Below are 55,493 nucleotides of genomic sequence, written 5' to 3' on the forward strand. Positions count from 1 at the left end.
GGGTGAAATCGCGCTAGGCGAGATCGACGCCGACGAGCGCCTCGTCCTGCGCGACCTCCCCGGCGGCCGCAAGACCCTCGAGAAGGTGTCGCGGGTCAGCGCCTGACCGGCCGTCAGTCCTCGTCGGCCGCCCGTGCCAGATCGCGCCAGGCCAGCACCAGCCGGTCGAGCTCGGCCAGGTCCCGCTCCGGCAGCTTGCCCAGCGTCTGCGCCACGAAATCACGCTGCGCCTTGATGCCGGCCTCGGCCAGCCTTCGCCCCTCCGGCGTCAGATGCATGGCATAGGAGCGCCGGTCCCCGGCGATGGCGCGACGCTCGACCAGCCCCGCCTGCACCAGCCGGTCGACCAGCCCCGAGACATTGCCCTTGGTGACGTAGAGCCGCTCCGCCAGCTCGTTCTGGCTGATGCCCTCGCGTTCCGTCAGCGTCGAGAGCAGGTCGTATTGCGGGATCGACAGGCCGAGCGCCCTGATCCGGCCCGTCATCTGGCCGAGCATGCGCTGGTGCAACCGCATGAACCGGAACCAGACCCGGTCTGGTTCGGCGGACAAGGCGTCGACAGCGGCGTCTCTTGCAGGCAAGCGGCAATCCCCCTCGGTTCGACAGATCACCGCTAAACCATCTCGACGGCACAGGCGAGCCCGCTTGTTCCGCGCGAAACAGGCCCCCGTCCTTCGTCATGCCAGGATCGTCCCCATCGCTTCACGGACCACGAGGCACGCCGATGTATGTCGCAGCGGAACTGGCTGAATTCTACCGCAAGAATTTCAGCGAACCGAACCGGCATGTCCACGCCAAGGCCTGGATCGAGGCCAATCCCGACAATTTCGCCGTCGTGCTGATGGCGACGATGAACGCCACCCTCGAGGATATTTCGATGGCGCCGCTGCGCGTCCCCGAGATGCTCGCGCTGGACATGATGCAACTGGGAACCGGTGCGGGCGAAGGCAGCAAGCTCGGCATCGCCGAGGACGTCCTGCGTCTTCTCAGCGTCACCCCCGTCGGCCGGGTGGTTCGGGGAACCGGCAACCTGATGATTCCCTTCGTCGGCGGCGTCGCCCAGCGACTGTCGAACATCGCGATCTGGCGGCGGATCCGGGGCGGCGTCTGTGGCCTGATCGCGGCAGCACAAGCCATGCAGCGGACGGGAAGCTCCATCGTCGTTCCACTTTCGGAAATCGCCAAAAAGGCGGGCCGCCCGCTCGACGCCATCTCGCGCAAGGGCATGACCATCATCGAGATCGGCAAGGCTCTCCGGAGCCTGGGCGCTCATGTCAGCGAGACGTCGGGTCGCCACATCCGGACATGGCACGACTTGGCGACTCATGCGCGAGGCGTCGATGGCGTCACGATCGCTTTCCTCGACGGCACCACCCGTCTGGGCGAGCGAGTCGGCCACTTCATTGTCGTCGGGCGAAGCGGTGGCGGCAGCGTCCGGATCTTCGATCGTGCCGGCGTCTTTTCGAGTCTCGATGACCTCGCCCGGCGCTATGGCGTGAATTTCCGCCTCACGAACGAGCCGATCCTGGACATCGGCAACTGGGCGCTCGATCCTGCACTGGCGAACCAGTTGGACCGGCTCGGCCCGCTCGGCGCCGTGGTCGTCCGCGCGGCCGCCATGATAACGCTGAACCCGTCCGTTTCCGTCGCCAGGCTGCAGGCCGATTTCGACGCCTTCCTCGCAGATCGCAATGCCGGCCCGCTGCCGCCCAATCCCTCGCCGGGGCCTCCGCCGCCCTCCGACATGCTGGCGATGCACTATGTCCCGGCGCAGGGGGCGATGCTCTCGAAGGTCTCGATGAGCTACTACGGCACCCATCACATGTGGCCGCTGATCTGGGACGCCAACCGCGATCTGATCGGCCCCAATCCCAACCGCGTGCCGAAGGACATCTATCTCCGGATCCTGAAGCCGCATGTCTACGGCGCCACGCAGCTCGCCGAGGCGAAGCGCCGCTCCCTGAACTGGAAATCCTACAACTGAGCCCGCCGCTCCGCGCCTCGAGCCGAATCGAGGGCGGGCGGGCCAAAGCGGCTTGCCTTCCCGAGCCGGCGGTAGCACCACTGGCCCATGCATCGCCGTCTCGTCTTCGAGGAACCTGTCTCGCGTGCCGCGCTCTGGAGCCGGCGCCTGGCCTGGTTTGCGCTGGCAGTGCTGGTGCTCGCGCTCCTCGTCTTCCGCAGCGGCGAGCCGACGTTGGAAGGCCTCGCGCCCGTCGCCGCCGCCTATGGTGTCGCGCTGCTGGCGCTCCTGCTGTCGCTCATGGCCTTCGCCCGCATCTGGCAGTCCGGCCATCGCGGCGTCGGCATGGCGGCCGGCGCCTTCCTGATGGGCGTGCTGATGCTGGTGCCGGCCGCCTATGTCGTCTTCAGGCTCGTCACCCTACCGGCCCTGGCCGACATCTCGACCGACATCGACGACCCGCCGGCCTTCAGCCGCTCGCGCGTGGCGCTCGATGCCCGTGCCGGGCGGGTGCCGCCGGACGTGCCCGCCGAGCGCCGGCGCCTGCAGCGCCGGGCCTATCCCAAGACGGTGCCGATCGTGCTCGAGGTCCCGGCCGAAATCGCTTTCGACATCGCCCGCCGCGCCGCGCTCGCCCGCGGCTGGCAGGTGCTGGAAGCCACGCGCCCCGGCGGGCGCAGCGGCGCCGGGCGCATCGAGGCGGTCGCCCGCGCACGCTTGCTGCGCACCGCCGAGGATATCACCATCCGCATCCGCCCGCGCGCCGACGGCAGCCGCATCGACATCCGCTCGGCCTCCCGCATCGGCCCCCATGATCTCGGCGTCAACGCAGCCCGGATCGCAGCCTTCGCCGAGGAGGTCGAACTGCTGGTCGAGGCGCGCTGAGGCTCAGGCGGGGCGATAGCGGCTGGACAGCCCGGGCACCGCCTCGTCGCAGGTGACGATCCCGCGCGCCACGAGATCCTCGAGCTGCGCCAGCACGGAGAGGGCCGCCGCCCTGTGCAGCGCCGGCGGCAGCCCCTGATAGATCGGCGGCACCATCTCGGCGATCCGCTCGTCGCCGGCCCGCAAACGGCCGAGGATCGCCGCCTCGCGCTGCCGCCGGTGCTGCACCAGCCCGCGCAGAAAGCGCTGCGGCTCGGTCACCGGCCCGCCATGGCCCGGCCGGTAGAGCGCATGCTCCATCCCGCGCAGCGTCTCGACAGAAGCCATGTAGGCCGCCATCGATCCGTCCGGCGGGGCGACGATGGTGGTCGACCACGCCATGACATGGTCGCCGGAGAACAGCGTCTCCTCCTCGGGCAGCGCGAAGGCGAGATGATTGGCGGTGTGGCCGGGCGTCTCGATCGCGACGAGGCTCCAGCCCGGCCCCGTCACCGCATCGCTCCCGGCCATGACCTGGTCCGGCGCATGCTCGGCATCGGCGGCGGCGTCGAGGCGGGTCGCCTCGCCTGCCGCGAGCTCGCGGAAAGGCCGGTGCGGCCCGCAGCCGACGATCGGAGCGCCCGTCGCCGCCTTCAGCGCCCGCGCGCCGGGCGAATGGTCGCGATGGGTGTGCGTGACGACGATATGGCTGACCGTCTCGCCGGACACCGCCGCCAGCAGCCCCGCCAGATGCGCCTTGTCCTCGGGCCCCGGATCGATGATCGCGACTTTGCCTCGCCCGACGATGTAGCTGCAGGTGCCGGTGAAGGTCATCGGCCCGCCATTTCCGGCGATCAGCCGCCGCACCAGCGGCGACAGTTGCACCACCTCGCCGGGAGGAGCCGTCGCGCTGCGGTCGAATTCGATCTCGTCGCTCATGCCTGTTTCCGCAGGGCCGCCGGGCAAGCCTGCGCGGGCCGCGCGGCTTGTGGGGCTTTGTCGCATTTTCTATAGACGGAAAAGCCGGCCGCGCAGCGCGGCCTTCGCAGACAGGACGACACGCCCATGGCGCAGATGCTTCCCCTCCAGGCTCCGACGCTGGCCCATGCGGCCCTTCCCGCCGTCTCCGGCCCGCGCGCCGCGCTCCTGCGCAACATCGCGCTCGCCGTCGCCGGCAGCCTGCTCCTCGTGCTGGCCGCCAAGATCAAGGTGCCGTTCTGGCCGGTGCCGATGACGCTGCAGACGCTCGTCGTCTTCGGGCTCGGCGCGGCCTATGGCTCGCGGCTCGGCGCCGCCACCGTCGCGCTCTACATCGCCTATGGCCTCGCCGGCCTGCCGGTCTTCACCAACACCCCGCCGGTCGCCGCCGGCCCGCTCTACCTCGTCGGCCCGACGGGCGGCTTCCTGGTCGGCTTCGTCGCCGCTGCCGCCATCGCCGGCTGGGCGGCCGTTCGCGGCGCCTCGCTGCCGCGCCTCATCGGCGGGCTCGTCGTCGCCGAAATGGTGATGATGGCGCTGGGCTTCGGCTGGCTGGCGCTGGGCGCGCAGATGGCCGCCGGCACCACCGGCATCGGCTTCGCCAAGGCCTTCGCCTACGGCGTGCAGCCCTTCATCCTCGGCGATCTGCTCAAGCTCGCGCTGGTCGCCTGCCTTGCCCGCGCCGGCTGGTCGGTCCTGCAGCGCCGCGGCTGAGCGCTCCGCAGCGACAAACGATCGAGGCCGGGCTCGCGCCCGGCCTTTTTCATGCCCGCTTGATTCGGGCGGCGGAGATCAACCCTGCGGCGTCGAACTCGTGCAGGTCTTCTGCTCCGGCCCCGTGAAGAACGGGCCGAGATTGCCGCATTTGTCGCAACCCGCGAGCAGGGTCGCGAGGCCGAGAATGCCGAGGAACTGGAAAGCGCGCTTCATGATCGATTCCGCTTGTCGTGGCCGACGATCCTAGAGCCATCGAACCCGCAAGACCACAACCCCGTCCGGCGAACGCGGCCGCCGTCAGGAGCCAGCGGGAACGGGCGGGAAACATCGCTGGCGAACCTTGGCGCCAAGCTGCTGAAAAGCCTGACTCTTGGCAGTCCCTTCCGGGAAAGCCTCGGTTTCGAGTGCGAGCGGCGGTAGCGGATAGAAAACTAGCTCGGTGAGTTTTGAATGATGATTTGCAATGGAACGATTTTTTAAGAATGACGTTCCAAATTGCGTCCACTCATGAACGTGCCTCTTGACGAGCGCTTGTTATTGGGCACATAAGCGATCATGAAAAAGGGGGCCGAAGCCCCCTTAGTCGTTGCTTTGAGGCTGGCACCTCTCAGCGGATGAAGAACCAAATCATAATCTGGCGACCGGTGCGCAGCAGCCCCGGAATGCAAGCGAAGAGGGTCTCTTTGTAGATCCTCCGCTTGGCCTCTGCTCGCCCTTTCGAGGCGAGTGTCGCGTTGTAATTGCGCAGCAAGCATTCTTCGAAGCCTGCTGCCTCGGATGGCCTGGGATAGGCCACCCGAGTAGCGACCCGCAGGAGGAGCGGCAAACTTGCCGGATCCTCCATAGGGGGACCATGATCGCTCATGGTATTCTCCTAGCGCCGTATCTTCATGAGCGAGTCCATACGCCGCGCGTCACGCATGGGCTGCTTCCAATTGGGAGTTGGCGATCTCTTCACCAAGTGTGAGGGCCAGGTTCCCAGTTGATGTGATCGAAAAGAGACGACGGGGCCTCCCTCCATTGTCAGCTGAAGAAGAACCGCTTGTTTTGATCAGCCCCTTCTTCTCCAAATCAAGAACCGTATTGTAAACAGTTGCTAGCCTGATCTCCTTTCCAGTCTCTTTTTCGATCATCGCTAGGATGTCGGCAGTGCAAATGCCCGACCGACCCCTCTTGACAGCCTCAAGGATTGCGATGTCCCGCCCATCAAGCGAGATTTTTGACGCCTTGTCGCTGCCGAACAGCTTCATAAGGCTCACGGTATACCTCTTACGTTACATTTCCTTTCGGGTTGCGTCGCATTGGTCCCTAGTGCGACGGAGGGTCCAATTCTAAGTCACTTCGGACCTCAGGCGGGGCTTCATCATGGTGACTCTCCTCTGGCAGGCTTTTCGTTTGCATAGGCCCGCGTTTAGAGTGGCCTGCCGTACGCCACACCAATTCACGGGCAAGCGTTATTTACACTAATCCGACAAAAACAGCAAGGGAGCCCGTTTGACGCATCGGCGCAGTCAGCTCGACGTAGGACTGAAACGAGTTCGGCCGCTCCCAGTTGATCGGGAATGCGCCGTCCCGCCGCCAGCGGGCATCCGGGTGCATGGCTGCAAACTGTCGGTATTTCTGTCGGTCAAAGAAAAAGGCCCCGAAGGGCCTGATCCGTAACATCTTCAAATATCACGGGAAATTTTGGTCGGAGTGGCAGGATTTGAACCTGCGACCCCCTCGTCCCGAACGAGGTGCTCTACCAGGCTGAGCCACACTCCGATCAACTGGTGGCGGGCTTATAGCCAGCGTCGCGGCGCGGCGCAACAGGCGCGGCGGCCTTGCGTGACGAATTATCCGCACGCCCTCTCCCAGCGGCCACCCGCGCGGGCATCGAGCTCCCGCCCAGCCCGGCACAGGAGGCGTCTCGCGACGATCTGGCCGGTTGCACGCGCCCCCGCCGCGTTCTAGAAGGCGCGGCACGTTGGGGCGTCGCCAAGCGGTAAGGCAGCGGTTTTTGGTACCGCCATGCGGAGGTTCGAATCCTCCCGCCCCAGCCAGCCTCCCGGTTGCTGACATGAGAGCTGATCGGATCGCCCGATCGACAGCTCATCGGTTGGGCCGCGGGCCGCTCCGGCACCGGTCGGCAGAAGATGGCGACGGCGCGGCCGAACATGAGTGTCGCTGCCTTTGATGGCTCAGTCCGGCGATCAGTGACCGGCCGTCACGCCCCTCTCCTCGCAGGTCGCTTCCGCCCCCCCTTCCGGGTCATGGCGGATCGCACCTGCGCCGACGGCGCTGAGTGGTCAATGTATCCAAAAACAGGCCAATATCCCCCGCGCGCCATCTCAGGCATGTGGTTTGCATACAATTCTCGTCATCCCTGTCGGGATTCGGAGAGGAGAGAGCTATGCAGACCCCCTTGCGGGATATCGTCGCCGTCCAGGCGCGGACATGGTCGGGCATCGAGCAGCCCAATGAGGCGGCCGGCATCATGGCCGATGCGCTGGCCGCGACCATCGCCGGATTCGAGGCCCTGCGCGGGCAGCTCGCCTTCGAGGACGAGCCCTCCAGTTTCGAGGCCGCGCTCCAGGCGACGAAGGAGCCGCAGCCATGAACGCCGCCGCGAAAAGCTCGCTCCTGCATCTCTCGCTGACCGACGCCGCCGATGCGCTGAAGGACGGCTCCGTCACGGCCCTGGAGCTCACCACCGTCGCGCTCGAGGCCTTCACCCGCGTCGACAAGGCGATCAATTCGGCGATCTGGCTGGAGGGCGCGGCCGCGCTCGAAGCCGCCGAGGCGCTCGACAAGAAGCGCAAATCCGGCGCGGCGCTCGGCCCGCTCCACGGGCTGCCGCTGGCCCATAAGGACATGTACTACAAGGCCGGCAAGCTCTCGACCTGCGGCTCGGCCATTCGCAAGGATTTCCGCCCGACCTACACCGCCACCGTCATGGAGCGGCTGGAGGAGGCCGGCTCGGTGACGCTCGGCGGCCTGAACATGGCCGAGTTCGCGCAGAACCCGACGGGCCACAACCAGCATTACGGCCATTGCCGCAATCCCTGGCACACCGACTACTGCACCGGCGGCTCCTCCTCCGGCTCGGGCGCGGCGGTGGCGGCGCGGCTGGTCTATGGCGCGCTCGGCTCCGACACCGGCGGCTCGATCCGGCTTCCGGCCGCGATCTGCGGCGTCACCGGCATCAAGGCGACGCAGACCCGCGTCTCGCGCCACGGCGTCATGCCACTCTCCTTCTCGGCCGACAATGTCGGTCCGCTGACGCAGACCGCCCGCGATGCGGCCCGCTTCCTCGGCGTGATCGCAGGCCATGATCCCAAGGACCCGACCTCGTCCGCCGAGCCGGTGCCGGACTACGAGGCGGCGCTGACCGGCGACATCCGCGGCATGCGTATCGGCGTCCCCACCAACTACTTCTTCGACGGCATCGACCCCGAGGTCCAGGCCGCCTTCGACGCCGTGGTCGCCGTGCTGCAGGCCCGCGGCGCCGTCATCGTCCCGGTGACGATCCCGCATATGGACGCGGTGGCGACCTATGGCGGCATCGTCTCGCGCGTCGAGGGCGGCACGATCCATGCCCAGTGGATGCGCGAGCGCCCGCAGGACTATGCCGTGCATCTGAGCGGCCGGCTCTATCCGTCGCAGGGCATTCCCGGCACCTATTATCTCGAGGCGCTGGCCCGGCGCGGGGCGATCCTGAAGGCGGTGGCAGCGGCGGTGTTCGGCGTCTGCGACGCCTTCATCACGCCGACGCTGCGCATGAAGGTGCCGACGCTGCTGGCGACCGACATCGATGCCGGCACGCCGGGCGCGATCGAGACCTTCCAGGACGTTTCGATCAACACGCGGCCGATCAACTATCTCGGCCTGCCCTCGGTCAGCGTGCCCTGCGGACTGGATTCCAACGGCCTGCCGATCGGCTTCCAGATCCAGGGCCGCCCCTTCGCCGAGGCGCGTGTGCTCAACATCGCCGACGCCTATCAGCGCGACACGGACTGGCACCGCCGCCTGCCGCCCAACGTCTCCTGAGATGGCGCAAGGATCTGTCGCCGACCCGGCGGCGGCAGATCACTCTCAGCGGATCGAGGGCCGCCGCTGTCCACCATCGACATGGATGTCGGCGGCATTGATCCCCGCTGCGCGCGGCGAGACCACGAAGGCGATCGCGTCGGCGATCTCCTGGACGGTGCTCAGCCGCTGCGCGGGAAAATCCTCCGCCTCGAACTTGGCGAAATCCTCCGGGCGCTCCGCCCGGATCCGCTCCCAGCCGCCGCCGGGGAAGAGCGTCGAGCCCGGCGACACCGCGTTGACGCGGATGCCGTGGGGCCCTAGCTCCCAGGCGAGCGAGCGCGCGGCATGGATCAGCCCGGCCTTGGCCGCGGCATATTGCGCGCCGCGCGCGGCCGGAGCGCGCCCCGAGATCGAGGCGACGAAGACGGCGTTGCCGATCTCGCTGCGGGCGAGCGCCGGCGTCGCCTCGCGCAGTGCCGCGATCGCATGGCCGACATTGAAGCGGAAGGTCTCCTCCCAGTCGGCGTCGCTGGCGCTGACCAGCTCGCGCTCGCCGAAGCTGCCGCCGGCATTGGCGATCAGGATGTCGAGACCGCCATAGGTCGCCACGGTCTCCGCCACCGCCCGCGCCGATTCGGCGGGGCTGCGGAAATCCGCCTGGATGGTCCGCACCTCGCCGCCGACCGCCCTGATCTCGGCTGCGGTTGCGGCGAGCGTGTCCGCCCCGCGCGCGGCGATGGCGAGGCGGGCGCCCTCGCCGGCGAGCAGCAATGCGGTGGCCTTGCCGATGCCGCGGCTGCCGCCGGTGATCAGCGCGATCCGTCCCTTCAGACCCAGATCCATCTCAGGCTGCCTTCGGCGAGAGAAGCTTTTTGGCGAGCATGCAGTGGATGCCCTTGGAGCCGTTCACCGTCTGCGTCACTCGCAGATCGGCGGCGATCGAGCACAGCGTATAGGCATCCTCGCGCGACAGCCCCGCCACCTCGCCGATCAGCACGATCATGTCGCGCAGCGCCATCTCGGCGCAGCGGTCGAGATCGGGGTCCATGCCCATGGTCAGGTAATGCGTCGGCGTCTCCGCCCGCGGATAGGCGAAGGTGAGGTCCTCGCGCAGGATGAAGGTGAAACGGCCCTGCAGCGCGGTCTCGATCGCGGTCACGCAGACTTCGCCGTCGCCCTGCGCGGCGTGGCCGTCGCCGCAAGAGAACAGCCCGCCGTCGACGAAGACCGGCAGGAAGATCGTCGCGCCCGCCACCATCTCCTTGTTGTCGAGATTGCCGCCGAAAGCGCGCGGCACGATCGAGGTCACGCGGCCCCAGGCCGGCGGCGGCGCCGTGCCCATCACCCCGAAGAAGGGCGCGAGCTCGAGCTCCAGCCCCCAGGGCAGCTTGGCGACCTTGGCGTTGAGGTCGAGCGGGATGTGCAGCAGCCGCGTCGCGTGGAAATCGCTCTGCAGCGTGCCGGCGAGCGGACGGATGACATTGTAGCCCCAGTCCTGCCGGAGCTGGATGTCCTCGATCCGCACCTCCAGCACATGGCCGGGCTTAGCACCCTCGACGGCGATCGGCCCGGTCAGGATATGGCCCGGCAGGGTCTTCTCGGCATGGGCATGGACATCGGCGATCTCGGGCGGGGTGGAAAAGCCGCTGCCCGGCTTGGGATGGACTTCCGGAGCACCGGTCACCGTATCGACCGTGACCGTGTCGCCGCTAGCGATCACCAGCTTCGGCTTCAGCGCCGCGTCGAAGAAGCCCCAATGGCAGGTCGCGCCGCTGGCTTTCAGGTGGTGATGGGTCATGGCAGGCGTCCGGTTCGAGGGTGGAGATCGTCAGGGAGGCGGATTGTCGGGCAGCGGCGCGGCGGCGAGGCGCCGCGCGCCGGCATTGTGGCGCATCGTGTAGATCGTGCCGCCGGCGACCAGCGCAGCGCCGACGATGGTGACGAGGTTGGGCAATTCGGCGAAGACGAGATAGCCGCTCAGGGTCGCCAGCAGCAGGCGGACGAAGTCGAGCGGCGCCAGCGCCGAGGCCTCGCCCATCTGGTAGGCGCGGGTGACGAGCCATTGCCCGGCCGTGCCGACCACGCCGATGCCGATCATCAGCGCCCATTCGGTCGGCGTCGGCGGCGTCCACAGGAAGACGGCTGGTGCACCGAGTGCGATCAGCACCACCGCGCCCTGCCAGAACAGGATCGTCTCCGTCCGCTCGGACTGGCCGAGTACGCGCACCGAAATGGTGATGCCGGCCCCGAACAGCGCGCCGAGGATGGCGAGCAGCGCATAGCCGTTCATCGCCTCGCCGCCTGGCCGCAGCATGACGAAGACCCCGGCGAAGCCGATCGCCAGCGCAATCCAGCGCCGCCGATCGACCACCTCGCGCAGGATCAGGATGGCGAGCAGCGTCACGAACAGCACCTGCGCGAAGCCCAGCGCCGTCGCCTCCGCCATCGGCAGATGGATCAGCGCCGTGAAGCCGCAGAGCATGGCCCCGAGCGAGAACATCCCCCGCAGGAGCTGCAGCCCGGGCCGGCTGGTCTGCATGATCCGCGGCAAAGCGCGCCCGACCACGAACGCTAGAATAAGCGTCATCACCAATTGCCGGACGATCAGGATCTGCGGCAGCGGGATGCGCCCGCCGGCCAGCTTGATCAGCGTCATCATCACCGCAAAGGCGGTGAAGGCGGCGATCATCAAGAGCGAGCCGCGCAGATTGGGCGTCGCCGCCCGCCACCAGCCCCGCGCCCGCACCAAGGGCGTTGGCCGCGCCGCGGGCAGGGCGTTGGCGGCCGCCGGGAGGGCGGTCGCAGCAAGGATCGAGGCGGCTGCCGCGAGGTTGTCCGCCGAGACCTCGACAGCAAACGGCACCGCGACGGGCTCCCGTGGCACCTCGTCGGGCATTAGGACGATGGCGCGCGCCCCGGCATCATCCTCGCTCATGGGTCACCGGGCGCGGCCCTCGGCGCACCGGCGCCTCATGCCGCCTGCCTGAGCGCGGCTGTCGCCGGCCGCAGCCCCGTCAGGGCCAGCGCCGTCTCGATCTGCGCCCCGATGCGCAGAACCGTAGGCTCGTCGAAGGGCCGCCCGACGATCTGTACCGACAGCGGCAGGCCAGACGCGGAGAACCCGGCCGGCATCGACATCGCCGGGTTGCCGGTGACGTTGAACGGCATGGTCTGGATCGGCCAGTTCGGCGGGAGGGCGTCGGACATGCTGTCGAAGCGCGCCGCCGGCGCCAGCGCCGAGGCGCAGAGGATCGCGTCATACCGCTTGAGCAGCTGGTGGTTGACCGCGACCGCCAGTTCCCGGCGCAGGCGATAGGCTTGGGTCAGGTCGGCGGCACTGAGCGTCGCCCCCAGGATCATCCGGGTGAAGGTCAGACGGCCGAAATCGAGCGGCCGCTCGCGGTAATCCTTCTCATGGATGGCGAAAGCCTCCGAGAACATGATCACCCGCCCGACCGCGTTGAACAGCTCGTAATCGGGGATCGTCACCTCCTCGACGATCGCGCCGGCCTTGGCCAGCAGGGCGGCGGCGTTGTCGATCGCCGCGACGACCTCGGGCGAGACGCCTTCGGCCTGTGCGAAGAAGTGGCGCGGCAGTGCGATCTTCAGCCCGCTCACATCGCCGCCCAGCCCGCTGCGGAAGTCGGGGGCGGGCACGTCGGCGCTGGCGGGATCGAGCGGATCGTGGCCCGAAATGACCTCCATGGTGATCGCGGCGTCCTCGACCGTCCAGCTCAGCGGGCCGCAATGGTCGAGCGTGTAGGAGAGCGGAAAGACGCCGCGCCGCGACACCAGCCCATAGGTGGGTTTGAGCCCGACCGTACCGCAATAGGCGGCCGGCCCGCGAATCGAGCCGCCGGTGTCGGACCCCATCGCCATGCGGCAAAAGCCCGCCGCAACCGCGGCGCCCGATCCGGAGGACGAGCCGCCGGGAATGTGCTCGGGGTTCCAGGGGTTGCGGGCCGGGGGAAACGGCAGGTCGAAGCTCGGGCCGCCCAGCGCGAATTCATGCGTCGAGAGCTTGCCGAGCAGAACCCCTCCCCCCGCCTTGAGCTTAGCCGCCACGACGGAGTCGGCGGCGGGCACATTGTCGACCAGCAGCTTGGAGTGGCAGGTCGTGCGAATGCCGGCCGTGTCGTAGATGTCCTTCAGCGCATAAGGCACGCCCTGCATGGGGCCGGCATCCGTGCCCGCCTTGAAGGCGGCGTCGGCCGCTGCGGCATCGGCAAGGGCGCGTTCGGCGGTCACAGTGATGAAGCTGTTGAGCGCGCCATCCAGCGCAGCGATCCGAGCCAGCGCGTCCTGGGCGAGTGCGGTCGCGGTCACCTGGCCCGTACGCAGGGCGGCGCCGGCCTCGGCGATGGAGAGCTCGTGCAGAGGCTTCGTCATGGCTGCGGACATGTCAGACCCCCTTCATCAGGGTGACGAGGGAGAAAATGTTTGAGGGCTCGGCGGCGGCCGTGCGCGGCTGGCGCAGTAGCGCGCACATGCGCTTGAGATCGCCATAGCCAGCCAGGACGGCGTCCATCCGGTCCGCCGGAACCGTTACCTCGGCGCGCCGCAGCAGCACCTCCAGTTCGAGCTTCAGATCGACCATGCTCGTTTCGCTCATCGCCCTGTCCCCTGGTCCGCTTTTGCCGGCCCCGCCGATGCAACCGCCATGCCATGCCCGCTTCATTGTATCCAATAACGCTTGGCGTTTAGCGTGCGGGTCAAGACAAATCCCCGGCCGGCCTGCAGGCTTCAATCGACCGAGGCATGCACGGGCGCAATAAAGCAGCAGAACTGTCTTGCTTGACGAGCGCGAAAGCCGCTCATCTGACGCTGAGGCTCACGCCAGCGCGAAGCGTCCATTTTAGCGGCAGCGCTGCATTGAATACAATCAGCCCGTTTTGGCACAGGGCTTGCTGCGGCGGCGGGGCTATCGTCGGCGCGGTCCGAAGCGGGGCCGCGCCGTCGCGACCCGCATCCCGTCGATCAGGAGCATCCCATGCACACCATCGCGATCCCGGATTACGTTCTCCAGCGCGTCGTCGAGCGGCGCGGCAAGGTCCGTCTGTTCAAGACGCTCGATCCGGCGCGCACGGCGCTGATCGTGGTCGATCTCCAGAACGGCTTCATGGCGCCGGGCCAGCCGGCCGAGATTCCCTATGCGCGCGAGATCGTGCCCAACGTCAACCGGATCGGGCAGGCGCTGAGGGCCGCCGGCGGCCTCGTCGTCTACATCCAGAACACGATCACCGAAGAAACGCAGGCGCAGTGGTGCGTCTGGTTCGACAACTTCACCAAGGGCGAGTTCAAGCAGCGCATGGTCGCCGCCTTCGCGCGCGGTAGCTTCGGCCATGCGATCTATCCGGAGCTGGAAATCCTCCCAGGCGACTGGACGGTCGAGAAGCAGCGCTTCGGTGCCTTCGTCGAGGGCTCGTCGACGCTCCATGCGCAATTGCAGGAGCAGGGCATCGACACGCTCATCATCGTCGGCACCGCCACGAATGTCTGCTGCGAGTCGACCGCGCGCGACGCGATGATGATGAACTACAAGGTCGTCTTCGTCTCCGACGCCAATGCCTGCCGCACGGACGAGGAGCACAACGCGACGCTCGGCAACATCCTGGCACTCTTCGGCGACGTCCAGTCGACCGACGAGGTTATCGCCGCGATCGGCGCCGGCGCAGCCGTCCTGCAGGCCGCGGAATAGGCGGCGCCGCCGGCCGTGGCGCGGTACGAGGGGCACAATATTGTGCAGCGCAGCAGATCGGGGCCTGCGCAATCACCATATCGCCGCCTCGGCCGGCGAGCGTGGCATAATTGTGTGCAATACGCAGCGGGCACCACGCTGATGCTCCACCGCCGGCATGCGGCCATTGCCCCTCTTTCATCCAAAAACACTGTCGCCATGGCGCAATCTGGACCGACGGGATCGACCGTCATCATTTCCGCTGCCGGGCACCCAGCAAGACCCGATCAGGATTGGACACAATCGAGCCGGCTTGGCACGGCCTTTGCAAAAATCCCGGACGCCGCCGCACACGACCTCACTTGCATCCCGGAGGGAGCCCGCATGCCTCACCAATGTCAGATGTTTCGGAAAAGCGCCGCGCGCCTCGCGGCCGGTTTGTCGTTTGCGATCGTAGCGGCCTTCACGGCTGCCGCGCCGGCCCAGGCCCAGACGACGCTGCGCGTCGCGATGACCGCCGGCGATATTCCGGATGTGACGGGGCAGCCTGATCAGGGCTTCGAGGGCTACCGCTTCGTCGGCTACACCCTCTATGACTCCCTCATTCTCTGGGATCTCTCCCGCTCCGACGTCGAGGCCTCGCTGACGCCGGGCCTCGCCACGAAATGGGAGATCGATCCGAAGGACAGCAAGCGCTGGATCTTCACCCTGCGCAAGGATGTGAAGTTCCATGACGGGTCGGACTTCAACGCCGACGTCGTGCTCTGGAACATCGCGCGCCTGACCGACGAGAAGGTCCCGCATTTCAACGCCAAGCAGTTCGCGGCGATGCGCACCCGCACCGTCAACATCGACCGCGCCGAGAAGATCGACGACCACAGCGTCGCGATCATCACCAAGGAGCCGGATTCGCTGTTCTACATCCAGATGAGCTTCTGGATGATGATCTCGAAGGCCCAATTCGAGAAGGCGGGCTCCTACGAGAAATACGCCCAGATGCCCTCGGGCACCGGGCCCTACCGTTTCGCCGGGATCGTTCCGCGCGAGCGCCTGGAACTGACCCGCAACGAGACCTATTGGAACCCCAAGCGCATTCCCAAGCATGACCGGCTGGTGCTGCAGCCGATGCCGGAGGCGACGACGCGCGCCGCCGCGCTCCTCTCCGGCCAGGTCGACTTCATCGAGGCGCCCTCTCCGGACACGATCGCGAGGCTGAAATCCTCGGGGATGCAGGTCATCACCCTGCCTTACCCCCATAACTGGCACTACCAGTTCAACTTCGTCGACGGCCCCTTCAAGGACAAGCGCGTGCGCCAGGCGGCGAACTACGCGATGAACCGCGGCGAAATGGTCGAGATGCTCAACGGCCTCGCCCAGGAAGGCTATGGCACCGTGCCGCCGAGCTCGCCCTATTTCGGCAAGCCGGTCCTCTACAAGCTCGACCAGAAGAAGGCGACCGCGCTGCTCAAGGAGGCCAAGTGCTTCCCCTGCGAGGTCACGCTCGCGATCTCGACCTCCGGCTCGGGCCAGATGCAGCCGCTGCCGATGAACGAGCTGGTCAAGTCGCAGCTCGAGGCGGTGGGCTTCAAGGTCAAGCTCGAGGTGATGGACTGGAACGCGCTGCTCGACGTCACCTTCAAGGGCCGCGAAAAGTTCCCCGCCTATCACGCCGTCAATGTCAGCCGCGCCACGCAGGATCCCTTCTCCGGCATCTTCCGCTTCGCCATGCGCAAGCAGTGGGCGCCGGCCGGCGGCAACTGGGGCCATTACGAGAACCCCGAGATCGAGAAGCTGATCACGGAGATCTACAACACCTTCGAGCAGACGAAGCGCGACGCGATGATCACCCGGGTCCACGAGATCATGAACGAGGACGCCGCCATGCTCTTCGTCACCCATGACCTGAATCCGCGGGCGCTCTCGCCCAAGGTGAAGGGCTTCGTCCAGGCCCAGAGCTGGTTCCAGGACCTGACGCCGATCACCGTCGGCACCACGAACTGACGCGGCCCCGCCTTCGGGATGCCGCCCGTCGCGGCCGCATCCCCCTCAAAGCCCAAAGCGATCCAGGACCCGAGCCGACCGAAGGAGACCTCCATGTGGCACTATATCGCCCGTCGCATCGTCTACGCGATCCCGATCGCCATCGGCGTTACGGTCTTCTGCTTCGCGCTGGTCTTCCTGGCGCCGGGCAACCCCGTCCAGATGCTGCTCCCGGCCGATGCGAGCCAGGAGGTCGTCGATCTCATCATGAAGACCTACGGCTTCGACCGGCCACTGCCCGTCCAGTACTGGACCTGGCTGACACGGGCCGTCGTCGGCGATCTCGGGGTCTCGATCCAGTCCAACCGGCCGGTGATCGACGAGGTATTGCGGGCGCTGGGCAACACCGTCTTCCTGTCGCTCGGCGCGGTGGCGCTCGCGTTCACCATCGCCTTCGTACTGGGCACGTTGGCGGCCTATTACCGGGGCAGTGCGACCGACCGCAGCGTCACCGCCCTGTCGATCGTCGGCGTCTCGATCCCGAACTACTGGCTCGGCATCGTGCTGGTCATCATCTTCGCTGTCGAGCTGAACTGGCTGCCGGCGACCGGCATGGGCCCGCGCGGCTCGGAGACGTTCAACCTCTTCGAATGGTCCCATTTCAAGCATGTGATCCTGCCGATCGTCACGCTCTGCATGGTGCCGGTCGGGATGATCACCCGCACCACGCGCTCGGCCGTGTCCGAGGTGCTGGGCAACGACTTCGTCAACACGCTGCGCGCCAAGGGCCTCGGCGAACTCGCAGTGATCCGGCACGCGCTCAAGAACGCCATGCCCCAGATCCTGGCCGTGATGGGGCTGCAGTTCGGCTACCTGATGGGCGGCTCGATCCTGGTCGAGACGATCTTCAACTGGCCGGGCACGGGCTTCCTGCTGAACAAGGCGATCCTGACGCGCGACATCCCGGTCCTGCAGGGCACGATCCTGGTCCTCGCCCTCGTCTTCGTCTTCACCAACCTCGTCGTCGACCTGTTCCAGACCGCGGTCGACCCGCGCATCAAGCGTTCCTGAGGAGTCGGCCATGACCGATTTCACCACGGCGACACGCCTCCTCGCGGCGGAAGAAGAGGCCCCGGCCACCAAGGTCCGCGGCTACTGGCAGAATGTCGGTTACCGCCTGCGCTACGACTACGTCACGCTCGCCTTCGCGCTGGTCATCGTCCTGATCGTCGCGATGGCGGTGTTCGCGCCCTGGATCGCCCCGAAAGATCCCTACAAGACCTCGATGGCGTTCCGGCTGCGCCCGGTCGGCTTCCGCGACTTCCATCTCGGCACCGACGAACTCGGCCGCGACATCCTCTCCCGCCTGATCCATGGCGGGCGCATGTCGCTGCTGATGGGCGTGGTGCCGGTGGTGTTCGCGACGCTGATCGGCGGCTTCCTCGGCGTGCTCGCCGGCTTCATCGGCGGCAAGCTGAACATGGCGATCATGAGGACCATGGACGTCTTCTACGCCTTCCCCTCGATCCTGCTGGCGGTCGCGATTTCCGGCGCCATGGGCGGCGGCATGGCCAATGGCATGGTCGCCCTGACGCTGGTCTTCATCCCGCCGCTCTGCCGCATCGCCGAGACGGCGACCACCCAGGTCCGCGGGCTCGATTTCGTCGAGGCGGCGCGGGCCTCCGGCGGCTCGACCGGCTCGATCATCGCCACGCATATCCTCGGCAACGTGCTCGGGCCGATCTTCATCTACGCCTCGGGCCTGGTCTCGGTCTCGATCCTGATCGCTTCCGGCCTCTCCTTCCTCGGCCTCGGCGTCGAGCCGCCGCATCCCGACTGGGGCCTGATGCTCTCAACCCTGCGCCAGTCGATCTACGTCAACCCGATCGTCTGCGCGCTGCCGGGTGTGATGATCTTCGTCACCTCACTCGCCTTCAACATGGTCAGCGACGGGCTGCGCCAGGCGATGGACGTCAGACTGTGAAAGGGCCCGCCATGTCCATGACACCCACGTCCATGACACCCACCTCGATGACACCCGCGTCCACGACACCCGCGCCGACCACCCGTACGCCGCAGCTCTCTTCGGTCCCGGAGGGGGACATCCGCGACCGTGGCGGCCCCTCTCAGCCGATGCTGATCGTCTCCGACCTGAAGAAGCATTTCGCGATCAAGGGCGGGATGCTGAACCGCACCCAGGGGCATGTCCGGGCCGTCGACGGCGTCTCCTTCAGCGTGCTCAAGGGCGAGACGCTCGGCGTCGTCGGCGAGTCCGGCTGCGGCAAGTCCACTTTGGCGCGGCTCTTGATGCACCTCATTCCCTATGACGCGGGTGAGGTGCTGTTCGACGGCGAGTCGATCGGCGGCGTGCGCGGCCTCACCATGAAGGAGTTCCGGCGCGCCATGCAGATGGTGTTCCAGGACAGCTACTCCTCGCTCAACCCGCGCCTGCCGGTCGAGGAATCGATCGCCTATGGCCCGCGGGTCCATGGCATGCCGGCCGCCAGGGCCAAGGAGATCGCCCGCGAACTCCTCGCCAAGGTCGGCCTGAAGCCTGATCTCTTCGCCCAGCGCTATCCGCACGAACTCTCCGGCGGCCAGAAGCAGCGCGTCAACATCGCTCGGGCACTGGCGCTGGAGCCGCGGCTCCTGATCCTGGACGAGGCAGTCTCGGCGCTCGACAAATCGGTCGAGGCCCAGGTCCTGAACCTGCTGCGCCAGCTCAAGCGCCACTTCAACCTCACCTATGTCTTCATCAGTCACGATCTCGACGTGGTGCAGTACATTTCCGATCGCGTGCTGGTGATGTATCTCGGCGAGATCGTCGAGATCGGCCCGGTGGATGCGATCTACGAGCATCCCAAGCACCCCTACACCCGCGCGCTGCTGGCATCGCGGCTGTCCTTCGATCCCGCCGAGCGCGTCCACGAGGCGCCGCTGACCGGCGATCCGCCCAACCCGATCAACCCGCCCTCCGGCTGCCGCTTTCGAACCCGTTGCCCGATGGCGGAAGGCGTCTGCGCGGAAACCTCGCCCCGGCTCGAAGGCGCCGTTGCGGCCGACATCCATGTCGCCGCCTGCCACGTCCAGAACCCGGGCTCCGGCCACAGCCTCGCCGGCAAGGCGCCTGTGCTGGTCGCCAGGCCGAAAGCCGGCGCCGCACCGCTCGCCGCCACTGCGTGAGGATGATCCGATGACGACAGCCACCGCACCATCCACGGTTCCCGGCCCCGTCGCTCTCGCCGCGGTAAGGCCGCTGGTCGAGGTCGAGGATCTCTCGGTCAAATTCGTCAGCCGGGAAGCGACCGTCGCCGCCGTGAACGGCGTCTCCTTCTCGATCCAGCCGGGCGAGGTGCTCTGCATCATCGGTGAGTCCGGCTCCGGCAAATCCGTGACGATGCGCGCTCTGATGCGGCTCCTGCCCAAGGGCCGGGCCAGGATCGGCGGCAAGATGCGCGTCGGCGAGCACGACATCATGGCGCTCAGCGACAAGGAGCTTACGCAGATCCGCGGCTCGACCATCTCGATGATCTTCCAAGAGCCGATGACGGCGCTCGACCCCGTCTACACGATCGGCCACCAGATCGCCGAGACGGTGGTCAAGCACGAGGGCTGCTCCTACGCCGACGGGCTGAAGCGCGGGCTGGAGCTGCTCGAATTCGTCAAGGTGCCTTCGCCGGAGCGGCGCCTGAAGGCCTATCCGCACGAGCTCTCCGGCGGCCTGCGCCAGCGCGCCATGATCGCCATGGCGCTGTCCTGCCGGCCGCAGCTCCTTCTGGCCGACGAGCCGACGACCGCGCTCGACGCCACCGTGCAGATCCAGGTGCTGGTGCTGCTGCGCAAGCTCCAGCGCGACATGGGCATGAGCGTGATCTTCGTCACCCATGATCTCGGCGTCGCCGCCCAGATCGCCGACCGGGTCGCGGTGATGTATGCCGGCCGCGTCGTCGAATCCGGCCCGGTGCGCGACGTGCTGATGAACCCGCAGCACCCCTATACCCGCGGCATGCTCGCCTCCTCCGTCCATGGCAGCGCGCGCGGCGTCGACATCGAGGCGATCCCCGGCTCGCCGCCCGACATGCGCCGCCTGCCGCCGGGCTGCGCCTTCGCGCCGCGCTGCAAATTCGCCGACGAGGGCTGCCGTGCGGCGAGCCCGCCGGAAACCGTGCCCGCGCCCGACCGCACCGTCTGCTGCTTCAAGGTCGGCTCGCCCGCCTTGTCCTCCTGAAACCCAGCACGAAAGAGCCCGCCATGCACAAGGTCGAGATTCCCGCCTATGTCACCGAGCATGTCGTCGCCCGTCGCGGCGTCGAGCATGTCTATGCCGATCTCGATCCCGCCCGCACGGCGCTGATCGTCGTTGATCTCCAGAACGGCTTCATGATGCCGGGCGTCGCCCATGCCCTCTGCGACACCGCCCGCGAGATCGTCCCCAACGTCAACCTGATCGCCGACGCCGTGCGCCGCACCGGCGGCAAGGTGTTCTGGATCAAGAACACCCATGACGAGGGCTGCCTGACCTCCTGGTCGCATTTCCATCAGGATCTGACGCGGCCGGAGCGGCGCGCCGCGCGGGTCGAATCCATGTCGGAAGGCAAGCTCGGCCACGAACTCTGGGCCGATCTCGAGGTCGCTCCGGAGGACGAAATCGTCCAGAAGACGCGCTTCAGCGCCTTCATCCAGGGCTCGTCGGATCTTGAGGCGAGGCTGCGCGCGCAGGGCTACGATACCCTGATTATCACCGGCACCGTCACCAATGTCTGCTGCGAATCGACCGCCCGCGACGCCATGATGCTGAACTTCAGGACGATCATGGTGACCGACGGCAATGCCGCCAATTCCGATGCCGAGCACAACGCCTCGCTGATCGCCTTCTACCTCACCTTCGGCGACATCATGGACACGCAGATGCTGATCGGCTGTCTGGAAAAGAACGCCCGCTTCCGCGAGGCGGCCGAATAACCCGGCGCGCGCGCCCGACACACTGAGAGAGACATGCCTGTTCTGCCCAAGGTCGCGGTCATTGGGACCGGCGGCACGATCTGTTCCATCGGCACCGGCCCCTTCGACATCCTCGACTATGGCGCCAATGAAACGATGCTCCATGCCGACGCGTTGGTGGCGATGTTTCCCGACGTCGCCCAGCTCGCCGAGATCATCCCCGTTCCATTCAAGGCAGTGCCGAGCCCCAACATCTTCTTCGAGGACTGGAAGGCGATCGTCCTGACCTGCGACCGGCTGGTCGCGGAGCATCCCGACCTCGCCGGCATCGTCATCCTGCACGGAACAGCCTCGCTGGAGGAGACGGCCTATTTCCTCAGCCTGACGGTGAAGGTGTCAGTGCCGGTCGTGGTCGTCGGCTCGCAGCGCCCGGCCAGCGCGCTCTCGACCGATGCGGGGATGAACCTCGCCAATGCGCTCCGCACCGCGGCCTGCCCGCAGGCGCGCGGTCTCGGCGTTCTTGTCCTGCTGAACGACGAGATCCACGCCGCCCGCGACGTGACCAAGACCTCGACCTTCAGGCTGCAGACCTTCCGCTCGCCCGATTTCGGCGTGCTCGGTCATGCCGATGGCGATGCCGTGGTGTTCTACCGGAAGCCGCTCCGGAAGGCGGGGCCCGACACGGAGTTCGACATCCGCAGCCTCGACGCCCTGCCGCGCGTCGACATCGTGCTGGCCTATACCGGCTCGGACGGCACGGCGGCGCGCGCCTTCGTTGCGGCCGGCGCCAAGGGCATCATCTCCGCCGGTTTCGCACCGGGCTTCGCCGGCCCTGCCGATTTCGAGGTGCTAAAGGAGGCCGTGGCAGCTGGCATCGTGGTGATGCAGTCGACCCGCGCCGGCTCGGGTCGCACTTTCAAGGGCAAGCGCCTGCGGGATGCCGGCTTCCTGATCACCGACAATCTCACGCCGCAGAAAGCGCGGCTGCTGCTCGCGCTGGCGCTGACGGTCAGCGCCGATCCGTCCGAGATCGAACGCATCTTCCTGACCTATTGACGATGACCGTGATCCTGAACGCGCCGGCCGGGGAGGAGCGCGACGCGCGACGCGGCGTCGTGATGATGCTGATCGGGCTGGCGCTGTTCTCGATCCTGAACGGCGTCGTCAAGGCGCTGGCGGAGAGTTTCGCGGTCAACCAGATCGTCTTCTTCCGCAACGGCTTCGCGCTCGTCACCCTGTTGCTGATGGCCCGCGGGCTCGGAGGCCTCGCCGCTCTGAAGGTCCATAACCGCTCCGGCATGGCGCTACAGGCGGTGCAGTTCACGGCCGTGCTGCTCTTCATCTTCGTGGCCTATCGCCACATGCCGCTCGCCGACGCGACCGCGATCTCCTTCCTGCAGCCGGTCCTGGTGCTGCTGCTCTCGGCACCGCTGCTGGGCGAGAAGGTGACGCGGCTGGGCTGGCTCGCCCTGCTGCTCGGGCTCGGCGGCGTGCTGCTGATGGTCAAGCCGAGCGGCGGCGGCAGCCTGTTCGGGCTGACCATGTCGGTCATCGGCACGGTCTTCAGCGCGCTCTCGCTGATCCAGCAGCGCAGCCTCTCGCGCAACGAGACCTCGCTGTCGATCGCCTTCTGGACGCTGGCCGGCTCGGCGCTGCTCGTCCTGCCGAGCCTGCCCTTCAATTGGGTCCAGCCGACACCCGCGCAATGGGCTCTGCTGATCGGCAACGGCCTGGCCTCGGGCGCCTGCCAGTACCTTACCACGCGGGCGCTCTTTCATGCGCCCGTGGCGACGATCGCGCCCCTCTCCTACACCAAGATGCTCTGGGCCCTGATCGTCGGCTTCGTCTGGTTCGGCGACGTGCCGACCCTGCTCGTTCTCGCCGGCTCGGCGATCGTCATTGCCGCGAGCGCGCTGGTCTATCTGGCACCCAAGCCGGTGCCCGCCCCGGTTCGGCTCGAAGAAGCGCCATGACCCGTCTGACATCACCCGTCGCGGCCTGGATCCTCGATGTCCGGGCCGGCTTGGCCGCCATGCAGCCGGCCCGCTTCCCCTACCCCCGCTTCGCCCTGGCCCTCGCGCTTGGCGTCGCAGGCGGCCTGCTGTTCCAACGCCTGTCGCTGCCGCTGCCCTGGATGATGGGCCCGATGGTATTCTGCACGCTGGCGGCGTCGCTGCGTGCACCGGTCGCCGCGCCGCCGGTCATCCGCCCGCCCATGACCATGGTGATCGGCGTCATGCTCGGCGCGGCCTTCAGCCCCGATCTCGTCGCCCGCATTCCGCAATGGTGGCCGGCGACGCTCGGGCTCGTCGCCTTCATCGCGCTCTGCGGCGGCTCGGTGGTCTGGTATTTCCGTACAGTGGGGGGCTATGACCGCGCCACCGCCTATTTCGCCGGCATGCCGGGCGGCCTGGTCGAGATGATCAGCATTGGCGAGGAGCGCGGCGGCGACGGCCAGGTCATTGCACTGGTCCATTCGGTCCGCATCCTGCTCATCGTCATGACGCTGCCCTTCGCCATCCAGTGGCTCGAGGGCGTTTCGCTGAACCGCATCGCGGGCGCCGTCTCCGTCTTCTCCACGCCGGCGACGGCGCAGCTCTGGCTGCTCGGCTGCGGGATGGCCGGCTGCCTCCTCGGCCATTGGCTGAACCTGCCCGCCAAATACCTGCTCGGGCCGATGCTGTTCAGCGCCGCCATCCATCTTGCGGGCTGGAGCGACTTCAAGCCGCCCTTCGAGATCGTCAACGCCGCCCAGTTGATCCTCGGCGTCGTGATCGGCTGCCGCTTCGCCGGCACGGCGCCGCGCATCGTCGGGCGCATCATCCTGCTCTCGGTGGGGTCGACCGCGATCCTGCTGTTCTGGACCGGCGCCTGTGCCGCCCTCGTCTCCTGGCTCACCGGCTTCCGCGCGATCACGCTGATCCTGGCCTACTCCCCGGGCGGGCTCGCCGAGATGAGCCTGATCGCGCTCGCCGTCCATGCGGAGGTCGCCTTCGTCGCCGCGCACCACATCATTCGCATCTTCGTCGTGATGGTGGCCGCCGCGCCCGTCTATGCGGTGATCGCCCGCCTGGAGCGTATCCGACCCGGAACGGGCGCCGCGCGCGGGATGCCGGCCGAGTGACGCTCGATTGGTTGCATACAATCGAGCTCAGCAGCGCTCATCATGCACACTTTCTCGTCAACAGAGCCACATTAGCGTTGACGCAGCGACATTCAGCTCCTAACTGCCTGCCGACTGTACACGATCGAGACGATTCTGCCGCACGCATGATCATCCTCGATGCGCGCGCAGAGCTGCCTTGACATCCGCCTTACCGACAGGACGACACATCATGGCGACACGCGGCCTCTCGGTCACCAACAAGCTCAGGGAAGCCGTGCTCGGCGGCGACTATGCCGGCGGCACGCGCCTCAACGAGGTCGATCTCGCCGACGCGCTCGCTGTGTCGCGCACGCCGATCCGGGCCGCGCTGTCGACCCTCGCAGCCGAGGGCCTGCTCGAATACCGCCCCAACAGCGGCTACGCGGTGAAGAGTTTCGCCGCCAAGGACATCGAGGGCATCTATGTCGTGCGGGCCAATCTCGAGGGTCTCTGCGCGCGGCTGGTGGCGCAGCAGGGCCTGTCGGACGTTCACCGCGGCCTCCTGCACAAGGTGCTGGCGGAGAGCGAAGAGCTGCAGAATGTTGAGAGCTGGACCGACGAGGTTTCAGATCTCTGGCGCGATCTCAACGACCGCTTCCACAACACGTTGATCGAGGCCTCCGGCAACTCGCATCTTGCGATGATGCTGCGCAAATCCCGCGCCATTCCGCTGCTCAACCAGCTCAAGTTCCGCTGGTTCGACATGGGCACTTTGGCCCGTGCCCATGATGACCACAGCCAGATCTTCGCCGCCATCACGGGTGGGCAGGTCGTGCGGGCCGAGAGCCTCGCCGAAGAGCATGTCTATCGCTCCGGCCAGCGCATCATCGAGCATTGGCGCAAGATGGATACGCGCAAGCCGGCCGTCGCCACCAAGGCCCGCGCCGCCTGATCTGCGAGCCCGCTGCCGCGGCACGGCCCGAAGGCCGCGCCGCGCCGGGGCCGCCTCAGGCGGCTTTTGCCAGGCCGAGCATGGCCGGGCGCCTGTGCCGCCAGGGCGTGGCCTGTTCGAAGGCATGCGCCGCCTGCAGCAGCACCGCCTCGCCGAAGGGCCGGGCCGCGAGCTGGATCGCGACCGGCAGGCCATTCGGGCCGAAGCCCGAGGGCACGCAGATCGCCGGCATCCCGGTCAGGTTGAAGGCCATGGTGAAGTTCGGCTTGTCGAGATTGTCCCAGCGCGGCACCTGGTCGATCGGCGGCGCCTCGTCGGGATTGCCGGCCGTCAGCACCACATCGACGCCGGCCATCGCCGCCGCCATTTCCGTGATCAGCTCGCGCCGGCGCCGCAGCGCCTGAACATAGTCCATGCCGGTGCAGAGCGCGGCGAAGACCAGGCGGTCGCGATAGCGCTGCCCGAACTTCTCGGGATTCTTCAGCATCATCCGCTCATAGGCGGCCCCGCGCTCGATGGTCGAGATGAAGAAGCCGGCGGCCGTGTATTCCTGCATGGCCGAGAGCTTGATCTCGACGATCTCCGCGCCGAGGCTCTCATAGGTCGAAAGCGCCGCGTCGATGCCGGCCTTGACCGCAGGCGCCACCGGCCTGTCGGTCTCGTGCCAGCGGCTGAGCACACCGACTTTCAGCCCCTTCGCCCCCTTGCCGAGCCCGGCGGTGTAGTCGGGCACCGGCCTGTTCGCGCTGGCGGGGTCGGCGGGGTCATGGCCCGCGAGTGCCTGCAGCATCAGCGCGCAATCCTCCGTCGTCCAGGCCATCGGGCCGATATGGTCGAGCGAATAGGCCGCTGGCGCGACGCCGGCGCGGCTGACAAGCCCATAGGTCGGCTTCAGGCCGACGATGCCGCAGAGCGCCGCAGGGCCGCGGATCGAGCCGCCGGTGTCGGTGCCGAGCCCGCCGAGCACGAGCCCGGCCGCAACCGCTGCCCCCGTGCCGCTCGAGGAGCCCGCGGTGAAGCGCTGCGTGTTCCAGGGATTGCGCGAGGGCGGCCAGGGAAGGTCGAAGGAGGGGCCGCCATCGGCGAATTCATGCGTGGTCAGCTTGCCCATCAGCACGGTGCCGGCGGCATCGAGCGCCGCGGCGCAGGTCGCGTCGGTGTCGGGGACATTGCCGATGTTGTGGGCGGACTGGCAGGTGGTCAGGATGCCCTTGGTGTCGATGATGTCCTTGAGACCGATCGGGATGCCGTGCAGCGGCGATGTCGGACCCGAGGCCTTGATCTCGGCTTCCGCTTTCTTCGCGTCGGCCCGGGCGCGGTCCTCGGTCAGGGTGACGAAGGCGTGAAGCTCCGGCTCGAAGGCCTTGGCGCGGGAAAGGCACATCTCGGTCAGCTCGACCGGGGAGAGCTGGCCGGCCTTGATCAGGGCCGCGGCCTCGCTGATGGTCAGGATGTCCGTGCTCATCGGGCGCTCTCCTCGCTCGGGAAGCTGAAGACATGGGCCGGTTCGGCCATGTAGCTGCGCTCGCCGCGGATCCGGGCGGACATTTCGACGATGTAGCCATAGGCCTCGGCATATTCGGCGACCTGCTCCGGCGTCAGGCTGAAGCCGGCGCGCGCCAGGAAGGCGCCCATCTCGGCTTCGGATGCAATCGGTGTCGGCATGGCTCAGATCTCCTTCGAGGGGCGGATGCCCGCAGCTCGCGGGCGGCGGAATGCCGACACCGGCTAAGCCGGCAGCCGGCGCTGCTTGCGATGCTCGTCCTGGAAGATGAAAAGGGTGGCGCTCATCACGATCGCGGCGCCAAACAACGCCCAGCGATCGGGAATCTCCTGGTAGGCGAGCCAGGCGAACAGCGCGATGAAGGGCAGGCGGGCGAAGTCGAACGGCATGACCGTCGAGGCCGGCGCGTTGCGCAGCGCCAGGAACAGCGTCAGCCGGCCGACGAACATCGCCACCGCCATCACCACCAGAAACAGCATCATGTCGAAGGACGGCGTCCGCCAGTAGAGCACGGCGGGGATCAGGCCGGTGACCACCGGGATCAGGGTGGTCACGGCGACGATGCGGCTGGTGCTCTCGATCTGCGTGAGACGCTTCGAGATCAGGTACATCGAGGCCATCGACAGGGTCGAGATCATCAGCGCGATCGTGCCGGCGTCGAGTGCGACGAAGCCCGGCCGCGAGATCACCATCACGCCGACGAAGCCGACCATCACCGCGACCCAGCGGCTGCGCGAGACGCTCTCGCCGAGCAGGACGCCGGCCAGCGCCGTCACGATGATCGGTGCCGCGAAGGTCATCGCGGTGGCCTTGGCCAGCGGCACATGGGCGAGCGCATAGAACCAGGTCAGGTTCGAGACGCAGCCGACCGCAGTCATGATGCCGTAGAGCCTTCGCTTCTCGCGCCGGTCCGGCATTCCCGCCCCGCCCCGCAACTGCGGCCAGACGAAGACGAGCATGATCAGGTTGGTCAGGAAGCTGATCTGGAACGGGTGCAGTTCGGTCGCGATCTGCCGGACCAGCGAATTGCCACCCGCCAGGAAGGCCGTGCTCAGAATCATCCAGAGAATGCCGGCCTGAACGGTGTTACGGGCCTCGGCCATGGCGCGGCGAATTCCTCAGAGGGGTGGCAAGGGGAGCGGGCGGCCCCGGCGATTCGCCCAGCAAGGGATCAGGCGGCGAGCAGGGCGGGCCGGGTCGCGCGCCACTGGGTCGCCTGCTCATAGGCGTGGCCGAGCTGGAACACGGTCGTCTCGGCGAAGGGGTGCCCCACCAGCTGCATCGCGACCGGCAAGCCCGTTCCCGGCTCGTAGCCGGCGCAAAGAGCCAGAGCCGGCAGGCCTGTGACGTTGAAGGGCATGGTGATCGAAGGCTTCTGGTACATCAGCCATTTCGGCACATTGTCGATCGGCTGCGCCGGGAAGGGCGAGCCGGCCGTCAGCAGCACGTCGACGCCGATCATCGCCTCGGCCACGGCGGCGCACAGCTCCTGCCGACGTCGCAGCGCCTGCACGTAATCCGCCCCCGTCAGCAGCCCGCCCATGCTGATCCGGTCGCGGGCGATCTCGCCATAAAGCTCCGGCGTCGCCCGCAGATCCGCCTCGTGGATCGCGAAGGCCTCCGATGACATGATGATCAGCCCCACCGCGGCGAAATCCATCAGCGGCGGCAGTGTTACCTCCTTGATCACGCAGCCGAGAGATCGGTAGACCGCAATCGCCTGCTCGATCGCCGCCAGCACGGGCGGCGCCGCCTCATGGTCGGTCTCGTGGAAATGGCGGATTACGCCGATGGTCTTGCCCTTCACCGTCTCGTCGAGTTTTTCTGTGAAGTCGGGCACAGCCACATCGGCGCAGGCCGGATCGAGCGGATCATGGCCCACCATCGCCTGCAGCATCAGCGCCGCATCCTCGACCGTCCAGCACATCGGCCCGGCATGGTCCAGCGATTGCGACAGCGGCAGGATGCCCCTTCGCGAAAGCAGCCCATAGGTCGGCTTGATCCCGGCCAGCCCACAGAGCGAGGACGGGCTGCGGATCGAGGCGCCGGTGTCCGAGCCGGTCGCGCCCAGCACCATGCCGGCGGCGACCGCCGCGCCCGAACCGGAGGAGGATCCGCCCGTCGTGCGCGCCGGGTCCCAGGGGTTGCGGGCGGGCAGCGTGAACAAATCGAAGGAGGGCCCGCCGATCGCGAATTCGAAGGTCCCGAGCTTGCCGGTGATCACCGCGCCGCTCTCGCGCAGCTTCGTCACCGTGAAGGCGTCCTCGGCCGGCACGCGGCTCTTCAACAGGTTGGAGTGGGCCGTCGTCGCCACGCCCGCCGTGTCGTAGATGTCCTTGAGCCCGACCGGGATGCCGTGCATCGGGCCGCGCGGCCCGCTTGTCCCGATCTCGGCCTCCGCGGCCCTGGCCGCGTCCAGCGCCAGCTCCGGCGTGAAGGCGACATAGGTGCTCAAGGTCGCGTCCAGCGCCTCCGTACGGGCGATGCAGGCCTTGGTCAGCTCGACCGGCGAGAGTTTGCGCTCGGCGATGAGGGTCGAGGCCTCGCGGATGGTGAGCAGCGTGGGATCGCCGGTCATCTCAGCGGCCCATTGGCGCGAAGATATGAGCCGGTTCGGCATCATAGCCGCGGGGCTTGCGCACGCGCTCCCGCATCGCCTGCAGCAGCATAAAGGCGCTGCGCATCTCCTCCATGTGCTCGGGCTTTACGCGGATACCCGCCCGGTCGAGCAGCACCTGGAAGGCTTCGGTCGAGATGGTCTCGCTCATGATCGTCTCCGCGAAAGGGGGAAATGCACCGGGTCACTCGGCGGCGAGCGCCTGCTGCGCCCATTGGGCCGGGCGCAGGTCGCGGTAGCTGGTCGCCTTCTCGAAAGCGCTGCCGACCCGCAGCACGAGATCGTCCTGGAAGGGCCGCCCGACGATCTGCATGTTCAGGGGCAGCCCCGCCGTTGAGAAACCCGAACAGACCGATAGGGCCGGCGAGCCGGTGAGGTTGAAGACGCGGGTGAAGGAGGGCCGCGAGCGCGACATCATGTTGCCGAGGTCGCCGAGCTTCGGCGCCACGCCCGGCATGGTCGGACAGATCAGCACGTCGACGCTTTCGAACACGCTCGCGATCTCGGCGATCAGCCGGCCGCGCTCGCGCAGCGCGTTGACATAGTCGCAGGCGCGGATGAAGGCGCCCATCATGATGCGCTGGCGGGCAAGCTCGCCATAAAGCTCAGGCGTCGCCATCAGCGTCTCCTCATGGAAGGCGAAGGCCTCCGAGCGCGAGATCAGCGCTGCCGCGTCGCCATAGGCCGAGAGCGGCGACAGCGTGACGTCCGTCACCGCGCAGCCCAGCTCCCGGAAGGTCACCAGCGCCGCCTCGATGCCGGCCTTGATCTCGGGATCGGTCTCGGCGTCGCTCTCGAAGAAGTGCCTGACCACGCCGATGCGCAGCCCCTTCACGTCCTTCTGCCGCGAACCGGCGAAATCGGGCTTCGCGACGTCGGCGCTGCCGGGGTCGAGCGGGTCGTGCTGCGCCAGCACCTCCATCATCAGCGCGCAGTCCTCGCTGGTCCAGCACATCGGCCCGCCATGGTCGAGGCTGAAGGAGAGCGGCAGGATGCCCCGGCGGCTGACCAGCCCATACGTCGGTTTCAGCCCGGAAATCCCGCACCAGGCCGCCGGCCCGCGGATCGAGCCGCCGGTGTCGGTGCCCATCGAGCCCATGGCGAGCCCGGCCGCGATCGCCGCGCCAGACCCCGAGGAAGACCCCGCCGGATCATGGGCGAGGTTCCAGGGGTTCTTCGCCGGCGGCCAGGGCAAGTCGAAGGAGGTGCCGCCGATCGCGAACTCCCAGGTCGAGAGCTTGCCGAGCAGGATGGTGCCGGCCTCGGCCAGCAGGCGCGTCGTCGTCGCGTCCTCTTCCGGCACATGGTCCTTGTAGAGGGCGGAATGGCCGGTCGTGGGAATGCCCTTCGTGTTGTAGATATCCTTCAGCCCGATCGGGACGCCATGCAGCGGCCCTTTGTAGTCGCCCCTCATGATCTCGCCCTCGGCCTTGCGCGCGGCCGCCATCGCCTGCTCGGGCAACACGCGGATGAAGGCGTTGAGCTGCCCGTCGAAGGCCTCAATCCGGGAGAGATAGGACGCGGTCAGTTCGACCGGGGAGAGCTTCTTGGCCTTCAGCAGCGGAGCGGCCTCGGCGATGGTCAGATCGTGCAGCGCGGTCATGGCGGCCCCCTTCACTTGGTCCAGAGCCGGAGCGCGTGAATGGGCTCCTGCAGGTAGCTGCGCTTGACCCGGATGGTGCGGGCGGCGGCTTCGAGATCGGCGACGGAGCCCTTGAGCGACTCCAGCGTTTCCGGGCCGACCTTCAGGCCGTATTCGGCAAGCTTGGCCTCGATCGGGATCGGCGTGGCGGGCGTGTCGGTCATGGCGGCCTCCGGGATTCGAATGAAAGGGCGGGCGGCGGTTATTCGGCGGCGAGACTCATCGGCGCGGCGGCCTCCGGGCTCGGCCGCCGTTCCCGCCAGGCGGTCGCGGCCTCGTAGGCCTGGGCGGCGCGGTAGATCGTCGCCTCGCCGAAGGCATGGCCGGCGATCTGGACCGAGAGCGGCAGGCCCGAGGCCGAGAAGCCGCAGCACATCGTCAGCGACGGCATGCCGGTGACGTTGAAGGGGAATGTCAGCGGCGGCTTGGCGAACAGGCCGAATTTCGGGATCTCGGTGATCACCGGTGCGGGCGTCGCGGTTGCGGCGCAGACGATGATGTCGTAGCGCGACATCGTCCTGGCGACAGCCGCGACCAGCTCCGTGCGCATCCGCAGCGCCTGGACATAGTCGCTGGCGTCGATCAGCCCGGCGAGCAGCAGCCGGTCGCGCAGGATCTCGCCATAGAGCTCGGGCCGCGCCTGGATGTTGGGCTCGTGGATGGCGAAGGCCTCCGAGAGCAGGATCATCATCCCGCAGGCGGCGAAATCGGCCAGCGGCGGCAGCGTCACCTCCTCGACTGTCGCCCCGAGGCCCGCGAGCGTCGTCGCGACGCCTTCGACCGCGCTTTGCACCTCATCCGTGGCCTCGGCCTGGGCCCCGAGCGAGGGCAGATAGCCGATGCGCAGACCTTTCACGCCAGCGCCCAGTAGCGCCTCGGGCGTGGGATCGGGCCGGTCGGCGCTGGCGGGGTCGAGCTGGTCGTGCCCGGCCAGAACCTTCATGAGGAGAGCGTTGTCCTCGACCGTCCAGGTCATCGGGCCGATATGGTCGAGGCTTTGCGAGAGCGGCAGCACGCCGCGCCGCGAGACCAGCCCATAGGTCGGCTTCATCCCGACGATGCCGCAGAAAGCGGCCGGCAGACGGATCGAGCCGCCGGTGTCGGTGCCCAGCGCTGCCGGCACGAAGCCGGCCGCCACCGCGGCGCCCGAGCCCGAGGAGGAGCCGCCGGTGAAATGCGCGAGGTTCCACGGGTTGCGCGCCGGCGGAAAGGGCAGGTCGAAGGAGGGTCCGCCCATGGCGAATTCATGGGTCGCGAGCTTGCCGAGGATGACGGCGCCCGCCGCCTTCAGCTTCTGGGTGACGAAGGCGTCGTCGGTCGCCCAGTTGTCGATGAGCTGGTGCGAATGGGCGGTGGTGCGCACGCCCTTGAGGTCGATGATGTCCTTCAGCCCGACCGGCACGCCATGCAGCGGACCGCGGCTGATCCCCGTCATCACCTCCGCCTCCGCCTTCTTCGCCTGGGCGAGGGCGAGGTCGGCGGTCACCTCGATGAAGGCATGCGTCATCCCGTCGAGCGCCGCGACGCGGGCGATCAGCGCCTTGGTCAGCTCGACCGGGGAGACGGTCTTCGCCGCGATCGCCTTGGCCAGGTCTGCGACGGTCATGAAATGCAACGGTGCGGACATGGCACGGGCCTCCTGACGAGCGATGGGCGGCGGAACGTGGAGAGAAAGGGGTGGCGCGGAGGCGGGCCGGGGAGGAAACCGCCCCCGCGCCGGTGACGCTCAGTCGAGGCTGATCGTCACGAAGTCCTGCATCCAGCTCTGGGCCGGGACGAAGCCCTTGACCTTGGGCGACATGGCCCGCGGGTTCAGGTCGTGGACGATGAAGAGCCGGCCCGCCTGCTCGCTGACGATCTCGTGCAGGCGGATGAACAGCGCCAGCGACTTCTCCGGCTCGAAGGTGTTCATCGCCTTCTCGGCGAGTTCGTCGAACTCCTTGTTGTCGAACCAGCCCCAGTTCCACCCGCCCGGAGCCCGCCGCGAGGTGGCGAAATGGCCGATCATGCCGGAGACCGGGTCGACCGAGCCGAGCGAGATATTGATCGCGTCATAGCTCGGCGCGCGCTCCCAGCCCTTGAAGAACAGGTCGAGCAGGGCGTTCCAGTCGAGAACCTCGAACTTGACCCTGAAACCGACCGCCTCGAGCTGCGCCTTGACCAGCTCGTTCATCGGCAGCGGCTGCATTTGGCCCGAGCCCGAGGTCGAGATGCCGACCGTGATCGCGCAGGGGTAGCAACCGGCCTCCTTCAGCAGCGCGGTCGCCTTCTTGGGATCGTAGGGGTAGGTCTTGGGCTTGCCGTAGATCGCCTGGTGCGGCGTGAACAGCGCCTGGCTGGCCTCGGCAATGCCACCGAGCATGTCGACCATCTCCTGGCGGTCCATCGCGTGGTTGGCGGCCTGGCGGATGCGGAGGTCCTTGAAGGGCCCGCGCTGGAAGTTGAACTGGTAGTGCCAGTTGTGCGGATAGGTCAGCGTGGTCACGCGCATGCCGGCCGCCTTCAGCCGCGGCAGCGTGTCGGGCGACGGCGCCTCGATGAAGTCGACCTGGCCGGACAACAGCGCGGCCGCCCGCGTCGTCGCTTCCGGCATCGGGATCAGCACCATGCGATCATGCTTCGGGACGCGGGCGGGGTTCCAATAATCGGGGTTGCGCACCAGCTCGAGCCGCTCGCGCGGCACGACCGAGCCGAATTTGTAGGGCCCAGACCCCTGCGGCGAGAGCGCATAGACCTTGTAGTCGTAACCCGCCTTCTCCAGCGCGCATTTCGAGATGACGAACCAGACGGCCATGTTGTAGGGGAAGACGGCCTCCGGGACCTTGGTGTCGACCGCGATGGTGTAGTCGTCGATCTTGACGGCACCCGCGACATTGATCGTGCGCGAGCGGTTGCGCGCGTAATGGACGGGATTGAACTGCGGCACCTTGTCGTCGGTGATGCGGGCGATGTTCCAGAGCGCAGCCTCGGCGTTCCAGGGGCAGCCGTCATGGAACTTCACGTCGCGCCGCAGCTCGAAGATCCAGCGCCTGGTGTTGGTCGGGTCCGGATACCATTTCGAGGCCAGCCCCGCCGTCGGCACCGCCTCGCGGTCGGACCGCGTTAGGTCCCAGTTCAGGAAGCTGTCATAGAGCGAGAAGCCGACGAAGCGCTGGCCCTCGGCGCCCTGGTCGGGATGGCCCGTCCAATCGGGAATGTCGCCCGCGGTCATCGCCACCCGCAGCACCTTCTCCTGGGCGGATGCCGGCCCGGCCGCGCCGAACAGGAGGGTCGCACCAACCACCAGCGCCGCGAGGGGACCGGAGATGCATCGTGGAAGGCTTAGGCAGGGCGACGAGAGCGAAACAGGGCGCTGCATGCGGACCTCCAACCCAGGATACACGGACCGCGGCGCGGCCCTGGGCAGCTCTGCAACGAGCATGCCAGCCCCGGTTAATTGTATCCAACACGGCTGCGCGCGAGGTGGCGATCCGACTCGAACAGCCGGCGCCTCCTTTGGACAGGCGCGGTCGGCCAGTCATTGCATCTGAGAAATCTTGTGGCGCGAAGCGCTTTCGACCGCAAACTCGACCCAGCCCCGCATCGTTTGAGACGATTATCGGACAACAGGCATGCGCCCAGCGCAGGCGGAATGACCGGATGGCCGCCGCGGCGGCCGCACCAGATCCCGGGCCCGACCTCCCCCCACTCCGATAAAATGGATACAATTTGATCGCCTGAACCGAATTTGTGCAGGCACTTTAATCCCCGCTGGAGTTCGCCGGCATGGACCCGAGAAGGCAGCCCTCACCCGCCACGCGGTCGCTCGCGCCCCATTCCCAATTCGTGGCGGCGCAACGCATGGGCTATGCTAGCCTGTCTGCCTTGTCTTCGGACGATCGAGTGGTGGCAGACTCATGACGCTGACGGATGGCCTGGGCCTGGCGGGCTTCGTCGTCGCCTGTGTGGCGGCGGCGAGTTCGGGCGCGATCTTCAAGCCCGGCGCCTGGTATGAGGGCTTGGCGAAGCCCTGGTGGCGGCCGCCGAACTGGCTCTTCCCACCGGCCTGGACGCTGCTCTACTGCATGATCGCGGCATCCGGCTGGCTGGTCTGGCGCAAGGCGGGTTTCGCCGGCGCAGGGATGCCGCTGGCCGTCTACGGCATCCAGCTCGTCCTGAACGCGATGTGGTCGGGGATGTTCTTCGGCCTGCGCCGGATGGACTTGGCCTTCGTCAATGTCTGCGCGCTGTGGCTCTCGATCGCGGCGCTGATCATGTTGTTCTCGCCGATCGATGCCCTCGCCGCCTGGCTGCTCGTCCCCTATCTCGCCTGGGTCAGCTTCGCGGCGTTCCTGAACTACACCGTCTGGCGGATGAACCCGAACACAGCGCGAAGCTGAGGGCGGCTTCAGGCCCCGACATATTTGAAATGCGCGCCGACGCTGCGATAGGAGGCTTCCAGCACGTCGACGCCGCCCGCCAGCCGCAGCGCCTCGGCGGTCACGAGGCCGAGCTCGACCGCCTCGCGTCCCGGGCGGTCGTCGCTGGCGGTGATGCGCTGGGATCCGTCATGGGCGGTGATCTGAGCATGCAGGAACAGCCGGTCGCCCTGCCAGGTCGCGCTCGCGCCCACGGGCAGGCTGCAGCCGGCGCCGAGCGCATGCAGCAGCGCCCGCTCGCAATCGACCTCGGCGCGCGCCTTGGGGTCCTCGATGTCCTTGAGCATGGAAAGGATCGTCGGGTTGTCGTCCCGCGCCTGCACGCCGAGCGCCCCCTGCCCGATCGCGTAGGGAAACAGGATCGGGTCGAGCAGCTCCGAGGTCGCACCTTCGAGGCCGAGGCGCTGCAGCCCGGCCTGGGCCAGGATCACCGCGTCCAACCCGTCATCGCCGTTGATCTTGGCCAGCCGCGGCCCGACATTGCCGCGGATCGGCACCACCTCGACATCGGGCCGCAGGCTCAGGATCTGCGAGCGCCGGCGCAGCGAGCCGGTGCCGACGCGCGCACCCTCGCGCAGATCGGCCAGCGTCGAGCCGCAGAGCACGTCGCGCGGATCGACCCGCTCGGGCACCGCCGCCAGCACCAGCCCGTCGCGCAGCGTCGTCGGCAGGTCCTTCAGCGAATGCACGACGATGTCGACCTCGCCCGAGGTCAGCTGGTCCTCATGCTCGGTCGAGAACACGCCGATGATGCCGAACTGGTGGAATTCGGAGACGCGGTCCTTGTCGGCGATCGTCGCGATCGGGTGCAGCGAGAACTCCGTCTCGGGATGCTTCGCCTTGATCAGCGAGGCGATGTAGTTCGTCTGCGCGATGGCGAGGGGGCTGCGGCGCGTACCGATTTTCAGGAGCATGGACGAATGACCTAAGCCTGGGCCCCGAGGGCGCCTTCGTGAACGATCGAAGTCTCTATCAGCCGAGCAAGTCGCCGAAGCAACGTCAACTGCTTTCCCGTCCCGGATCGCACCATCAGCGCGCCACCAGCGGGAAGGTCGCGGCGATCGCCCAGGCGAAGGCGAAGGCATTGGCGATGCCGGCCATGAAGGGATGGCCGGAGCGCCGGAACGCCCAGGCGCTGAACAGCCCGTAGACGAGGAAGAACAGCACGATCACCGGGACGATGATCAGGAGGAAGAACAGCCGCTGGAAGTCGAGCGCGACCGCCAGCCCGAGCGAGATGAGGAAGGCGAGTTTCGAGGCGAGGAACGCCCCGCGCGCAGCGCCCTCCCCGCGCGTCAGCCACTCATCGGCGAGAAAATAGATCAGCGTCCCCGCCAGCGTCGCGGCAAAGAGCGGCAGGCGGTGGCCGGCCGGCACGAACGCCGTCACGAAGCTGTGGACCGGCCAGGCGAGCGCGACGAGCCCGAACAGCATCAGCGCCAGCGTCCCCACCGCCAGCCGGCCGGGCGACATCTCCGACTGCAGGCGGTCCCGCCCGCGCTGGACAAAGGCGACGCAGAGTGCCGTGAGGGCGCCATAGGCCGCAAAATGCACGGCGAGATAGTCGCCGACGATGACGGGCAGGAAGGTTGTCGGCACGAAGCGCAGCAGGATCGGCGTCAGCAGCGCCGGCAGGATCAGCGGCAGCGCGATGCGCCGCCAGCCCAGCCCTGCCCCGACCGGCGGCGAGGCCACGCGTGGCAGCAGCGCCGAGAGCGGCCAGGCCAGCAGGACGACGCCGGCGAGCAGCAGCAGGATCCACACGCCCCGGCTGTCGAGATCGGGGTTTGCTGCAGCCGGCCGATCGAGGCTCGCATCGAGCCAGGCCAGCGCCTCGCGCAGGCTCGCCTCATTGTAGAGCACACCGACATGCTCGGCCCGGGGACTGACGGCGGCGCGCCTGGCGGTCCCCGCCGCGACGTCGCCATAGGTGACTCCCGCCTCGGGAGGGGCCGGCGCCGAGACCAGCCCGACCGCGCGCAGCGCCTCGCGCCGCAAGCCCCCTTCCCATTCCCCGGCGATGACCAGCAGGTTGCGCGGGCTGGTCGCGGTGACGGCGGGCGAGAACATCGAGACCGCGACCGTCGCCGCGATATCGGCCCGGCTCTGGGCGACGCGCACGATGATGTCGGTCGCCATCGAATGACCGAGGAGAGCGAGCCGCCCGTCGCCCAGCCCTTTGGCCCTGTCGACGACGTGCCCGCTCTCCTGGACCAGCCGGCGCGTCGCGCCGTCCTCGCGGGAAATGCTGCCTGTGAGCGGCACAGGATTGGCGCCATGGCCGGCGAAATCGAAGGTCACCGCGACGTAGCCGGCGCGTGCCAGCGTCACCGCGAAGGGCTGCATCAACTGCTGCGAGCCTGCGAAACCATGGGCGATCACGACCACGGGGGCGGGGGCCCCGCTCTGGACCGGGCGGAACACCGTCATCGGCGTGCCCTCCGCCGTCATCGCCTCGATGGTGACGCCGCGCCGCGCATCCTGCAATTGCACCAGGGCGACGCCGATCGCGACGATGGCCAGCCCGGCGATTGTCAGCCGGACCCATGCTTTGGCAGGCCAGCCCGGCTCGCGCTCCGTCATGCCGCGCGCGGGCCCATCGTCTAGAATCCCGCGGGCAGGCTGCGCACAGCGACCGCGCTCGCCATCATGCCGAAGACGAAGAGCGGCACGCCAAAGCCGCTGTAGAACAGGGCCTTGCCGACCGGATCGCGCAGGAAGCGAACCATCAACGCGAGCTGCCCTGTCAGGAAGGCGCCGACCACGATGGCCTCGATCGGCCGCTGCCACTGCAGCAGCAGCGCGACGACGCCGAACTGCGGCGCAGCCATGATCGCGCAGGCGACCCGCGCCGCGCCCTGCGCCCCGAGCATCACCGGCAGCGAGCGGATGCCCATTTGCCGGTCGCCCTCCATCGCCTTGAAGTCGTTGAGGGTCATGATGCCGTGGGCGCCGAGGCTGTAGAGCGCCGCCAGCGTCAGCACCGGCCAGGGTGGGAGCGCGCCGCCGAGCATCACCGCAGCACCCGTCACCCAGGCCAGTCCCTCATAGGAGAAGCCGCAGGCCGCATTGCCGAGCCAGCCATTGCGCTTCAGCCGCAAGGGCGGCGCGCTATAGGCCCAGGCCAGGAACAGCCCGAGGCAAGTCGCGATCAGCACCCAGGAGCCGAGCAGCGAGGCGACCGCCAGCGACAGCCCGGTCCAGATCATCGCGATGTACAGCCCCCAGCGGCCGGGAATGCGGCCTGACGGGATCGGCCGGTGCGGCTCGTTGATCGCATCGACCTCGCGGTCGTACCAGTCGTTGATCGCCTGGCTCATCGCGCAGACCAACGGTCCCGCCAAGATGACGCCCGACAGCGCGACGACGGGATTGTCGGCGATCGACATGCCCGACGACACCACCCCGCAGGCGAAGGCCCACATCGGCGGGAACCAGGTGATCGGCTTGAGCAGTTCGAGGACCGCCGATGGCGCGGGATAGGCCAAGGGCCCCGTGCCGGGCCTGAGCGTCGCCCCGGTCTCGCTCATGCCGCCGCATCCATGCCGATGCCCTCGAGCCGGTCCTCCAGCTCGTCGCCGGCCTGCTGCAGCGCCGCCAGCGTCGCGGCGTCCGGCTGCCAGTACTGGCGGGCCTGCGCCTCGATCAGGCGGTTGGCCAGCTTGGCCGAGGCCGTCGGGTTGAGCGCCGCCAGCCGCTCGCGCATGGCGGGGTCGAGCAGATAGGTCTCGGTCAGCTTCTGGTAGACCCAGGGCTCGACCTGGCCCGTCGTCGCCGACCAGCCCATCGTGTTGGTGACATGGGTCTCGATCTGCCGCACGCCCTCATAGCCGTGCTTGAGCATGCCCTCATACCATTTCGGATTGAGCATGCGGGTGCGCGTCTCCAGCGAGACCTGCTCGGACAGCGTACGCACCGTGCCCTCGCCCCGCGTCTGATCGCCGATATAGACCGGCGTTGCCACCCCGCCCTTGGCCCGGCGGACAGCTCGGCTGATGCCCCCCAGCGTATCGAAATAGTTGTCGACCGTGGTCACCCCGAGCTCGACCGAATCGAGGTTCTGATAGGCGAGTTCGACGCCGCCAAGCACGCTGCGCAGGAGGTCCGGCTGCTGCACCGCGCGCCCGCCGCGGCCATAGGCGAAACCCTTGCGGCGGCTATAGGTCTCGGCCAGCTCGTCCTCGTCCTGCCAGCGCCCGCTCTCGACGAGGTTGTTGACATTGGAGCCATAGGCGCCCTCGGCATTGCCGAAGACCCGCAGCGATGCCGTCTCCAGGTCGCAGCCATGCTGCGCCTGATAGGCCAGAGCATGCTTGCGCACGAAGTTCCGCTCCGGCGGCTCGTCGGCGCTGGCGGCGAGGAAAGCTGCTTCCGCCAGCAGCCTGATCTGCAGCGGCAGGAGATCGCGGAAAATGCCCGACAGCGACATCACCACATCGATGCGCGGGCGCTGGAGCTGGTCCTGCGGGATCAGCTGCGCGCCCGCGAGCCGGCCATAGCCGTCGAAGCGCGGCGCGGCGCCCATCAGCGCCAGCGCCTGGGCGATCGGCGCGCCCTCGGTCTTGAGATTGTCGGTGCCCCACAACACCAGCGCGACGGTCTCCGGCAGCGGGTTGCCGTCCGCCAGATGCCGGTCGAGCAGCCGGGCTGCCTGTTTCGCGCCATCCTGCACCGCATAGGCGCTGGGAATGCGGAAGGGGTCGAAGCCGTGCAGATTCCGCCCGGTCGGCAGCACCGCCGGTGTCCGCAGCAGGTCGCCGCCCGGCGCCGGGCGGATGAAGCGCCCGTCCAGCCCCCGCATCAGGCCTTGGATCTCATGATCCTGCGCCAGCAGCGCATCGGCGGCCGCCAGTTCGGTCAACATCGCCAGCATCGTGCCCTGCGGCTCGATGCCATGGGCCTTCATTGCCCGCTCCGGGCCCAGCCCTGCGACGAGATCTTCGATCAGCGTCCGGTCGGGCCGCAGGCCATGGCTCGATTCCGCCATCGCCAGCAGCATGTCGACGCGCTCTTCGGTCGACAGCGGCTCGCCGACCACATGCAGCCCATGCGGAATCAGCGTGTATTCGAGCTCCAGCACCGTCTCGGTCAGCCGGGCGACGCGCGGCGGCAGGTCCTGGCGGCTCCAGGCCGGTTCGGCGAGCGCGAGATCGAGCGCAGCGGCCTGGGCCTGGACCAGCACGGCGAGTTCATCCCGTTCGCGCACCTCGTCCGGGGCGAGGCCCCGCCAGCGGTCGAGCGATCCCTTGAGCTCGATCAGCCCGCGATAGAGCCCGGCCGAGGCCACCGGCGGCGTCAGATAGCTGATCAGCGTGGCAGCCCCGCGCCGCTTGGCGATCGCGCCCTCGGAGGGGTTGTTCGAGGCGTAGAGATAGATGTTGGGCAGGTCGCCGATCAGCCGGTCCGGCCAGCACTGGGCCGAGAGTCCGCTCTGCTTGCCGGGCATGAATTCGAGCGCGCCATGGGTGCCGAAATGCAGCACGGCATGAGCGGCGAAATCCTCGCGCATCCAGCGGTAGAAGGCCGAGAAGGCATGCGTCGGCGCAAAGCCCTTCTCGAAGAGCAGGCGCATCGGATCGCCCTCATAGCCGAAGCTCGGCTGGATGCCGACGAAGACATTCCCGAAGCGCTCGCCGAGCACGAAGATCGAGGAGCCGTCGCTCTGCTGGCGACCCGGCGCGGGGCCCCATTGGGCCTCGATCTCGGAGAGCCAGCGCTCGCGCCGGATATGCTCGCCCGCGCCGATTCGGACATGGACATTCGCCATCGCGCCATAGCGCGAGGCATTGCCCTCGATGATCGCCTGGCGCAGCCCATCGACGCTGTCGGGAACCGCGACGCTGTAGCCCTCGGCCCGCATCGCCAGCAGCGTCCGGTGCAGCGATTCGAACACCGAGAGATAGGCCGCCGTCCCGGTGTTGCCGGCATTGGGCGGGAAGTTGAACAGCACGATGCCGACCTTGCGCTCGGCCCGGGCCGAGCGCCGCAGCGCCACCAGCTTCTCGGTCCGCGCCGCCAGTACCTCGGCGCGCTCGGCGCAGACATGCATGTCGCGCTGGCCCTCGCTGGGCGGGAACTGGCAGGAGCGGCTGCAGCCGGTGCAGTGCCCGGCCTGTTCCGTGCGCCCGCCGAAGATGATCGGCCCGGTCGCGCCGTCGAGCTCGGGAATCGCGACCATGATCGTCGATTCGACCGGCAAGAGGCCGCGATCCGACGGGCCCCACTGGTCGAGCGTTTGGAACTCGGCCGGGTGCGCCGCAAGATAGGGCACGTCGAGCCGCGCCAAGACGTCCTGCGCCGCCTGCGAGTCGTTGTAGGCCGGGCCGCCGACCAGCGAGAAGCCGGTCAGCGAGACCAGCGCGTCGATGACCGGGCGGCCGTTCTTGAAGAAGAAGGCATCGATCGCCTCGCGCGCATCGAGCCCGGTCGCGAAGACCGGCAGGACGTTGAGGCCCCGCGCCTCGAACGCCCGGATCACGCCGTCGTAATGGGCGGAATTGCCCGCCAGCACATAGGAGCGCAGGACCAGAAGCCCGACCGTGCCCTTGGCACCGGCCCGCGCGGGCACCTGCCCGGCCTCGGCGCTGACCCGACCGGGCATGGCCGGATGATAGACGCCGGTCTCGGGATACTCGGCCGGCTTGCCGACCTTGAGCGTGCCGCGCAGCACCCGCCTCTCGCCATCGGCATAACGGTCGACGAGGAAGCGCACGAGATTGGCGATGTTCTCTTCCGAGCCTGCCAGCCAGTATTGCAGCGTCAGGAAATAGGCGCGCACATCCTGGGCCGTGCCCGGAATGAAGCGCAGGATCTGCGGCAGCCGGCGCAGCATCTTCATCTGGCTGGCGCCGCCGCCGCCCGGCTTGCCCTTGTTGCCGCGCAGCCGCTTGAGCAGGGCCATCGGGCCGCTCGACGGGCCGTCCATCCTGAAGCGGCCCAGCCTGGTCATCTTGGTGACCTCGCCGGCCGACATGATGCAGACCATCGCGTCGCAAGCCTCCCGCCGAGCCTGCAGCGCCGGCAGCAGCGGCAGGAAATGATCCTCCATGAACAGCATCGTGTTGATCACGATGTCGGCGCCGGCGATCGCTTCGAGACAGCGGGCGAGCGTTCGCGGATCGGCGGACCATTCGGAGGCTGCGTGGACGCTGAGCTCGAGGCCCGGCAGATCCCGCTTCAGCGCCAGATGCGCCCGGGCCGTCGCGCTGGCGACATGGGTATCCATGGTGACGATGACGACGCGGATCCGCGTCGCAGTGCCGCCATTGACCTCGGCCCTGGGAGCTGCGGCCATGTCACCACCCCTTCGTCGGCAGGACCTCGGTCGCGTCGCCGTCGCGCGCTTCAGATGGCACCGCCACCATGCGCCAGCCCAGCAGCCGGCGGGTCGGACAGGCATGGAGCGCGTCGTAGAGCGGCTCCCGGTCCGGGGCCGATCGCGCTGCGGCGGCCGGGCGGGAAGGAGAGGGCTTCGCATGCGCCCCGTGCCGCGATGCGGGCTGGGCCAGTTCTGCGTGAAACGTCATGGGCGACGCCTCCTGCCGACGCCGTCAACCGGGTGGCGGTTGCGCTCGTGGCCCCTCAAGGCTCGCTCCACCGAAGTGATATGTCAAGTTTGATTGACGCTATAAAATCGCTTGGCTGTATATTTTACTTTACATAGTGACGCCGTGCGCTACCGTTCTGGAAACGGACCAGACGTGCGGACGTGGTTTCCGACGCCGCGTGGAAGGCGCGCGCCGGCATCCGTCACGATCAGGCCATCCGATCCGGACCGCGTGGTTCCGGTTCTCATATCTGTCCCGGATGGAGCGTCAGGATCATGCCGACCTTGCCGGGCGCCACTGGCGGCCCGGTGGGTAGCTCGCAGGCTTCCTGCACCGCTCCGCACCAGGGCATCGCAGATGACGACGGTTCCGGTCTCGTCCGGTTCCGATGCAGCTCACATACATGCAGGCCGTCAACACGGAACGGGCCTTCGTCGCCATGTCTTCTGCTCCGCCCCGGGACCAGACCGCCACGCCACAGGCCACGCCCTGGCCCGGTGGCCTGTCGCCCTTCTTGCGCGACGTCATCGCCTCGGCGGCAGACATCGCGTTGCTGCTCGATGGCGCCGGTGTCATCGTCGCCGCGATCGGGGATGGAGAGACCTGGATCGGCCGCGCCTTCCCCGACGTGGTCTCGCCCGACAGCCGGGCCAAGGCGGTCGGGCTGACCGGCGACGACTCGGCCCTCGCGACGACAGCCAGCGAGATCAACCATCCGGGCCCCGACGGCACGCAGCGGTCGTTTCGCTACCACCGCGTAACCGATGGCGGCAGCGGCCTGCACTGTCTGATCGGACGTGACCTCTTCCGCGTCGCCGCGCTTCAGAACCGGCTCCTGGACGCCCAGCAGGCGATGGAGCGCGAATATGCCCGGCTGCGGCTCGCTGAGACGCGCTACCGAATCATCTTCCACTCCTCCCCCGAGCCGATCCTGGTCGCCGATGCCGCGACCCTGCGGCTGATCGAGGCCAATCCCGCTGCGCTCGCAGAACTCGACCTGCAGCCGGATCGCCTCGGCCGGATCACGCTCCCCTCGCTGTTCTCACCGATGAGCAGCGATGCGCTGGAGACCATGCTCGCCTCGGCGCGCCATTCCGGTGTGGCGGGGGAGGTCGAGGTGTCGCGGCCCGGCACCGCGCATAAGACGGCGATTCGCGCCATCGCCTTCCGCCAGGAAGCTGCCCTGCATCTGCTGGTGCGCCTGCGCCGGCCGGAGATCGATGCAGTCGCGCTCGGCGCGGACGCGTCGCTGCGCCATGTCCATGGGATGGTCGAGCAAACCCCCGACGGTTGCGTCATCATGAGCCCCGAGCGCATCGTCCTGCACGCCAACCGGGCTTTTCTCGAACTGGCCCAGTTGGCCTCGCGCCACCAGGCGATCGGCGAGCCGCTCGACCGCTGGCTGGGGCGGCCCGGCATCGACCTGCCGCTGATTCAGGGCACGCTCACCGACCACGGCGTCATCCGCAACTTTCCCACCATCGTGCGCGGCGCCTTCGGCGGCGTCGAGGCGGTCGAGCTGTCGGCGGTCACGGCCTGGGCCGGCGAATCCGGCTCGGTCGGGCTCATCATCCGCAGCAAGGGCGCGCAGGCCGCCATGCCGCAGCAGCGCGGCGCCGCTTTGCCCCGCTCGGTGGAGCAGCTGGCGCAACTGGTCGGCAACGTGCCGCTGAAGGACATCGTGCGCGAGACGAGCGACGTCATCGAGCGGCTCTGCATCGAATCGGCGCTGGATTTGAGCCGCAACAACCGAGCCGCCTCCGCACAGATGCTCGGCCTCAGCCGCCAGAGCTTCTATGCCAAGCTGCGCCGCCACGGCCTCGGCGACCTCGCCGACCAGGACGAGCAGATCTGAACTGCGGGTACAGCCTTGGCGCGGCCGGCCTCAGCCGGTCGCGGAGCCGGCCCGCAGCCTGATTACGAGATCAGCCGCATGGGCTAGGCCGCCAAAGCTCAGCGCCGCCAGGGTCAGCCGCGGATCGGCTCCGGCGAGGGCCGAGCGCAAGGCGAGCAGCAGGCCGAGCCCCGACAGGATGGTCGGCAGCAGCGCCAGACTCCCGCCCCGCCGCCGGGCGAGCGCGATCGCCACCAGCTCCACCGCGATCACCGCCAGCGCCAGGTCCACGACGCTGGCGAGCGGGAAGCCGTCCATCATCGCGCCATACCCAGGAGATGGCTGAGATCGTTGAAGAACACGCGGATATGGGCCATGAACTTGCCGCGCACGAGCTGCTTGTTCATGTAGGATTCCCAGGTCAGCTTCTGGACGTCGGGATTGCGGCAGAGCTTGACGAACTGCTCGCGGCGCCGGTCGCTGCGGTACCAGATCCATTGCAGCAGGCCGAGGATGCGGAACACCCGCCCGTGCTCCGCCAGGAAGCGCTTGCGGGCCGTGGCGAGCGCGCGCGCATCGCCGGTCTTGAGCGCGAGCTGCACGGCCTCGCCCGCCAGCCGCCCGCCCAGCATGGCGTAGTAGATGCCTTCGCCCGAGGCGGGCGCGACGACGCCGGCCGCATCCCCGGCCAGCAGCACGTCGCGGCCATTGTCCCATTTCCGCAGCGGCTTCATCGGGATCGGCGCACCCTCGCGCCGGATCGTCTCGGCGCCTGCGAGGCCCGCTTCGCGGCGCAGCACGCCGACGGCGTCCTTCAGCGAAAAGCCCTTATGGGCGCTGCCGGTTCCGATGCTCGCCGTCTCGCCATGGGGGAAGATCCAGCCGTAGAAATCCGGCGAAATGCGACCCTGATAGACGACGTCACAGCGCTTCGCGTCATAGCCGGCGCCGGCCTGGGGCGGCACGCGCACGATCTCGTGATAGGCGAAGACGAAGGGCGGCCGCTTGCTGCCGGGCATCGCGGCGCGGGCAAGGGGGGAATTGGCACCGTCCGCGCCGATCACCATCCGCGCCCGCAGGCTGACCGGCTCCTCGCCCTCCCGCGGCCGCAGATGCAGCCGCGCCGTCCCGTCGGGATCGCGCTCGAAGCGTTCGAAGGTTGCCGTGACGCGCCGCGCACCTGACTCGGCTGCCCGTTCGCGCAGCCACTCGTCGAAGGGCTCGCGATCGACCATGCCGACATAGCCGTCCTCGATCGGCATATCGACGCTGGTCTGCGATGGCGCGACCATGCGGGCACAGGCGATGCGCGCGACGATCTGCGACGGGGGAATTGCGAAGTCGCGGATCGCGCGCGGCGGGATCGCGCCGCCGCACGGCTTGATCCGCCCGGCCCGGTCGATCAGGACGACGCTGTGCCCCGCGCAAGCCAGATCATGGGCCGCGGTCGCACCCGCCGGACCGCCGCCGACGACGGCGACGTCATAGGTCATCTCGGGATCATCACGCAGAGGCGGCAGGGCCTGGTTCATCGCGGTCACCCTGGGTTGGGAAGGAGGAGTCCGTCGGTGTCGTTCCGCGCGCGGCGATCGCGCTCCGATGCCTGCCGCGCCACGGCCAGCGCGAGCCCCGCCGCCACCACGAAGAGCAGCGCCTCGGCGGCGAAGACGGCGGCATAGGCCGCAGCCGGTGTGGCCGCGAGGTGCCGCGCAAGGTCGGTCGCAGCCGCGCCGCACAAGCCTCCGAGCCCGAAGGCGACGCCCTGCGCCGCGCCCCACAGCCCCATGCGGACGCCCTGCCGCTCGGGCTTGCCCTGGCCGACCAGACGCATCATCGAGCCGATCGCCGCGACCGCATAGGCGCCGTTGGCGAGGCCGAGCGCGAAGACCGTCGTACGCAGCGGGAAACCCGGTCCCGCGAAGGCGGAGAGCGCCAGGCCGGTCAGCGCCAGCGCCGAGGCAAGGCAGCCGCCGACCGCCCAGAGGCGCAGGGAACCCGCGCGCGAGCCGCCCAGCGTCGTCACCACCGCGACCAGCACCATGCCGGCAAGAACGCCGCCGTTCTGGACCCCGGCAAGCCGCGTGCTCTCTCCCGGCGTGAAGCCGAAGACCGTCCCCGCGAAGGGCTCGAGGATGAGATCCTGCGCGCTGTAGGCGATCATCGAGACGAAGATGAAGATGGCGAAGAGCCGGGCCTGCGGCTCGTCCCAGACCTCGCGCAGCGCCGTGCGGAAGCTTGTGTCGACGCGCAGGGCCCGGTCCGGCCTCGCCGCCGCACCCTCGCCCTCGACGCCGCGCACGGCGAGCACCGTGATGGCCAGCGCCAGCGCGCTGACGACGCCGGACACGGCCACGAGTCGGCCCGTCGAGAACGGGTCGAGCACATGGCCGACGAGCCCCGTCGTGACGATGAAACCCATGATCATCATCACCCAGACCACGGTCGCCGCCGCCGGACGCCTCGCATCGGCGACTCGACGCGAAAGCAGGATCAGCAGGCAGGTCCCGCTCGCGCCGACGCCCATGCCGATGGCGGCGAAGGAAGCCGCCGCGAGCAGGACGCCGGGCCAGAAGGCCGTTTCCATCAGCGCCGTCGCCGCCGCGGCGCCGAAGCCGCCGAGCGCCAGCACTGCCATGCCGCCGGTGATCCAGGGGGTCAGCCGTCCGCCGACATCGGAGCCATGGCCCCAGCGCGGCCGCAGGATCTGCACCGCGTAATGCAGCGCGACGAGCAAGCCGGGCAGGATGGCGGGAAGCGCCAGTTCCACCACCATGACCCGGTTGATGGTCGATGTCGTCAGCACGACGATCGCGCCGATCGCGGTCTGGACCAGCCCCAGACGCATGATGCCGAGCCAGCCCAGCGGCGTCGTCATCGCCTCTCTCCGCCGGCCCGGCAGGCCGAATGAAGGCGGCTGCCCCGCAGTGAAACCGGAGAGGATCGATCAACGCGCGTCATGACGGGAGGCTAGGCGCAGCCTCGTCATGCGTCAATTAAAACTGACAGATGAGATATCAAAATGTGTCAGTTATTTTGGACAGACGGTCAGGCTGGTCAGTTCAGCTCACTGCCGTCGTCATCGAGGTCACCGAGGCCGTGACGGCGCAGCTTGGCGTAGAAGCTCTGCCGGCTGAGGCCGAGCATGTTGGCGGCGGAGGCCCGGTTGTCCTTGCTCAGCTCCAGCGCCGCCTCAATGCAGAGCTTCTCGATCACGTCGGTGGTCTCTCGGACCAGATCGCGCAACGACACGCGCCCGACCAACTCCGTCAGGTCCTCGGCGGAGCGAGGCAGCAGACCGCCGCGCTGCCCGGCCAGCGCATTGCGAACGCCGAGGCTGCGGATGACGAAGCCATAGGACGGTGTGCTGCCGCTCAGCGCCGGAACGGCCGAGAGCTCGACCTCCTCGACCGTCCCGAACTGGCCGCGCATGATCGTGTTGAAGTTGCGAACGACACCGTGTTCCTTCAGCGTCACCATCAGGAGTTGCAGGTCGATCCCGGGTCGGCCGAGCCAGCGGTCGAGCGGCTCGCCGAGCGCCTGATGCTTGCTCGAGAGCTGGGCTAGGTCGAGGAAGGCCCGGTTCGCTTCCAGCACCTTCAGCTCCGGGCTGATCACGACGAACCCGTCGGGCAACTGCTCCAGCACACCCAGGATGCGGCTTTCCGCGGCCGCACTCGCCGTGCTGTCGGCGGTGAGCGGCGTCAGCCGGATCAGCAGATAGGCCGCGTTGTCCTGCCGAAAAGACGACGCCATGGCCCGGAAGCGCTTCGCACCGGAGGCGAGCGCGATCTCCGTCTCGTCTGCCCGTCCGGTCGCCTGCACGGCCCGCAGCATCCCTTGCAGGGCTTCGCCGCTTTCAGGCACAAGCCCCGCCAGAATCGAGGTGTTGGTCAGCTTGTCGCCTGGCAGTTCGAGCTGGCTCTGCGCCGCGGGATTGGCCTCGACCACACGATAATTGGCGGCCTCGACGATCACCACCGGCTCCGACGTGAGGTGAAATAGCATGCGATAGCGGGTTTCCGCCATCCGGAGCCGCGCATATTCGCGCTCCATCGCCTGTTGCGCCTCGACCAGCTGCTGCTGGAGGTGGGCGAGGTTACGCAGGTCGCGCCCGAGCGCGACGATGGTGCCGTCGGCGCCGACCTGCATCGCTGAATAGCGGACGGGGACGTCGGCGCCGCCCTCCGTCGGATGGTTCAGTTCGCGGAACTGGATGGAGGTCTCGCGTCCGGCATTCTCGAGCAGGTCCACGACCTTCGGCCGGCTCTCGACGGAGACGACATCGATCCAGTTGCGGCCGATCCAGTTGCGATGCCCTTCGCGCCGCAGTTCCTCCGTCCCGAGGGAGACGTCGAGGATGACGCCGTCGCGGTCCAACACGAGGGCGAGGTCGCAAGCCGCCGTGATCAGGCTCCCCGCCACATGGGGCGCGAGCCGTCCGAGCCATCCCGACTGACCCTTGAAGCCGAGTGTAGGAGCCTGGGGAGCGAAGACGTTCATCACGACGAGTACCCGGTTCCTGCCTATGAGGGGCGGTCGAACGGCCTTGAGCAGATAAAGGCGTACCCGATCTTCAACAAGAACTCTTTTTCGTCTCGAGCATCCAATCGACACGACTGACGGCTTCCGCTGCGTCGCGCGCCCCGAGATCGGCGCCCAGCGATAACGCCAGCCCCGGATCCATGACGAACAGGTTCCCGCCCAGCATGACCCGGACGGAAGTGTTCAGCGAGGCCGCACGCACCGCCTTGACCACCGAGGCCACGCCGGCGGCGGAAACTTCGCCGCTGGCGGACAATCCCACCAGGTCGAACCATTCGGTCCGGACATGCTCGATCAGGATCGGTTTCGACGGCAGGAACTCGGACTGCACATGCCAGCCGGCCCTTCGGAAGAACTCCTCCACCACCGCGAGCCCGAAGGTGTGCTGCTCACCGGGCACGACCGCCAGCAGGATTCGCCCACGCTCCACGACCGGAGCGGGACTGACCTCGAAGGCCGGCCCATAGACCCGCAACAATTGCTGCAGCCGCGACAGCCCCACGGTAACGTCGACGAAGGTGCAGCGGTCCTGCTCCCAGAGCAGGCCGAGATGGCGCGCCGTCGCCGAGAGAACGCTCGTGATCACGGCCTCCGCGGAGAGGCCTCGGTCACGGAGCCCGTCGAGATGCGCGCGCGCCGCGCTCAGCGGCTGGTGCACGATCATGTCGGCGAATGCCGCGACATCGGCATCCGAGATCGTGACCGGCCCCTCGGCCACCTCGGTCGGCCGTACCACGCCCGGCCCGCGATGCGCGAGCATCAGCCGCGGGATGATCTCCGTCTCGATCGTGCGGGCGAGGTCGGAGCGTAGCCCCGGCTGCTGCCCGACCGCATCGAGAGGGCACCAATTGGCACCGGGAAGATCGGGCAGCCCGATCGTGTCTTCGGCATATGGCTTTCGCGCAGCCAGTAATCCGCGCCCCAAGTCAGGCATGAGGTCACCTCCCTCAGGCAACCGTCCGATCCAGCCAGGAACTCTGATGGTCCTGTTACGTAGTGGCCGCACCGCAGCCGACGGTCTGGAAGGCAGTTCCTTTGACCTATGTCAAAGAGTGAAGCACGACCTCCGCCGCTCCGCAATCGTGAAATTACTATCGATCCAATGAATACGCGCGAGAATTCAGCTGCAAAAACAACAAAGGGACCAGCAAAACCAAGCTGATCGATGTCCCGCACCGCGAGGGCGAGACTACGGCGCCTGAGCGCATCGAGCCACTCACGAAGCGGCGATTGCACCCTAGCGCGCCTCGCTCGCCCGTGTCCAATAGAAATGACATCGACATGCGATAAAGTGTCATGATGAGTTGACACTCGCAGAAGCAGGCGCCAATCTCCCAGCCATCGACGCCGCGGCGATCCGCCAGCGGCGCAGCGGACCGGAGACGTCCGATGCCAGTTCGGGGCAGGAAGCACAGCGCCACACCGCTCTACACGCCCGAGCAGCGGATGCGCCGCAACGCATCGTCCTGGACACTGGTCCAGGGCATCCTCGCCCCCCTGCAGTTCCTCGTCTTCCTGGTCAGCCTGGCGCTCGTGCTGCGCTATCTCGCCACCGGCGCGGGCTATGACGCGGCGAACCTGTCGATCATCCTCAAGACGCTCGTGCTTTACACCATCATGGTGACGGGCGCCCTGTGGGAGCGCGACGTCTTCGGTGTCTATCTCTTCGCGCCCGCCTTCTTCTGGGAGGACGCGGTCAGCTTCATCGTCATCGCGCTGCACACGGCCTATCTCGTCGCCATCGTCACAGGCTGGCTGACGCCAACCGAGCAAATGCTGATCGCGCTGGCCGCCTACGCCACCTATGTCGTCAACGCCGCCCAGTTCCTGCTCAAGCTGCGCGCGGCCCGCCTCCAGGCGGCGGCCGCCCCTGGCGCGCTCGACGACCGGCTGGAGCTCGCGTCATGAACGCGCCGCTCCTCGCCACACCGGTCCCCGCCTCGGGCTGCGACGCCCCGCCGATCCTGCGCGAGCGCGGCCAGCGCGAGGTCTTCTGCGGCCTGACCGGGATCATGTGGCTGCACCGCAAGATCCAGGACGCCTTCTTCCTGATCGTCGGCTCGCGCACCTGCGCGCATCTGATGCAGTCGGCCGCCGGCGTCATGATCTTCGCCGAGCCGCGCTTCGCCACGGCGATCATCGAGGAGAAGGATCTCGCCGGGCTGGCCGACGCCAATGCCGAGCTCGACGCCGTCGTCGAGCGCCTGCTCTCCCGGCGTCCCGAGATCCGGATGCTGTTCCTGGTCGGCTCCTGCCCCTCCGAGGTCATCAAGCTCGACCTGTCGCGCGCGGCGCTGCGGCTCGGCCAGCGCTTCGCGCCGCAGGTCAGGGTGCTCTCCTACTCCGGCAGCGGCATCGAGACGACCTTCACCCAGGGCGAGGACGCCTGCCTGACCGCGCTCGTCCCGACCCTGCCGGCCGCGCCCGCCGGCGCGGAGGCCTCCCTCCTGATCGTCGGCGTGCTGGCCGATGCGGTCGAGGACCAGTTCCGCCGGCTCTTTGCCGCGATGCGCATCACCCGCCTCGCCTTCCTGCCGGCCCGTCGCGCCGCCGAGATGCCGGCCATCGGTCCCAACACCCGCTATCTGCTGGTCCAGCCCTTCCTCGGCGAGACGGCCCGCACGCTGGAAAACCGCGGCGCGACGCGGCTCGCCGCCCCCTTCCCGCTCGGCGCCGAAGGCACCACCGCCTGGCTGCGCGCCGCCGCCGACGCCTTCGGCGTCGCCGACACCGTTTTCGAGGCCGCCATCGCCGCCCCGCGCGAGCGCGCCGACAAGGCGCTGCAGCACTCGCGCCGGGCGTTGCGCGGCCGGCGGATCTTCTTCTTCCCCGACAGCCAGCTCGAGATTCCGATCGCGCGCTTCCTGTCTCGCGAACTCGAGATGGAACTGGTCGAGGTCGGCACGCCCTACCTCCACAAGGAGCACCTCGCGGCGGACCTCGCTTTGCTGCCGGCTGGCGTCCAGCTCAGCGAGGGCCAGGACGTCGACCGTCAGCTCGACCGCTGCCTGGCGGCGGCGCCCGACATCACCGTCTGCGGGCTCGGCCTCGCCAACCCGCTGGAGGCGCGGGGCCTGACGACGAAATGGGCGATCGAGCTCGTCTTCACCCCGATCCAGGGCTTCGAACAGGCCGGCGATCTCGCCGAGCTGTTCGCGCGGCCGCTGAACCGGCGTGCGGCGCTGGAGGTGTAGCAATGCAGCTCACCGTCTGGACCTATGAAGGCCCCCCGCATGTCGGCGCGATGCGGATCGCCACCGCGATGACCGACGTGCATTACGTGCTGCACGCGCCCCAGGGCGACACCTATGCCGACCTGCTCTTCACCATGATCGAGCGGCGCGGCCAGCGCCCGCCCGTGACCTACACCACCTTCCAGGCACGCGATCTCGGCGGCGACACCGCCGATCTGTTCCAGCGCGCCGCTCTCGACGCCTATGAGCGCTTCAGGCCGTCCGCCATGCTGGTCGGCGCCTCCTGCACCGGCGAGCTGATCCAGGACGATCCGGCCGGGCTCGCGCGAGCGCTGGGCCTGCCGATCCCGGTGATTCCGCTCGAGCTGCCCTCCTATCAGCGCAAGGAGAACTGGGGCGCGGCGGAGACCTTCTACCAGCTCGTGCGCAGCCTGGCGGGCCCGCATATGCCGGCGCCGGGCACCGCCCGCCCCGCCCGCGCGCCCGGCGAACCCGCTCGCTGCAACATCCTCGGCGCCACCGCACTCGGCTTCCGCCACCGCGACGATGTCCGCGCCGTCAAGGATCTGCTGGCGCGGCTCGGGGTCGCCGTCAACGTCGTCGCACCCTGGCAGGCCGGCGCCGCCGACATCGCCCGGCTCGGCCAGGCCGATTTCAACATCGTGCTCTATCCCGAGATCGCGGGGCTCGCCGCGCAATGGCTCAAGCGCGCCTTCGGCCAGCCGACCATCGCCACCGTGCCGATCGGCGTCGGCGCCACCCGCGACTTCATCACCGAGGTCACCCGCCTCGCCGGCGTCGACGCCACGGAGGTCCTGGCCGACGAGACCTCGCGCCTGCCCTGGTATTCGCGCTCGGTCGATTCGACCTATCTGACCGCCAAGCGCGTCTTCGTCTTCGGAGACGCCACGCATGCCATCGCGGCGGCCCGCATCGCCAGCGACGAGCTCGGCTTCAAGGTCGTGGGCCTCGGCACCTATTCCCGCGAGCGCGCCCGCGACGTCCGCGAGGCCGCCGCCCGGCTCGGGCTCGAGGCCATGATCACCGACGACTATCTTGAGGTCGAGGCGGCCTGCGCCGAGCTGCAGCCCGAACTCGTCCTCGGCACCCAGATGGAACGCCACATCGCCAAGCGCCTCGGCATCCCCTGCGCGGTGATCTCGGCCCCGGTCCATGTCCAGGATTTCCCGGCGCGCTACTCGCCGCAGATGGGCTTCGAGGGCGCCAACGTCATCTTCGACGCCTGGGTCCATCCGCTGATGATGGGTCTGGAGGAACATCTGCTCGGCATGTTCCGCGACGATTTCGAGTTCAACGACGGCGCCGGTTCCTCGCATCTCGGCCACGGCGCCAAGCCTGTCATTCCGGGGCTTCGCGAAGCGAAGAACCCCGTCGTGGCCTCCGGGTTCGCCCCTGACGGGCCGCCCCGGAATGACAGCGAGAGCACAGACAGGCCGATCGTCCTCAGCTGGGCGCCCGATGCCGAACTCGAACTGAAGAAGATCCCGTTCTTCGTGCGCGGCAAGGCTCGGCGGAACACCGAGAAATTCGCAGGCGAGCGCGGGATCAGCCCGATCACGGTGGAGACACTCTACGATGCCAAAGCCCATTTCGGCCGCTGATTTCGTCCCCACCATGCTGGCGATGGTCATGCTCGACCGCCGCCGCGCCCTGATGGGCGACGGCTGCGACTCTGCTGGCGACAGCCGCGCGGAGAGCGACGCAGCCGGCCCGACGCCTCGACGAGCCGGCAGCCGGCGCCGACGCGACCGGCGCGCCGAATGTGGCAGCGAGGCCTCGCTATGACCGTCCTGTTCCAGCACCCCGGCCTCAAGGCCGACTATCGCAGCAAGACGCCCCCGCCTCCCGGCGAGGACGGCGAAGGCTCGGTCCAGGTCCAGATGGACCAACTGATGGGCTGCGAGAGCGCCAAGGTCTTCGCCGTCTACGGCAAGGGCGGCATCGGCAAGTCGACGACCTCGTCGAACCTCTCGGTCGCCTTTTCGCGGATGGGCAAGCGCGTGCTCCAGATCGGCTGCGACCCCAAGCATGATTCTACCTTCACTTTGACCAAGAAGCTGATGCCGACCGTCATCGATGTGCTCGAGACGGTAAACTTCCATTCCGAAGAGCTGCGCGTCGAGGATTTCTGCTTCGAGGGCTATAACGGCGTGATGTGCATCGAGGCCGGCGGGCCGCCGGCCGGCACCGGCTGCGGCGGCTATGTCGTCGGGCAGACGGTGAAGCTGCTCAAGGAGCACCACCTGCTCGAGGACACCGATGTGGTGATCTTCGACGTGCTCGGCGACGTCGTCTGCGGCGGGTTCGCGGCGCCCCTCCAGCATGCCGAGCGGGCCGTCATCGTCACCGCCAATGATTTCGACTCGATCTTCGCGATGAACCGCATCGTCGCCGCCATCAAGGCGAAGTCGAAGAACTACGAGGTCCGCGTCGGCGGCGTCATCGCCAACCGCTCGGCGGGCACCGACGAGATCGACCGCTTCAACGCCGCCACCGGGCTGAAGCGCCTCGCCCATTTCCCCGATCTCGACGCCATCCGCCGCTCGCGGCTGAAGAAGGCGACGCTGTTCGAGATGGGCGATGCGCCCGAGGTCCTCGCCGTCCAGCGCGAATACATGAATCTCGCCGAGCAGATGTGGGCCGGCGGCCCGGCGCTCGAAGCCCGGCCGATGAAGGATCGCGAGATCTTCGATTTCCTGGGGTACGAGTGATGGCGGACGCCAATTACCTCCAGCGTCGCAGCGAACTGCAGACCTATTTCGACCGCACCGCGGTCGATGCCTGGGCGCGGCTGACCACGGACGCCCCCGTCAGCGGCATCCGCGCCACGGTGCGCGCCGGCCGCGACGCCATGCGCAACAAGCTCCTGGCCTGGTTGCCCCAGGACATCCGCGGCGCCCGCATCCTCGACGCCGGCTGCGGCACCGGCGCGCTGGCCGTCGAATGCGCCCTGCGCGGCGCCCATGTCACCGCCATCGACCTGTCGCCGACGCTGGTCGCGCTGGC

The 55,493-nt window shown here is 68.1% G+C and carries 52 protein-coding genes and 2 tRNA genes (1 of these 54 running past the window's edge); 24 read left to right on the forward strand and 30 right to left on the reverse strand.

What is annotated here, in order from left to right; all coding sequences use genetic code 11:
• Positions 1-113: 113 nt before the first annotated feature.
• On the reverse strand, positions 114-515 hold the full coding sequence (locus Q8M82_RS02810) for a MarR family winged helix-turn-helix transcriptional regulator (RefSeq protein WP_305689862.1): 402 nt from the start codon (positions 513-515) through the stop codon (positions 114-116).
• A gap of 209 nt (positions 516-724) precedes the next feature.
• Here Q8M82_RS02810 and Q8M82_RS02815 point away from each other — a divergent pair, with 209 nt between their 5' ends.
• Together Q8M82_RS02815 and Q8M82_RS02820 are read left to right on the forward strand one after the other, a co-directional pair.
• On the forward strand, positions 725-1,984 hold the full coding sequence (locus Q8M82_RS02815) for a LysM peptidoglycan-binding domain-containing protein (protein WP_305689863.1): 1,260 nt from the start codon (positions 725-727) through the stop codon (positions 1,982-1,984).
• Between the two features lie 87 nt (positions 1,985-2,071).
• A complete protein-coding gene (locus Q8M82_RS02820) occupies positions 2,072-2,848 on the forward strand; it encodes a DUF1499 domain-containing protein (protein WP_305689864.1) in 777 nt (258 codons plus the stop codon).
• Positions 2,849-2,851: 3 nt separating this feature from the next.
• Here Q8M82_RS02820 and Q8M82_RS02825 read toward each other — a convergent pair whose 3' ends face one another.
• Entirely contained in the window at positions 2,852-3,766 is a 915-nt protein-coding gene (locus tag Q8M82_RS02825) for an MBL fold metallo-hydrolase (protein WP_305689865.1), read from the reverse strand.
• 126 nt (positions 3,767-3,892) lie between these two features.
• Here Q8M82_RS02825 and Q8M82_RS02830 point away from each other — a divergent pair, with 126 nt between their 5' ends.
• Positions 3,893-4,519: a biotin transporter BioY gene (locus tag Q8M82_RS02830; RefSeq protein WP_305689866.1), complete on the forward strand. Its 627-nt coding sequence runs from the start codon at positions 3,893-3,895 to the stop codon at positions 4,517-4,519.
• A gap of 78 nt (positions 4,520-4,597) precedes the next feature.
• On the opposite strand, the gene Q8M82_RS02835 is transcribed toward Q8M82_RS02830, so the two are convergent.
• The 4 genes from Q8M82_RS02835 to Q8M82_RS02850 all read right to left on the reverse strand — a co-directional run bounded on the left by Q8M82_RS02835 (position 4,598) and on the right by Q8M82_RS02850 (position 6,286).
• Positions 4,598-4,735, reverse strand: a complete 138-nt coding sequence (locus tag Q8M82_RS02835; RefSeq protein ID WP_305689867.1) for a hypothetical protein — start codon at positions 4,733-4,735, stop codon at positions 4,598-4,600.
• Positions 4,736-5,129: 394 nt separating this feature from the next.
• Positions 5,130-5,387 (reverse strand): hypothetical protein, encoded by a 258-nt coding sequence (locus Q8M82_RS02840; RefSeq protein ID WP_305689868.1) that lies wholly within the window; start codon positions 5,385-5,387, stop codon positions 5,130-5,132.
• Positions 5,388-5,436: 49 nt separating this feature from the next.
• On the reverse strand, positions 5,437-5,772 hold the full coding sequence (locus Q8M82_RS02845) for a PadR family transcriptional regulator (protein WP_305689923.1): 336 nt from the start codon (positions 5,770-5,772) through the stop codon (positions 5,437-5,439).
• 437 nt (positions 5,773-6,209) lie between these two features.
• Positions 6,210-6,286 (reverse strand) — tRNA-Pro (locus Q8M82_RS02850).
• A 203-nt stretch (positions 6,287-6,489) separates the two neighbouring features.
• Here Q8M82_RS02850 and Q8M82_RS02855 point away from each other — a divergent pair.
• The 3 genes from Q8M82_RS02855 to Q8M82_RS02865 all read left to right on the forward strand — a co-directional run bounded on the left by Q8M82_RS02855 (position 6,490) and on the right by Q8M82_RS02865 (position 8,551).
• A tRNA-Gln gene (locus Q8M82_RS02855) sits at positions 6,490-6,564 on the forward strand.
• 350 nt (positions 6,565-6,914) lie between these two features.
• On the forward strand, positions 6,915-7,121 hold the full coding sequence (locus Q8M82_RS02860) for a hypothetical protein (RefSeq protein WP_305689869.1): 207 nt from the start codon (positions 6,915-6,917) through the stop codon (positions 7,119-7,121).
• On the forward strand, positions 7,118-8,551 hold the full coding sequence (locus tag Q8M82_RS02865; protein WP_305689870.1) for an amidase: 1,434 nt from the start codon (positions 7,118-7,120) through the stop codon (positions 8,549-8,551). The genes Q8M82_RS02860 and Q8M82_RS02865 overlap by 4 nt, the downstream gene beginning before the upstream one ends.
• Positions 8,552-8,596: 45 nt before the next feature.
• Here Q8M82_RS02865 and Q8M82_RS02870 read toward each other — a convergent pair whose 3' ends face one another.
• The 5 genes from Q8M82_RS02870 to Q8M82_RS02890 are packed head-to-tail and all read right to left on the reverse strand — an operon-like array spanning position 8,597 to position 13,130.
• Entirely contained in the window at positions 8,597-9,376 is a 780-nt protein-coding gene (locus tag Q8M82_RS02870) for an SDR family NAD(P)-dependent oxidoreductase (RefSeq protein WP_305689871.1), read from the reverse strand.
• 1 nt (position 9,377) lies between these two features.
• The gene (locus Q8M82_RS02875; protein WP_305689872.1) at positions 9,378-10,331 is read right to left on the reverse strand and encodes an acetamidase/formamidase family protein; all 954 of its coding nucleotides are present in this window, start codon (positions 10,329-10,331) and stop codon (positions 9,378-9,380) included.
• A gap of 30 nt (positions 10,332-10,361) precedes the next feature.
• Positions 10,362-11,468, reverse strand: coding sequence for a DMT family transporter (locus tag Q8M82_RS02880; RefSeq protein ID WP_305689873.1), 1,107 nt, complete (start codon positions 11,466-11,468; stop codon positions 10,362-10,364).
• A 35-nt stretch (positions 11,469-11,503) separates the two neighbouring features.
• Complete coding sequence (locus tag Q8M82_RS02885) at positions 11,504-12,922, reverse strand: amidase (RefSeq protein WP_305689874.1); 1,419 nt, start codon at positions 12,920-12,922, stop codon at positions 11,504-11,506.
• A 13-nt stretch (positions 12,923-12,935) separates the two neighbouring features.
• Positions 12,936-13,130 carry a hypothetical protein gene (locus Q8M82_RS02890; protein WP_305689875.1) on the reverse strand — a complete coding sequence of 65 codons (195 nt, stop codon included), beginning with the start codon at positions 13,128-13,130 and terminating at the stop codon, positions 12,936-12,938.
• Positions 13,131-13,523: 393 nt separating this feature from the next.
• On the opposite strand from Q8M82_RS02890, the gene Q8M82_RS02895 reads away from it, so the two are divergent.
• The 11 genes from Q8M82_RS02895 (at position 13,524) to Q8M82_RS02945 (ending at position 25,168) form a co-directional block, all read left to right on the forward strand.
• On the forward strand, positions 13,524-14,231 hold the full coding sequence (locus tag Q8M82_RS02895) for an isochorismatase family protein (protein ID WP_305689876.1): 708 nt from the start codon (positions 13,524-13,526) through the stop codon (positions 14,229-14,231).
• 363 nt (positions 14,232-14,594) lie between these two features.
• A complete protein-coding gene (locus Q8M82_RS02900; RefSeq protein ID WP_305689877.1) occupies positions 14,595-16,211 on the forward strand; it encodes an ABC transporter substrate-binding protein in 1,617 nt (538 codons plus the stop codon).
• A 93-nt stretch (positions 16,212-16,304) separates the two neighbouring features.
• Positions 16,305-17,261, forward strand: coding sequence for an ABC transporter permease (locus Q8M82_RS02905; protein WP_305689878.1), 957 nt, complete (start codon positions 16,305-16,307; stop codon positions 17,259-17,261).
• 10 nt (positions 17,262-17,271) lie between these two features.
• Complete coding sequence (locus Q8M82_RS02910; protein WP_305689879.1) at positions 17,272-18,174, forward strand: ABC transporter permease; 903 nt, start codon at positions 17,272-17,274, stop codon at positions 18,172-18,174.
• Positions 18,175-18,221: 47 nt separating this feature from the next.
• Positions 18,222-19,373 (forward strand): ABC transporter ATP-binding protein, encoded by a 1,152-nt coding sequence (locus Q8M82_RS02915; protein WP_371126213.1) that lies wholly within the window; start codon positions 18,222-18,224, stop codon positions 19,371-19,373.
• 10 nt (positions 19,374-19,383) lie between these two features.
• Entirely contained in the window at positions 19,384-20,418 is a 1,035-nt protein-coding gene (locus Q8M82_RS02920; protein ID WP_305689880.1) for an ABC transporter ATP-binding protein, read from the forward strand.
• A 23-nt stretch (positions 20,419-20,441) separates the two neighbouring features.
• On the forward strand, positions 20,442-21,152 hold the full coding sequence (locus tag Q8M82_RS02925) for an isochorismatase family protein (protein WP_305689881.1): 711 nt from the start codon (positions 20,442-20,444) through the stop codon (positions 21,150-21,152).
• Between the two features lie 33 nt (positions 21,153-21,185).
• The gene (locus Q8M82_RS02930) at positions 21,186-22,187 is read left to right on the forward strand and encodes an asparaginase (RefSeq protein WP_305689882.1); all 1,002 of its coding nucleotides are present in this window, start codon (positions 21,186-21,188) and stop codon (positions 22,185-22,187) included.
• Between the two features lie 2 nt (positions 22,188-22,189).
• On the forward strand, positions 22,190-23,104 hold the full coding sequence (locus Q8M82_RS02935) for a DMT family transporter (protein WP_305689883.1): 915 nt from the start codon (positions 22,190-22,192) through the stop codon (positions 23,102-23,104).
• Complete coding sequence (locus tag Q8M82_RS02940) at positions 23,101-24,255, forward strand: AbrB family transcriptional regulator (RefSeq protein ID WP_305689884.1); 1,155 nt, start codon at positions 23,101-23,103, stop codon at positions 24,253-24,255. The genes Q8M82_RS02935 and Q8M82_RS02940 overlap by 4 nt, the downstream gene beginning before the upstream one ends.
• A 211-nt stretch (positions 24,256-24,466) precedes the next feature.
• Complete coding sequence (locus Q8M82_RS02945; protein WP_305689885.1) at positions 24,467-25,168, forward strand: GntR family transcriptional regulator; 702 nt, start codon at positions 24,467-24,469, stop codon at positions 25,166-25,168.
• Between the two features lie 55 nt (positions 25,169-25,223).
• Here Q8M82_RS02945 and Q8M82_RS02950 read toward each other — a convergent pair whose 3' ends face one another.
• The 9 genes from Q8M82_RS02950 to Q8M82_RS02990 all read right to left on the reverse strand — a co-directional run bounded on the left by Q8M82_RS02950 (position 25,224) and on the right by Q8M82_RS02990 (position 34,289).
• Complete coding sequence (locus Q8M82_RS02950; RefSeq protein WP_305689886.1) at positions 25,224-26,633, reverse strand: amidase; 1,410 nt, start codon at positions 26,631-26,633, stop codon at positions 25,224-25,226.
• Complete coding sequence (locus Q8M82_RS02955) at positions 26,630-26,833, reverse strand: hypothetical protein (RefSeq protein ID WP_305689887.1); 204 nt, start codon at positions 26,831-26,833, stop codon at positions 26,630-26,632. The genes Q8M82_RS02950 and Q8M82_RS02955 overlap by 4 nt, the downstream gene beginning before the upstream one ends.
• Positions 26,834-26,896: 63 nt before the next feature.
• Positions 26,897-27,775, reverse strand: coding sequence for a DMT family transporter (locus Q8M82_RS02960; protein WP_305689888.1), 879 nt, complete (start codon positions 27,773-27,775; stop codon positions 26,897-26,899).
• A 68-nt stretch (positions 27,776-27,843) separates the two neighbouring features.
• Entirely contained in the window at positions 27,844-29,250 is a 1,407-nt protein-coding gene (locus Q8M82_RS02965; protein ID WP_305689889.1) for an amidase, read from the reverse strand.
• A 1-nt stretch (position 29,251) separates the two neighbouring features.
• Positions 29,252-29,440, reverse strand: a complete 189-nt coding sequence (locus Q8M82_RS02970; RefSeq protein WP_305689890.1) for a hypothetical protein — start codon at positions 29,438-29,440, stop codon at positions 29,252-29,254.
• Between the two features lie 33 nt (positions 29,441-29,473).
• The gene (locus Q8M82_RS02975; RefSeq protein ID WP_305689891.1) at positions 29,474-30,892 is read right to left on the reverse strand and encodes an amidase; all 1,419 of its coding nucleotides are present in this window, start codon (positions 30,890-30,892) and stop codon (positions 29,474-29,476) included.
• Positions 30,893-30,903: 11 nt separating this feature from the next.
• Entirely contained in the window at positions 30,904-31,095 is a 192-nt protein-coding gene (locus tag Q8M82_RS02980) for a hypothetical protein (RefSeq protein ID WP_305689892.1), read from the reverse strand.
• A 38-nt stretch (positions 31,096-31,133) separates the two neighbouring features.
• The gene (locus Q8M82_RS02985; RefSeq protein ID WP_305689893.1) at positions 31,134-32,558 is read right to left on the reverse strand and encodes an amidase; all 1,425 of its coding nucleotides are present in this window, start codon (positions 32,556-32,558) and stop codon (positions 31,134-31,136) included.
• A gap of 99 nt (positions 32,559-32,657) precedes the next feature.
• Positions 32,658-34,289 (reverse strand): ABC transporter substrate-binding protein, encoded by a 1,632-nt coding sequence (locus Q8M82_RS02990; RefSeq protein WP_305689894.1) that lies wholly within the window; start codon positions 34,287-34,289, stop codon positions 32,658-32,660.
• Positions 34,290-34,827: 538 nt separating this feature from the next.
• Between Q8M82_RS02990 and Q8M82_RS02995 the strand changes: the two genes are divergently transcribed.
• Positions 34,828-35,310: a TspO/MBR family protein gene (locus Q8M82_RS02995; RefSeq protein WP_305689895.1), complete on the forward strand. Its 483-nt coding sequence runs from the start codon at positions 34,828-34,830 to the stop codon at positions 35,308-35,310.
• An 8-nt stretch (positions 35,311-35,318) separates the two neighbouring features.
• On the opposite strand, the gene hemC is transcribed toward Q8M82_RS02995, so the two are convergent.
• The 5 genes from hemC to Q8M82_RS03020 form a co-directional block, all read right to left on the reverse strand.
• On the reverse strand, positions 35,319-36,263 hold the full coding sequence (hemC, locus tag Q8M82_RS03000) for a hydroxymethylbilane synthase (RefSeq protein ID WP_305689896.1): 945 nt from the start codon (positions 36,261-36,263) through the stop codon (positions 35,319-35,321).
• A gap of 115 nt (positions 36,264-36,378) precedes the next feature.
• Complete coding sequence (locus Q8M82_RS03005; RefSeq protein WP_305689897.1) at positions 36,379-37,932, reverse strand: alpha/beta fold hydrolase; 1,554 nt, start codon at positions 37,930-37,932, stop codon at positions 36,379-36,381.
• A 20-nt stretch (positions 37,933-37,952) separates the two neighbouring features.
• A complete protein-coding gene (gene chlG, locus Q8M82_RS03010) occupies positions 37,953-38,879 on the reverse strand; it encodes a chlorophyll synthase ChlG (protein WP_305689898.1) in 927 nt (308 codons plus the stop codon).
• Positions 38,876-42,643: a magnesium chelatase subunit H gene (locus Q8M82_RS03015; protein WP_305689899.1), complete on the reverse strand. Its 3,768-nt coding sequence runs from the start codon at positions 42,641-42,643 to the stop codon at positions 38,876-38,878. The genes chlG and Q8M82_RS03015 overlap by 4 nt, the downstream gene beginning before the upstream one ends.
• A 1-nt stretch (position 42,644) precedes the next feature.
• Positions 42,645-42,875, reverse strand: coding sequence for a hypothetical protein (locus Q8M82_RS03020; protein WP_305689900.1), 231 nt, complete (start codon positions 42,873-42,875; stop codon positions 42,645-42,647).
• Positions 42,876-43,284: 409 nt separating this feature from the next.
• Between Q8M82_RS03020 and ppsR (Q8M82_RS03025) the strand changes: the two genes are divergently transcribed.
• The gene (gene ppsR, locus Q8M82_RS03025; protein WP_305689901.1) at positions 43,285-44,751 is read left to right on the forward strand and encodes a transcriptional regulator PpsR; all 1,467 of its coding nucleotides are present in this window, start codon (positions 43,285-43,287) and stop codon (positions 44,749-44,751) included.
• 30 nt (positions 44,752-44,781) lie between these two features.
• On the opposite strand, the gene Q8M82_RS03030 is transcribed toward ppsR (Q8M82_RS03025), so the two are convergent.
• The 5 genes from Q8M82_RS03030 to Q8M82_RS03050 form a co-directional block, all read right to left on the reverse strand.
• Positions 44,782-45,051, reverse strand: a complete 270-nt coding sequence (locus tag Q8M82_RS03030; RefSeq protein WP_305689902.1) for a hypothetical protein — start codon at positions 45,049-45,051, stop codon at positions 44,782-44,784.
• A complete protein-coding gene (locus Q8M82_RS03035; protein WP_305689903.1) occupies positions 45,048-46,262 on the reverse strand; it encodes a geranylgeranyl diphosphate reductase in 1,215 nt (404 codons plus the stop codon). The genes Q8M82_RS03030 and Q8M82_RS03035 overlap by 4 nt, the downstream gene beginning before the upstream one ends.
• A 5-nt stretch (positions 46,263-46,267) precedes the next feature.
• Positions 46,268-47,605 (reverse strand): BCD family MFS transporter, encoded by a 1,338-nt coding sequence (locus tag Q8M82_RS03040; RefSeq protein ID WP_305689904.1) that lies wholly within the window; start codon positions 47,603-47,605, stop codon positions 46,268-46,270.
• A gap of 179 nt (positions 47,606-47,784) precedes the next feature.
• Entirely contained in the window at positions 47,785-49,230 is a 1,446-nt protein-coding gene (gene ppsR / locus Q8M82_RS03045; protein WP_305689905.1) for a transcriptional regulator PpsR, read from the reverse strand.
• Positions 49,231-49,303: 73 nt separating this feature from the next.
• Positions 49,304-50,032, reverse strand: coding sequence for a cobalamin B12-binding domain-containing protein (locus tag Q8M82_RS03050; RefSeq protein WP_305689906.1), 729 nt, complete (start codon positions 50,030-50,032; stop codon positions 49,304-49,306).
• A gap of 629 nt (positions 50,033-50,661) precedes the next feature.
• On the opposite strand from Q8M82_RS03050, the gene bchF reads away from it, so the two are divergent.
• The 5 genes from bchF to bchM form a co-directional block, all read left to right on the forward strand.
• The gene (gene bchF, locus Q8M82_RS03055) at positions 50,662-51,180 is read left to right on the forward strand and encodes a 2-vinyl bacteriochlorophyllide hydratase (protein WP_305689907.1); all 519 of its coding nucleotides are present in this window, start codon (positions 50,662-50,664) and stop codon (positions 51,178-51,180) included.
• Positions 51,177-52,466 carry a ferredoxin:protochlorophyllide reductase (ATP-dependent) subunit N gene (locus Q8M82_RS03060; protein WP_305689908.1) on the forward strand — a complete coding sequence of 430 codons (1,290 nt, stop codon included), beginning with the start codon at positions 51,177-51,179 and terminating at the stop codon, positions 52,464-52,466. The genes bchF and Q8M82_RS03060 overlap by 4 nt, the downstream gene beginning before the upstream one ends.
• A 50-nt stretch (positions 52,467-52,516) precedes the next feature.
• Positions 52,517-54,088, forward strand: coding sequence for a ferredoxin:protochlorophyllide reductase (ATP-dependent) subunit B (gene bchB, locus Q8M82_RS03065; protein WP_371126217.1), 1,572 nt, complete (start codon positions 52,517-52,519; stop codon positions 54,086-54,088).
• 279 nt (positions 54,089-54,367) lie between these two features.
• Positions 54,368-55,198 (forward strand): ferredoxin:protochlorophyllide reductase (ATP-dependent) iron-sulfur ATP-binding protein, encoded by an 831-nt coding sequence (gene bchL / locus Q8M82_RS03070; protein WP_305689925.1) that lies wholly within the window; start codon positions 54,368-54,370, stop codon positions 55,196-55,198.
• Positions 55,198-55,493, forward strand: partial view of a magnesium protoporphyrin IX methyltransferase gene (gene bchM / locus Q8M82_RS03075; RefSeq protein WP_305689910.1) — the 5' portion only. Its footprint extends 406 nt past the window's final position; 296 of the gene's 702 nt are visible here — the first part of the coding sequence; it begins with the start codon at positions 55,198-55,200; the stop codon falls past the right edge of the window. Before bchL ends, bchM begins: the two co-directional genes overlap by 1 nt.

Origin of the sequence: Allobosea sp. (assembly GCF_030694325.1) — a bacterium.
In the GTDB taxonomy this organism is placed as follows: domain Bacteria; phylum Pseudomonadota; class Alphaproteobacteria; order Rhizobiales; family Beijerinckiaceae; genus Allobosea.

What these genes read in the sequence shown, in the direction of transcription:
- Q8M82_RS02810 (WP_305689862.1), bottom strand. Translation starts at nt 515, where the DNA reads ATGCGGTTGCACCAGCGCATGCTCGGCCAGATGACGGGCCGGATCAGG.
- Q8M82_RS02815 (WP_305689863.1), top strand. Translation starts at nt 725, where the DNA reads ATGTATGTCGCAGCGGAACTGGCTGAATTCTACCGCAAGAATTTCAGC.
- Q8M82_RS02820 (WP_305689864.1), top strand. Translation starts at nt 2,072, where the DNA reads ATGCATCGCCGTCTCGTCTTCGAGGAACCTGTCTCGCGTGCCGCGCTC.
- Q8M82_RS02825 (WP_305689865.1), bottom strand. Translation starts at nt 3,766, where the DNA reads ATGAGCGACGAGATCGAATTCGACCGCAGCGCGACGGCTCCTCCCGGC.
- Q8M82_RS02830 (WP_305689866.1), top strand. Translation starts at nt 3,893, where the DNA reads ATGGCGCAGATGCTTCCCCTCCAGGCTCCGACGCTGGCCCATGCGGCC.
- Q8M82_RS02835 (WP_305689867.1), bottom strand. Translation starts at nt 4,735, where the DNA reads ATGAAGCGCGCTTTCCAGTTCCTCGGCATTCTCGGCCTCGCGACCCTG.
- Q8M82_RS02840 (WP_305689868.1), bottom strand. Translation starts at nt 5,387, where the DNA reads ATGAGCGATCATGGTCCCCCTATGGAGGATCCGGCAAGTTTGCCGCTC.
- Q8M82_RS02845 (WP_305689923.1), bottom strand. Translation starts at nt 5,772, where the DNA reads ATGAAGCTGTTCGGCAGCGACAAGGCGTCAAAAATCTCGCTTGATGGG.
- Q8M82_RS02860 (WP_305689869.1), top strand. Translation starts at nt 6,915, where the DNA reads ATGCAGACCCCCTTGCGGGATATCGTCGCCGTCCAGGCGCGGACATGG.
- Q8M82_RS02865 (WP_305689870.1), top strand. Translation starts at nt 7,118, where the DNA reads ATGAACGCCGCCGCGAAAAGCTCGCTCCTGCATCTCTCGCTGACCGAC.
- Q8M82_RS02870 (WP_305689871.1), bottom strand. Translation starts at nt 9,376, where the DNA reads ATGGATCTGGGTCTGAAGGGACGGATCGCGCTGATCACCGGCGGCAGC.
- Q8M82_RS02875 (WP_305689872.1), bottom strand. Translation starts at nt 10,331, where the DNA reads ATGACCCATCACCACCTGAAAGCCAGCGGCGCGACCTGCCATTGGGGC.
- Q8M82_RS02880 (WP_305689873.1), bottom strand. Translation starts at nt 11,468, where the DNA reads ATGAGCGAGGATGATGCCGGGGCGCGCGCCATCGTCCTAATGCCCGAC.
- Q8M82_RS02885 (WP_305689874.1), bottom strand. Translation starts at nt 12,922, where the DNA reads ATGACGAAGCCTCTGCACGAGCTCTCCATCGCCGAGGCCGGCGCCGCC.
- Q8M82_RS02890 (WP_305689875.1), bottom strand. Translation starts at nt 13,130, where the DNA reads ATGGTCGATCTGAAGCTCGAACTGGAGGTGCTGCTGCGGCGCGCCGAG.
- Q8M82_RS02895 (WP_305689876.1), top strand. Translation starts at nt 13,524, where the DNA reads ATGCACACCATCGCGATCCCGGATTACGTTCTCCAGCGCGTCGTCGAG.
- Q8M82_RS02900 (WP_305689877.1), top strand. Translation starts at nt 14,595, where the DNA reads ATGCCTCACCAATGTCAGATGTTTCGGAAAAGCGCCGCGCGCCTCGCG.
- Q8M82_RS02905 (WP_305689878.1), top strand. Translation starts at nt 16,305, where the DNA reads ATGTGGCACTATATCGCCCGTCGCATCGTCTACGCGATCCCGATCGCC.
- Q8M82_RS02910 (WP_305689879.1), top strand. Translation starts at nt 17,272, where the DNA reads ATGACCGATTTCACCACGGCGACACGCCTCCTCGCGGCGGAAGAAGAG.
- Q8M82_RS02915 (WP_371126213.1), top strand. Translation starts at nt 18,222, where the DNA reads ATGACACCCGCGTCCACGACACCCGCGCCGACCACCCGTACGCCGCAG.
- Q8M82_RS02920 (WP_305689880.1), top strand. Translation starts at nt 19,384, where the DNA reads ATGACGACAGCCACCGCACCATCCACGGTTCCCGGCCCCGTCGCTCTC.
- Q8M82_RS02925 (WP_305689881.1), top strand. Translation starts at nt 20,442, where the DNA reads ATGCACAAGGTCGAGATTCCCGCCTATGTCACCGAGCATGTCGTCGCC.
- Q8M82_RS02930 (WP_305689882.1), top strand. Translation starts at nt 21,186, where the DNA reads ATGCCTGTTCTGCCCAAGGTCGCGGTCATTGGGACCGGCGGCACGATC.
- Q8M82_RS02935 (WP_305689883.1), top strand. Translation starts at nt 22,190, where the DNA reads ATGACCGTGATCCTGAACGCGCCGGCCGGGGAGGAGCGCGACGCGCGA.
- Q8M82_RS02940 (WP_305689884.1), top strand. Translation starts at nt 23,101, where the DNA reads ATGACCCGTCTGACATCACCCGTCGCGGCCTGGATCCTCGATGTCCGG.
- Q8M82_RS02945 (WP_305689885.1), top strand. Translation starts at nt 24,467, where the DNA reads ATGGCGACACGCGGCCTCTCGGTCACCAACAAGCTCAGGGAAGCCGTG.
- Q8M82_RS02950 (WP_305689886.1), bottom strand. Translation starts at nt 26,633, where the DNA reads ATGAGCACGGACATCCTGACCATCAGCGAGGCCGCGGCCCTGATCAAG.
- Q8M82_RS02955 (WP_305689887.1), bottom strand. Translation starts at nt 26,833, where the DNA reads ATGCCGACACCGATTGCATCCGAAGCCGAGATGGGCGCCTTCCTGGCG.
- Q8M82_RS02960 (WP_305689888.1), bottom strand. Translation starts at nt 27,775, where the DNA reads ATGGCCGAGGCCCGTAACACCGTTCAGGCCGGCATTCTCTGGATGATT.
- Q8M82_RS02965 (WP_305689889.1), bottom strand. Translation starts at nt 29,250, where the DNA reads ATGACCGGCGATCCCACGCTGCTCACCATCCGCGAGGCCTCGACCCTC.
- Q8M82_RS02970 (WP_305689890.1), bottom strand. Translation starts at nt 29,440, where the DNA reads ATGAGCGAGACCATCTCGACCGAAGCCTTCCAGGTGCTGCTCGACCGG.
- Q8M82_RS02975 (WP_305689891.1), bottom strand. Translation starts at nt 30,892, where the DNA reads ATGACCGCGCTGCACGATCTGACCATCGCCGAGGCCGCTCCGCTGCTG.
- Q8M82_RS02980 (WP_305689892.1), bottom strand. Translation starts at nt 31,095, where the DNA reads ATGACCGACACGCCCGCCACGCCGATCCCGATCGAGGCCAAGCTTGCC.
- Q8M82_RS02985 (WP_305689893.1), bottom strand. Translation starts at nt 32,558, where the DNA reads ATGTCCGCACCGTTGCATTTCATGACCGTCGCAGACCTGGCCAAGGCG.
- Q8M82_RS02990 (WP_305689894.1), bottom strand. Translation starts at nt 34,289, where the DNA reads ATGCAGCGCCCTGTTTCGCTCTCGTCGCCCTGCCTAAGCCTTCCACGA.
- Q8M82_RS02995 (WP_305689895.1), top strand. Translation starts at nt 34,828, where the DNA reads ATGACGCTGACGGATGGCCTGGGCCTGGCGGGCTTCGTCGTCGCCTGT.
- hemC (WP_305689896.1), bottom strand. Translation starts at nt 36,263, where the DNA reads ATGCTCCTGAAAATCGGTACGCGCCGCAGCCCCCTCGCCATCGCGCAG.
- Q8M82_RS03005 (WP_305689897.1), bottom strand. Translation starts at nt 37,932, where the DNA reads ATGACGGAGCGCGAGCCGGGCTGGCCTGCCAAAGCATGGGTCCGGCTG.
- chlG (WP_305689898.1), bottom strand. Translation starts at nt 38,879, where the DNA reads ATGAGCGAGACCGGGGCGACGCTCAGGCCCGGCACGGGGCCCTTGGCC.
- Q8M82_RS03015 (WP_305689899.1), bottom strand. Translation starts at nt 42,643, where the DNA reads ATGGCCGCAGCTCCCAGGGCCGAGGTCAATGGCGGCACTGCGACGCGG.
- Q8M82_RS03020 (WP_305689900.1), bottom strand. Translation starts at nt 42,875, where the DNA reads ATGACGTTTCACGCAGAACTGGCCCAGCCCGCATCGCGGCACGGGGCG.
- ppsR (WP_305689901.1), top strand. Translation starts at nt 43,285, where the DNA reads ATGCAGCTCACATACATGCAGGCCGTCAACACGGAACGGGCCTTCGTC.
- Q8M82_RS03030 (WP_305689902.1), bottom strand. Translation starts at nt 45,051, where the DNA reads ATGATGGACGGCTTCCCGCTCGCCAGCGTCGTGGACCTGGCGCTGGCG.
- Q8M82_RS03035 (WP_305689903.1), bottom strand. Translation starts at nt 46,262, where the DNA reads ATGAACCAGGCCCTGCCGCCTCTGCGTGATGATCCCGAGATGACCTAT.
- Q8M82_RS03040 (WP_305689904.1), bottom strand. Translation starts at nt 47,605, where the DNA reads ATGACGACGCCGCTGGGCTGGCTCGGCATCATGCGTCTGGGGCTGGTC.
- ppsR (WP_305689905.1), bottom strand. Translation starts at nt 49,230, where the DNA reads ATGAACGTCTTCGCTCCCCAGGCTCCTACACTCGGCTTCAAGGGTCAG.
- Q8M82_RS03050 (WP_305689906.1), bottom strand. Translation starts at nt 50,032, where the DNA reads ATGCTCGCGCATCGCGGGCCGGGCGTGGTACGGCCGACCGAGGTGGCC.
- bchF (WP_305689907.1), top strand. Translation starts at nt 50,662, where the DNA reads ATGCCAGTTCGGGGCAGGAAGCACAGCGCCACACCGCTCTACACGCCC.
- Q8M82_RS03060 (WP_305689908.1), top strand. Translation starts at nt 51,177, where the DNA reads ATGAACGCGCCGCTCCTCGCCACACCGGTCCCCGCCTCGGGCTGCGAC.
- bchB (WP_371126217.1), top strand. Translation starts at nt 52,517, where the DNA reads ATGCGGATCGCCACCGCGATGACCGACGTGCATTACGTGCTGCACGCG.
- bchL (WP_305689925.1), top strand. Translation starts at nt 54,368, where the DNA reads ATGGACCAACTGATGGGCTGCGAGAGCGCCAAGGTCTTCGCCGTCTAC.